Origin of the sequence: Nitrosomonas communis, from assembly GCF_900114745.1 — a bacterium.
In the GTDB taxonomy this organism is placed as follows: Bacteria; Pseudomonadota; Gammaproteobacteria; order Burkholderiales; family Nitrosomonadaceae; genus Nitrosomonas; species Nitrosomonas communis_A.
On sequence record NZ_FOUB01000030.1, the window covers coordinates 1 to 43048 of the forward strand.

Consider the following 43048-nt stretch of genomic DNA (forward strand, 5'->3'; position numbering starts at 1 on the left):
GAACAGATAACGAAGAAGGGGGTTCAGGCTGTGATACCGAGAAAGCGCAACTCGTTGAAGGGTAATGCAGATATGGATTGGGGTTTATATCAATATCGGCATTGGGTGGAGAATGCTTTTGCCAGGCTAAAACAGTATCGGGCAATAGCAACGCGATACGACAAACTGAAGCGAAATTACGAGAGTATGGTAGCCATAGCGTGTGGAACTCTGTAGCTATCTATGTGAAATGTCAACAGACCCTAGGCTTGCCAAGTTTAATTGGCGATTTATTTACCCAATCGGAACTTCAGATGGAGAATGTTTTTGCATCATTGTGGAATAAATGGCATATGGCCACTTTGCTGCACCGCGCCGGCTTGCGTAAGCGCTCGGGGGTGGCAGTTACACAGGTTGTTTATTTGCTGTTAATGTGGGTGGGGTTAAAAGTTGGTTTGATTGGCATGTTTTCGCGTAATCCATGCAAAATTTCACCGATGCAGAAAAGATGTTATGTATGATGATCTTAAGCGGGAGGATGTCAATTGACACGCCTACACTACAGATTGCACGACAAGTTGTGATGAAGCATAAGTTGATGGGCCATGAGATCAGAGCTTTTGTGCTGGATGATTCCATTAAAGCAAGACGCAGTAAAAAGATGCCTGGGATTTCCAGTCATTTTGATCATTTGACGGAGCGTGTTGTTAAGGGTCAACAGGTTTTGACGCTAGGGTACGCTACTGAGGAAGTATTTCTCCCGCTGGATAATGAGCTTTATATCAGCCATAAGAATGTTGCTGAGCTTAAGCAACCCTTTCGGAATGGCCGAAGCCATGTGGTCAAACGCTACCGGGATGCGGTATTGCTGAGCAAGCCGGAAATAGCCGCCAAGATGGTGAGGCGTGCTTTGGCTTCGGGGTTTAGTGCAGAGCATTTGTTGGCGGAGGCCTGGTTTGGCAATAAGACCACTTTACGATTAACACAGACAACCGATCTCACCGCTATTGTGCGCATGAATATCGCTATAGTTATTACCGTCATGGCGTACGATGCACCACTCTGGCAAATGCCAAGGAGAGCTGTACAGTCATCATGTTCGCAAGCAATGTCAAAGCATTCCAGGAGCACATTATCGCTACAAAATGCTGGATATTGAGCTTAATCTGGCCTCGTCGTCCTATGAAATGTCCCCAGTGGCTTCCTTATCGACTGCTCTTTGTAAAAGGAACAACAGGAGATCATGCAGCAACACCTGGTAAACATGATTGGGCATTGTTTATCACTACGGATACCCCAATGGAGGCAAGCCGCATGCTGGAAATCTATGCATTACGGTGAGGTATCGAGGTTTACTTCAAGGAACGCAAACGTCACCTTGGTCTGTTGAAGGAGCAAACCAGTAGCTCTGCAATTAGATCATCTTACCTTGCAGCAAGAAGCCTTGGATAGGAGGGCTCAGTGTAATTTTATTCGATTTTGAATCCCGAAACTTGAGTTAATAGTTGATGAACATCACTAAGGATGCGGTACATGGCTATAACAAAGGAGTCAGAGAAATATGCCATGCACCGCAAGGGAATAAAAAACATATACATAGCCGATGACGCAATAGCAGAACACCACAAGTATGTACTAAAATACCCGAGTAATAGGAGTATTAATTAGTACTCATTCTCACTAACAAAGTTCAAACAAATTCAAATATAAAATAACCTGGTGAGGTGTAAATAACTCACCAGGTTATCTAGGATTATGACAAGTATTAATAACAACATTAATTACATACTTTATCGGCCAGTATGGTAAAAGCTTTAGCATATTTTTGAAGCAATCTAAATTAAGCTTTACCCTGCTCAAGATAAAGCTGTTATCTACAGCTTTATTCACGGAAAATGTGGATAACGAGCAAACCTAGCAAAACCATAATTTTAAAATTATGGGTACCCACGCACAGCAATTCTTATTGCTCCCAGCCTGTTCTATGTTTCAATGGATCGCACATCATAGCGAGATAAGAATCACAAGAAGAACAAATTGCACAAAAAGAAATCGAAAAGTTTATAACACCAAAGCCAATATTACTAAACGATCAGAATTACTTTGAATAACTAGCAAAAACACTACGTGTAATCAATACCATCATATCGGATTAAGCGGATCAAGCGGATTAACTAGATTGTAGATTGTAGGATTAAAGCCTCATCCTTATATCAAACAAAGCAAACTATAAAAGCAAGCTATATCTGTTATAAACGTAGCGTTGAACACCTTGTTATTCCTGTATAAGTGTGCCATTTAGTTGTTAAACATGGATTGCTTGGAAAACTTTCTGCAACTGTTGCGACAACTTTATAAGGAGCTAATAATGAAAAAGTCACATCGCAATATCATAGTTAAGCTAAATCGTGATTACTCCATCGTCCTTAGCCAGTTCTGCAATGAGAAAAATTATTCTGGCTTACTATTTGTCAATATTGAATCTTACGATAATCTCTTATGCAAGAATACAAACTTTGTTATTGCTCCAATATTTAAGCAATTAAATTATCAAGATAAGATAATTGTTGCACCCTCTGTCATTGAAAATAACACGACTCTTACACTTGAATATGGCTCTCTTTTTGTGGTTCATCATATTCTGGAAAATCAATATGGTGAGATTGAGGGGCTTGAGCCAGGTTATTCAATTATTACGCTCAATTTCCTTTATCAACTCAATGAAGAAATTGTCGTCGGTAAGAAAGAGCCATTCTGGTTCGAATTGCCGCCCGCTAAAAACCTCCATTAGCCTTACCATATTCTTCTGAAATTTACATAATGAAATAAAAAGTTTCCGATAAAACTGAAACACAATACTAACCAAATTCTAACTAACAGGTTATCTCACAAGATACCCTGTGAAGAGCCGAGCCGATGTGAGCACCGGTACGAAAGGATGGGGGTTAGCAACAATTTGCCGGCGGAACAGATGGGGCGCATTAATCTTATCTTCCCGCCCTCTTCTATCACCAATCACCCTACCCCGTATATTTTTACATAACTTAGATACTTATTGAGTTCTAAATTTACTTCTGACGCACCATAAGCGTTACTTCTTTCCTTGAGCCATCCGGAAATTCTAAGAGCTGGCGCTATTACCTAATCAGATTGATTAAAATAAAACGAAGGCCGCGTCATCCTTTACCTTGATGAAAGCGGTTTTGCTCACGACATACCACGCACGCATGGCTATGTGCCTATGGGTGAGCGTTGCTATGGTATAAAAGATTGGCATGCAAGAGGCCGCACCCATGTGAACGGCGCCCTGATCGGAAAGACGCTCCTGACCGTAGGCCTATTCATAGCTCATATCACCGCCGATATTTTCTATGCATGGGTGACGCAGGACCTTTTGCCTAAACTTCTGCCCGCTTGCGTAATTGGCATGGACAACGCGACGTTTCATAAACGGCAGGATATCCAATCCGCCATTGCCAATGCCGTGCATACACTTGAATACTTACCGTCTTATTCCCAAGATTTTAATGACATTGAGCCAAAATGGGTCCAGGCCAAAGCCATCAGAAAAAGGGAAGGTTGTTCCATCGAGCAGCTCTTTACTGTTTATGAAATTTTAATCATTTTATATGGGATCAACTATAATACGGTAAGGAGAAGCCGATAAAATCAAACTTGATTTAGAAATGGAATAATTTTTACGCATTCATTGTGGAGTTCAAAAGGAAGAAACTATATGCATAGAACAATATCAAATCTTTCATGAACGAGTGTATAAATTGCAAAAAGATATCACGATATTGTTAAGTCTATTTACGCATTAATCAGCCACTCACAACCTAACGCTGCGACGCAAGTTAGTTTCCGTCCGTTGCTCACACAAAAAGGGATTACAACAATGAAAGTCCTTTTCATTCTGAATGAGCCACCGTATGGCTCCGACAAAACTTACAACGCACTTCGCCTCGCCATGGTGTTCCAGAAAGATCAGCCAGACACGGAAGTACGCCTCTTTCTTATGACAGATGCGGTCACGGCTGCTATCTCCGCACAAGCCACACCGCAGGGCTATTATAACGTAGAGCGTATGCTGAAGTCGGTTCTTGCCAAGGGAGGCCATGTCAAGCTTTGTAGCACGTGCTGCGAGGCGCGAGGCATCAAAGACGTCTCGCTCGTGGAAGGAGTTGAAGTTAGCACCATGAGTCAGTTGGGGCAGTGGACAATCGAGTCAGATAAGGTGCTGGTCTTCTAGCCATATTGTTTTAATAACGCGTCCCATTCGACGCCATCGCCCACTGTGCTCATTCGGCGCGGTTGCTCGCAAGCATTATCTCTGTTAAAAATGAATTTTGCGCTATCTCACTGTCTGTTTTGAGTCTAGGATGCTAGGGTCTGTTGACAATTTGAGATAACTATTTAATAAAAAGGAGCAAACTCGTAATATTCAGGTTCCTATACCACCAATAAAACGAGTTTGCGATGCCCCGATTGATGCTCAGTGATGAGTTCTGGTCGAAGCTGGAGAAGATTCTGCTTCAAGAAGCGATTGATAACAAGCACAATCTGCGCATGACGGTAGAAGGCATACTGTATCGAATGCGGGTTGGCTGTCCGTGGCGAGACCTGCCCAAGGCGTTCGGCTGCTGGAATTCCATCTATAAAAGATTCAATGCATGGTCATCCAGTAGTGTAGTAAGTGGATGAGGATTTTTAATGCGCTGACTATTGATCCGGACTGGGAGTGGGGGTTTATTGATGGCAGCTACGTTAAAGCGCAAAGCCAAGTGCGGGAGCGGTAGGTCAGGAAGACCAGGCCATCAGGAAAAGCCGTGCGGGTAACACTACGAAGATCCATTTAGCGGTTGATAGTTGTCGTTTGCCGGTTGAGTTTGATATTACTGGCGGAGAAGTGAATGATTGTTCTGCAGCACCCCAGCTGATTGCTAAGTTGCCTGACGTGGAAGTGATTGTGGCAGATAAGGGCTATGACAGTGAATATATACGGGAGCAGATAGTAAAGAAGGGTGCCAAGGCTGCGATCCCGAGAAAGCGCAATTCGTTGAAAGGTAATGCAGATATGGATTGGGGCTTGTATAGTTATCGGCATTTGGTGGAAAACACCTTTGCACGCCTCAAGCAGTATCGGGCAGTAGCTACGCGATATGACAAATTAAAAAGAAATTATGAAAGTATGGTCGCCATCGCGTGCGGATATCTGTGGCTACCTATGTGAAATGTCAACAGACCCTAGTAAGTTTATCCTCCAAGCTTTCGCTCAGGTTTGAGCCAGAGCGAGAAATTTTCCCGTATGTATCGGCAATTATTTTAAAAAGTTGTCAAAAAAGGCATTAATCATTGCATGGTGCGCTATACCCGGTACCGCCACAGTTTAGAGCTGTTCGGTCTTATCGCGATGTATAAACCGAGGTTGTCGGTAAATCTAATCGATTTATCATTGGCTTTTGTCTGGCGGATTTTTACGCCGATTAGTGGCATGGTAAAATTTGCGCTTGCGATACCCACTACAATACCCGCTTTTTTTCATTGATGGAGCGAAGATTTTATGGAAAATCGTTAATAATAAAAGGCAAAGAACTGCTTAAAACATAGGCTTAAGCTAAAACTGTGGATATGCAGAATACATCATTTATATTTAGAGTGTCTTTAAAAATTCAGAGTTCTAGACAAGACGAGGCGTGAACAAAAAATGTTGACGCAGCATATAACTGATATGTAAGGGAACATTTTTTTTGAACAACGAAGTATGGTGACGAAATGTGAATTTTTAGAGATGCCCTTTAGTATTATAATTCGCGTTTTTATGAATGATTAGAATCATGTCAGATTTTAAACAAGCCTTTATTGAATTTGCTATTGAACATAACGTGCTGCGCTTTGGAGAATTTAAAACCAAAGCAGGACGCTTGTCACCCTATTTTTTTAATGCAGGATTATTTAATGATGGCAATTCACTCCATAAACTCGGCCAATTTTACGCGAAAGCCATTTTAGCTGCCCAACTCCCGTTTGATATGTTGTTTGGCCCAGCATACAAAGGGATTCCGCTTGTCAGTGCGATTGCCATTGCGCTAGCTGAGATGGGTCATAATTATGCTTTCTGCTTTAATCGAAAAGAAATCAAAGATCATGGCGAAGGGGGTAATATTGTAGGAGCGATACTGTCAGGCCGTGTGCTAATTGTCGATGATGTCATTACTGCAGGCACATCAGTCCAGGAATCTGTCAATCTTATTCGTACTGCTTCAGCCACACCTTGTGGTGTCGTCGTTGCGCTTGATCGCATGGAGCGAGGGCGCCATGAGAAATCTGCTATCCAGGAAGTTGAACAGATGCACGGCATCCCAGTCATCAGCATCATCAATCTGGATAATATTATGGATTATTTAGTGGCCAAGAGCGATATGGCACCAGATTTATTAGCAATTAAGCGCTACCGCGCACAGTATGGTGTTGCTTGACTTATCCTTTCTTAGTCTAGCTAATCCATAAATAAAATAACCGAATGAAAGGATCACCTCTGATTCAACTATCACTGAATTCATTTATTATGCCAAATATATTGTTTTCATCTTTTCAAAAGATCCATTTTGAGCATACAAATTTGTTTTTCTAAAAAATATATGTTAATTTTGTTCTTAACATCGTTTCTTAGTATTCATTAACTATTGATAGGCGTCACTGGGTTGTATAATTTTATACAACTGATGTAATAGCAAACTAGGGTTCCGGCTTCTTTTTTAAGAAGTGTCTGGTCCGAGAGTTTCTGGCTTCGGTAATAACGAAGCTCCACGGAGGGATAAAAGCCCGGGAGATTACGTAATGTGTGGACACATTACGACTTTCGGTATTTGACCTGATGATTTAAAGGAGGCTTCGTTATGTACACATCAATCTTATATTCATTTCATTACTTTCTTTCCAGCGATAGCACTGGAAGAAATCTAACGCTCCCTACGGCCGATTCATTGATACAGGCCAACGTGAGTTATTGGAGTTGGTCAGGAAAAAATACACAATGCCTGACCGTTCATTTTTTTCCAGTTATTCCCATGTTTAAAACAGCCATAGCTCTCAGGCTAAGCTGTTTACCGATTTTCAGCTTCTCAGTTAATTGAGAGTTTTGACTCGGATTGAATCATTTCTCATTACTTCTATGAGGCATATCATGTCAACCGTTCGTAGTCACAAAAGCTTTTCATCTCAAATGAAATCACCTGAACCACAAATGCTTAATCGCAGCATGGGCATCTGGAATAGTTTTACGCTTGGCTTCGCTGTGGTTTCTCCTGTTGTTGGACTTTATGCCATAGTCGGTGTACAAACCAATGTTACTGGTGGAGGCTGGTTCACAGCACTCGTGATCTGTTTAATCATGCAGTTATTGGTTGCCACCGTCTATGCCGAACTCTCTTCCCAATTTCCGATTGCTGGTGGCGCTTACAAATGGGCACGGCAGCTCGGTGGAACTATTACAGGTCAGTACGCTGGTATCATTTATGTCAGCTCAACCATCGCCATGCTGACCACAACCGCCTATACAGGAGGAATCTGGCTCGCGATTTTATTTGATTCTCCAAGTGGAACTGGTCTTATGATGGTATTTTGGGGTATAGTTTTTCTGTTAATTTGCATGTTGCTCAATCTTGCTCATGTAAATGTGTTCAAGTCGATCATTGCACTGGGGGTATATGCCGAAATCATTGGATCGTTCGGTATTGCCCTGTTACTTTTCTTTTTTTTCCGAGAACACCCAGTTTCCGAATTATTCCAAAACCTGGGTGAAGGTACAGCACCTGACAAACTCTCAGCTTTTTTAGCTGCGCTCGCCATCGCCGGCTGGGCATTCATCGGATTTGATGCCTGCTCAACAACTTCAGAGGAAACGCATCAACCCAAGCGCATGGTACCCCGCGCGATTTTTTTCTCGTTATGCGCGGTAGGTACTGTTGTCGTTTTCAATTCTGCTGCTTTAACGTTATCGTTTGATCACGATACCCTGGCGAAAACCAGCGCGACATTTGATCCCATTACGCCGCTGATAACAACCCATATTGGAGATTGGTTTGAGAAACCTTTTTTGGCAATCGTCGTGATCGCTTTTCTCGCTTGCGGCGCGTCCGTCGTCAAGTACACCTCCCGCATCGTCTTCTCCATGGCGCGTGAAGGCAACCTGCCCGCATCACTCAGCCGTGTAACTGCTACCAAAGCACCGAGAAATGCAATTCTATGCACAATATTTTTGGCCAGCCTGGGGCTGCTGTTCGGACTCAACGATCAGGCTGTCGCGACCATCATCGCATTTGGTACAGGAGGTCTCTATGCCATGTTTTCCATGACAACAGGCGTCGGTTTATACACTCGGCTTACCGGCCGCTGGGATCCGGCGCTGGGTGAATTGAAATTAGGGGGATGGGGTCTGATCATCAATATCGCCGCCTTTCTCTGGTCATTATTCGAGTTAATTAACATTGCGTGGCCACGTACCTACTTGGCTTCACCCGATGCGCCTTGGTGGCAGCTCTGGGCAGTACCACTGGTTCTGGGAGGCATCATAAGCATGACAACCTTAACCATTCTGATAAGGAGAAACAAATGAATCACGATAACGTATTTCTGTGGGAAGAACGTATTCCGGGTGGATGTCACTGGTCAGGCGTTTTGCGTCGGGGGGTTACCCTGCGTTTAGCCGACGTCACCGGTAACGCCAATGGTGCGATTTTGTTTTTCAATCAAGAAGAAAAACTGGAGCGCTACAATATGGCCGATACTTTAAAGGCACAACATACCTTTCGTTTGACCAAGGGACACGCCTGTTTCTCCGACATGGGGCGGATATTCTGCTGCATTACAGCCGATACCGTGGGATGGCATGATACTGTATGTGGTTTGAGTGATAGCAAACTGATCCAACAAAAATATGGCATTGCCCGCTATCAAGAACATCGTAACCAAATGTATCGTAGCGGTATGGATGGCATGCTGATCGAGCTGGGTAAATGGGGATTGGGCATGCGTGACATCGTGGCCAACATAAATCTTTTCAGTAAAGTAACTGCCAACAACGTGGGCGAACTCACCTTCCATCGCAACCATAGTAAAGCGGGCGGTTATGTCGATCTGAGTTTTGAAATAGATACATTGGTGATCCTCTCTGCGGCTCCTCATCCGCTTGATACCAACACAACTTATCAACCCGGCGCTGTCCATCTGACAGCATTTACTACACCCATCACAATAGCTTCGGAATGCAAACAGATTGCCGAGAACCTGCGTGGATTACACAATACTCATAGGTTCTATCACCCTTGTGGAGGTGCGTTATGAATACGTCTCAATTGATCGAAAGTAAACTTAATCCTGATTCTGCCATCATTGATGAAATTTGTGCGGCAGGTGAACCTTGGGTCAAGATGGTTAAACGGGGGCAAATTTTCCGTATCGTTGACCTGGAAGGTAATCAGGCCGTCGATACGCTGTTTTTCAATGCAAACCATGCATTGGAACGCTATAGCATGACGGACACGATACGCGCTCAGAACAAGCTGTATCTGACCACTGGCAGTAAACTTTGCTCTAATTTTGGCAATATGATGCTTACGATCATTGCGGATACCTGTGGGCGACATGACACGCTGGGCGGTGCTTGTTCAGCAGAAAGCAACACAGTGCGTTACGCGCTAGAAAAATACCCTATGCATAGTTGCCGCGATAATTTCTTGCACGCACTCGCACATGAAACCGCTTGCGAACATCTTGGCATGAGTAAGCGGGATATTCCGAGCAATATTAATTTTTTTATGAATGTACCTGTCACAGAAGATGGTGGATTGGAGTTTGTGGACGGTATTTCTGCGCCCGGCAAATATGTCGAAATGCGTGCCGAAATGGATGTATTGGTATTGATCTCGAACTGTCCGCAACTAAATAACCCTTGCAACGCTTATAACCCAACACCGATCAGATTACTGGTTTGGGAGAGGCAAGCTAGTTAATGGTTGATCCATAAAGGATAAAGCTATGTTTAATAAAGTACTCATTGCTAATCGAGGCGCAATTGCTTGTCGTATTATCCGTACACTCCACCGGATGAAGGTAGCAAGCGTAGCCGTTTATACCGAAGCTGACGCCTTATCGCGGCATGTCATCGATGCGGATGAGGCCTACTGTATTGGTAGTGGCATCGCGGCTGAGAGCTATCTGCGTGCTGACAAAATCTTAGCAGTTGCTCAACAAACTGGCGCGCAAGCGATTCATCCAGGCTATGGCTTCCTTAGTGAGAAAGCTGATTTTGCCGAACAGTGTGCTGCGCATGGGATTTGTTTTATCGGCCCTACTCCGCAGCAAATGCGTGCCTTTGGCCTGAAACATACTGCCCGGGCCTTGGCATTGCAAAATCAAATTCCCCTTCTGCCTGGAACCGATCTGCTGGAAAGCCTCGAATCAGCCTGCCATCAGGCCAAGCATATTGGTTACCCCGTCATGCTGAAAAGTACTGCCGGCGGTGGCGGCATAGGCATGCGTCTCTGCTGGAATCAGGATGAACTGATCGACGCTTATGAATCTGTCAAAACACTTGCGCAAAATAATTTCAAGGATGCCGGATTGTTTCTGGAAAAATATGTCGACCAGGCTCGTCATATTGAAGTGCAAATTTTTGGTGACGGTAAGGGTCAAGTTGTGGCGTTGGGCGAGCGAGACTGCTCCATGCAACGGCGCAACCAGAAAGTCATCGAAGAAACACCGGCCCCCAATCTCCCTCCTCCCCTGAGTCAGGCGTTACTGGAAACGGCAGTACACCTAGGCAAAGCGGTTAATTATCAATCTGCCGGTACCGTCGAATATATTTTTGATGCTGTTAATAGCCAGTTTTATTTTCTTGAAATCAATACTCGTCTACAAGTCGAACATGGGGTAAGCGAGGAAGTGACCGGTATCGATCTGGTGGAATGGATGGTGCGCCAGGCAGCGGGCGATCTTCCTCCTCTTGCTTCTTTTACAGTCAAACCACAGGGTGCTTCTATCCAGGTACGCATTTATGCTGAAAATCCTGCAAAAGACTTCCAGCCTTCCAGCGGTACATTAACTACAGCAGAGTTTCCTACAGCCGCCCGTGTGGAAACCTGGATAGATCGGGGGATAGATATATCAGCATTTTATGATCCCATGCTGGCTAAAATCATCGTGCATGCACCTGACAGGGAAAAAGCCATTGCTCATCTCCTTACGGCGCTGGATCACACCGCATTGCATGGGATTGAAACCAATCTCGCCTATCTCAAGCAGATTCTGCAAAGCGCCGTATTTCGTAGTGGGCAACCGAGTACCCAGTTTCTTAATGGTTTCCATTATCAGGCACATAGTATTGATGTCCTGAACGCGGGTGTGCAAACCATGATACAGGATTATCCGGGGCGAATTGGTTACTGGAACGTGGGCGTTCCTCCTTCAGGGCCAATGGATAGCCTTGCCTTCCGCCTTGCCAACCGGCTAGTGAACAATAATGAAGATAAAGCTGGGCTGGAAATTACCCTGACGGGACCGACACTGCGTTTCAATTGCGATAGCATTATTGCCATCTGTGGCGCTCCTATCGATATATTGCTGGACGGTGAGCCCTTGCTCCAGTGGCAATCTCATCTCGTCAAAGCAGGTGCGCTATTACAATTTGGCAAAGTTAAACAAGCAGGCAGCCGAGTTTATCTGGCAGTGCAAGACGGCTTTCAGATACCTGATTACCTTGGCAGCAAAGCTACTTTCACACTCGGCCAGTTCGGTGGGCATGCAGGACGTGTACTACGTGCCGGGGATGTGTTGCATATTCACGCCGTGAATTCTTCTCAACCTTTCCTTCCGCAGTATGTGCCACAGGAATGGATTCCTCATTATACAAACCACTGGGAAATCGCGGTATTGTATGGTCCTCATGGAGCGCCTGATTTTTTTACCGAAGCAGACATCGAACATTTTTTTGCCGCTGAATGGAAAGTCCATCATAACTCCAGTCGTACCGGGGTGCGCCTCATAGGTCCTAAACCGCAATGGGCGCGCACTGATGGCGGCGAAGCTGGTTTGCATCCTTCCAATATTCATGATAATGCCTACGCGGTTGGCGCAGTTGATTTTACCGGAGATATGCCGATCATCCTTGGCCCTGATGGTCCCAGTCTGGGTGGCTTCGTTTGTCCGGTTACCATAGCTCATGCAGAGTTATGGAAAATTGGCCAGCTTAAACCAGGCGATAGTATCCATTTTCGCTCGATATCGATGGAAGATGCGCTTACGCTGGAACAACAACAGAACCTGTTTATTCAGCATCTTCATGCCGATGGAAACATCTCGATTTCTACTCAACGCTCGAAATTAGAAAGCCCCATTTTGCATCGCATTTGTGAGAGCAAAGAACAGGTGCAAGTAACTTATCGCCAGTCTGGTGACAAATACTTGTTAATCGAGTATGGTCCGTCTATGCTCGATCTTAATTTACGCTTTCGAGCCCATGCTTTGATGACCTGGCTACAGCAACGTATCGACAATAATGAGCTTGCCGGCATCCTGGATCTGACGCCCGGCATTCGCTCACTGCAAATCCATTTTAATGCACGACGATTAGCGCGCGATGCGCTAATGAATCTTCTGATTGCAGGTGAAAACGAGCTGCCCTCAATCGATGATATGGAAGTGCCGTCCCGTATCGTCTATCTGCCTTTATCTTGGGATGACGCCGCCACACGGCTGGCCATTGAAAAATACATGCAATCGGTTCGCAGCGATGCGCCGTGGTGCCCAAGTAATATCGAATTTATTCGCCGCATTAATGGCTTGGAAAGCATCGAAGAAGCTCAGCATATTGTATTTGCAGCGAGTTATTTGGTCATGGGGCTGGGAGATGTCTATTTGGGCGCACCGGTCGCGACCCCGCTCGATCCCCGTCACCGTCTTGTCACCACCAAATACAATCCGGCACGTACTTGGACACCTGAAAATGCTGTCGGGATTGGCGGTGCCTATTTATGCATTTATGGCATGGAAGGCCCGGGTGGCTACCAGTTTGTCGGCCGCACCGTACAAATGTGGAATCGCTATCGCCAAACCGAGGATTTCAAGGAGGGTCGCCCTTGGTTATTGCGTTTCTTTGATCAAATCCGTTTTTATCCCGTCAGCGAAAGTGAGCTCCTCAAACTGCGCAACGATTTCATTACCGGGCGTTTTAAACTACGCACGGAAGAAACGGTTCTGAATCTGAGGCAATACAACGCTTTTCTGCAACAACACGCTGCCAGTATCAATGCATTCAAAGCCAAACAGCAAACTGCGTTCGAAGCTGAACGCCGACGCTGGGAGGCTAATAACCTAGCTCAATATATCAGTGAAGATATGTTGGAAGAAGCGGATGCACAGAGCGAACTCGACTTACCGGCAGGTGCGCAAGCCGTCACTTCTCAAGTGACAGGCACAGTCTGGAAACTGCTGGTCAGTGAAGGAGAACACGTAGAAGTAGGAAAGCAGCTGATCATGATCGAATCCATGAAAATGGAATTCTCGGTAGATTCGCCTGTCACTGGCACTGTGCGGCAATTATTCTGCAAACAGGGGGGATATATGTCTGCTGGGCAAGTACTACTCATCATTCAGGAAGAAATGTGATGGTGGAAAGATTTCATCCCCTCAGTGATATTTCTTCCTTACTGCAACACTATGCAAGAGGTGAGTTATCTCCCACTCAACTGGTAGCGATGATCCATGCTGAAATTCAACATGATCCGGACCATATTTGGATTGCTACCCTTCCACTGCAGTCCTTGAAATATTATGCAAGCCAGGTAGAAGCAAAGGGAATGGCGGAGCTCCCGCTATATGGTATTCCCTTTGCCATCAAAGATAATATTGATCTCGCCGGTGTACCGACCACGGCTGCCTGCCCAGCTTTTGCCTACACACCCTCTCGCAGCGCAACTGTCGTGCGCAGATTAATGGATGCTGGTGCCATTCCTATTGGCAAAACCAATCTGGACCAGTTTGCCACTGGCCTGAATGGCACACGGTCTCCTTACGGTGCTTGCCGCAATGCATTTAACCGTGACTATATTTCCGGCGGTTCAAGCTCAGGCTCTGCGGTTGCTGTTGCCAAGGGACAGGTATGTTTCAGCCTTGGTACTGATACCGCAGGCTCAGGCAGGGTTCCTGCCGCTTTTAATAATTTGATTGGCTATAAGCCCACGAAAGGCTGGCTTTCAGCACATGGCCTGGTACCAGCCTGCCGCTCCCTCGACACCGTATCAATTTTTGCGTTGACTGCTGCTGATGCTGCGCGCATTCTGGAAGTTTCTGCGGGCTACGATGCTGAAGATATCTATTCCAGACAAAGAGAAGAATATAACTTTGACTTCGGCGCAATTTCCCATTTTCGCTTTGCTGTTCCGCGTAGGCAGCAATTGCAATTCTTCGGTAACCTTGAAAGTGAGCGATTATTCCACGAAGCGGTCGCCTCAATGCACGCGCTGGGTGGTGAAGCGATTGAAATCGATTTTGAACCTTTTCTCGAAGCTGCCCGCCTTCTCTATGAAGGCTCTTGGATAGCCGAGCGGTATAGCGCGATTCAGTCATTTTTTGAGTCACAAGGCGATCAAATCATTGCACCCATACGCGAAATTATCACAAGCGCGCAACAATACTCCGCCGCTGACGCCTTCAAGGGACACTATCAATTGCGTCGCATCAAACAGCAGGCGGATCAGATCTGGCAAGTGGTTGATTGTTTGCTTACCCCCACTGCCGGCACAATCTATTCCATTCGAGCGATGCAGCAGGACCCGATACGCCTCAATACCCATCTGGGCTACTACACCTATTTCATGAATCTGCTCGACTATGCGGCCGTCGCTACCCCTGCTGGCTTTCAGCATAATGGTCTTCCTTTTGGTGTTACGCTGGTTGCGCCTGCTCACCAGGATATACCCTTACTACGTCTTGCGCACCGTTTGCAAGAGTTCTACTCACTCCCTTTGGGAGCGACGGATATTGCGCTACCTAAAACTCGCTTCCCTACCATATTTCAGTCTAGTCAGGTACGTATCGCCGTTTGTGGCGCACATTTATCCGGTCTGCCGCTAAATGAACAATTGACTAGTCGCCAAGGTCGATTAATAACTAGCACCACTACTTCCTCAGACTATAGACTCTACGCATTACCAGGCAAACCACCTCAACGTCCTGGCTTAATTCGAGTAAATGATAATGAGCGAGGCTTCGCAATTGAAGTAGAAATTTGGGAATTGCCAGCACGCGAATTTGGCAGCTTTGTTGCTAATATTCCAGCACCGTTAGGTATCGGTACCATTACCTTGGTAAACGGTGAAACAGTGCAAGGTTTTATCTGTGAACATTATGCAACCAAAAAGGCAACCGATATCAGCCATTTTGGTGGATGGCGCAACTATCTTCAACAATTAACCCATCCATAAACTTACGCCTCTTGGCCCATCCGTTTTAATCGACTCGTTGATGAGGAAAAAAAAGCATATCAAAAGATTCATGGCTTTCAACTGCCCAACCCACTATACTCATTCATATCAAAATTATTATTAAGGTAAGGAAAAACTCATGATAGCCAGCATGACAGGTTATGCCGTTATGTCTAAGGAGATGGCACATGGCTCCTTAACGCTAGAACTACGCTCAGTTAATAATCGCTATCTCGATATTCAGTTCCGTTTGCCAGATGAATTTCGCTTGCTGGAACCTGCAATGCGTGAGCTCTTGAATACCCAGTTAAAGCGAGGAAAAATTGATTGCCGTTTAACCTTCATACCGTACGCTAAAGTAGATTTACCTCAACAGCTCAATGAGCAGTTATTAAATAAATTAATAGAGCTGAACAACACGGTTAAATCGGCTCTTTCGGATGCAAAAAGCCTGACTGTAGCAGACATTTTGAGTTGGCCCGACATATTGAAAAGCGATATGACATCTACTCCAGAACTGCATGAAGCTTGCATGGAATTACTTCAAGCGACTTTGAATGAGTTTATCGCTACGCGTGTTCGTGAAGGAGAAAAACTGAAGAATACATTGCTGGAGCGTTTGCGCCAATTACGCCAATTAACAACGGCGCTCTCACCGCGTATTCCAATATTGCTCGCAGCTTTTCAGGAAAAGTTAATAACACGTTTGCAAGAAGCAAAAATAGATGGTAACGATGATCGTCTTCGACAAGAGCTAATATTATTCGCAAGCAAGATTGATATAGACGAGGAATTATCACGATTACAAACTCATCTAGACGAGGTGGAACACACCCTATTAAAAGGAGGATGTGTTGGCAAACGGCTTGATTTCTTGATGCAAGAACTTAATCGAGAGGCTAATACTCTTGGGTCAAAGTCTGTAGACGTGGAAGTTTCAAAAATTTCTGTAGAGCTAAAAGTGTTGATTGAACAAATGCGTGAGCAAGTTCAGAACATTGAATGATATTTTACGCTGTATTAGCCGCTCCGCGGCTGCAAATGCTAACGCGCAGCATGCTTACGGCATTTCATTTTTTGCGAAATCATGTTCTGGTTGATCAACAAGCACGTCTTGATCAGCAGCTATTCTATCATTCTGTATGCATGTAGCAATGGGGCGAGGCTGATCTGTTTCAATATCTTCACTAGAAAAACAGCTCTAGATCCGTCACTGTCTCTTGCAAAACAAAACGCCAACTTAATAACCTAGTCTTGATTTTGATCAATTGGACAGTAGGCCCCTGTGCATTAGAACGCAGGAACCGATATTGTTGGATTCAATTACCGGATTTTCAGCCCGAATGAGTTTAGTTTGATAAGCACATTCAATTCCTTTTAGTAAGTATTGGATGTGCTTTTTCAATCTACGCTGTTAACAGAAATAAACGTTAAATTTTGGAAAAATTCAAGAAAGAATAAATATCCAATCAAAATATTGCCGGTTGGATATTTACTTTTGTATTGGTTTCCCATACTTGCGGTTAAATTTCTCAACTCTTCCGGCAGTATCCACAATCTTCTGTTTCCCAGTATAAAAAGGGTGACAAGCCGAACAAACCTCAATATGTAAAGGCTTATTTAAAGTAGAACATGTTTTAAAGACATTACCACAGCTGCATGTTACAGTTATTTCTTGATAATTTGGATGAATTTCTGCTCTCATATTCTTTCGTCCTTAATTTTCAGACCAAATCTCTGGATTATATATTAAAAAAACGGGGTATTATCCTTTATTAAAGGACTGGGTGCAACTTTGGAAGGCTTATGTCTTCTTCAATATCAATGCCATCGTAAAACAAATTTAAAAATTTGGTAGCAAAAAATAATTTATACACGCCGCATTGAATCAAAAAAATCAGCATTACCTTTTGTAGCTTTAATTTTGTCAAGTAAAAATGACATTGCGTCCATATCATCCATTGGGTAAAGTAATTTTCGCAATATCCATATTTTCTGTAAGATATCCTGCGGAAGCAATAACTCTTCTCGGCGAGTACCCGAACGGTTAACATTAATAGCTGGATAGATACGTTTCTCTGCCATACGCCGATCAAGATGAATTTCCATGTTGCCAGTACCTTTAAACTCTTCGTAAATGACATCATCCATGCGTGAGCCGGTATCTACGAGAGCAGTAGCAATAATGGTAAGAGAACCTCCTTCCTCTATATTCCGTGCAGCACCAAAGAAGCGTTTTGGACGCTGCAATGCATTGGCATCCACCCCCCCTGTTAATACTTTGCCGGAAGCAGGTGCAACCGTATTATAAGCGCGAGCTAAACGAGTGATAGAGTCAAGTAATATCACCACATCTTTTTTATGCTCCACAAGACGTTTAGCTTTCTCTATGACCATATCGGCGACCTGAACATGCCGCATGGCAGATTCATCAAAAGTAGATGAAATAACTTCACCTCTGACTGAGCGAATCATTTCTGTAACCTCTTCAGGCCGCTCATCAATTAATAATACCATTAAGATGACATCAGGATAATTAGCTGCTATTGAATGGGCAATATGCTGCAACATTACTGTTTTTCCCGACTTTGGACTCGCTACTAATAAACCCCGCTGTCCCTTCCCTATAGGAGCAATCAGATCAATGATCCGACCTGTAATGTTCTCCTCAGATTTGATATCACGTTCTAATACCAAACGTTCGGTGGGGAATAATGGTGTCAAATTTTCAAACAGAATTTTTCGTTTGGAGTTTTCTGGCGGCTCATTATTAACCTTGTCAACTTTGACTAATGCAAAATATCGCTCTCCATCTTTGGGGGGACGAATTTCCCCATCGACTGAATCACCAGTATGCAAATTAAAGCGTCTAATTTGACTAGGTGAGATATAAATATCATCGGGTCCTGCCAGATAAGAAGTGTCAGGTGAGCGTAGAAATCCAAAACCGTCCTGCAAAATTTCCAGGGTTCCTTCTCCAAAGATACTTTCATTTTTACGTGCCTGATTTTTTAGTAAAGCAAAAATCAGATCCTGTTTTCGCAAACGATTGGCTCCCTCAATTTCATTGGCAACAGCCATTTTTATCAATTCGGAAACATGTAGACTTTTAAGATCAGATAAACGCATGAAGAAACTCGTAAAAAATGATTGGGATAGAAAATGAAGCTAAAATAATCAGGAAGAGGAGTAACGCCAATAAGGAAAAGTCAAGTTTGGAGCAATAACTCTTTCAGCTAAAAGCTTATAGAGCGTTTTTATTAGGTAAGTCTAAGATTTTATAGATGGCTGTCAATGAATGCTGTCAATTGAGACTTTGAAAGAGCACCAACCTTGGTTGCTTCAATATTACCATTTTTGAATAACATAAGGGTGGGGATGCCACGAATTCCATATTTTGGAGGAGTCGCTTGATTTTCATCAATATTAAGTTTTGCGACTTTAAGTCGACCACTATACTCATTCGCAACTTCATCAAGAATTGGGGCAATCATTTTGCATGGTCCACACCATTCTGCCCAGTAATCAACTAACACTGGCGTGGTTGATTGTAGTACTTCTGCTTCAAAAGTGGCATCTGTAATATAATGAACATGTTGGCTCATGAAATCCTCATTCAAATTTTATTTTTCAAGTTAATATTGATCAATAGTGCAATACACTAATGAATAGATCTGTCATACAGGACAGCCAATCGAATCTAAGCTGAAATAGAAATGTGCAAGCTTGTGATTGTTATACTATAGAAAATTCCGGTAAATGGGAAGTGTTGTCATACATTACAATTAAACTTCTATAAACCCTACGTAAGACTAACAATACTTAAGAAGCTGACATTAAATCATAAACTGGCTTGTTAGCCCCAGTTTTATTACTGAAGTTTATTTTATATACAAAAATATGAAGCAGAATCTATATATATTTAACTATTCCACCAAGAGGCGAATAATCATGCATTTAATAAAGCGTAATTATACCCGTCAAATATTGACCATGCTTATTTGTTCGTTCTTGATTTGCTGGAGTATGGCGCTTATTGCATCTCCTGTACGCCAGGAAATAAGACAGTTTATTGATGAAATGGTTGCACAACATGGATTCAATCAATCCAAACTTGAAGATATATTTAATAGGGTGCAATTCCAGCCAACAATCATTGATTTGATTTCAGTGCCAGCTTCCTCCATACCTTGGAATAAATATCGCGCCCGTTTTATCAATTCCCAGCGCATAAAAAGTGGCGTCAATTTCTGGAATGAACATGCACAAAAACTGGAGCAAGCAAGTCAAGTATTTGGCGTCCCTGCAGAAATTATTGTTGCCATCATTGGCGTTGAAACTGCCTATGGTACAACGACAGGTAAACATCGCGTTATAGACGCATTGACTACTTTAGCATTTGATTTTCCAAGACGCGCTGATTTTTTTAAAAGTGAATTGGAGCAATACCTGTTACTTGCACAGGAGCAAAATTTCGATCTATTCAGTATCAGAGGTTCTTACGCAGGAGCCATTGGTTTTCCACAATTTATGCCGGGAAGTTATAGACGCTATGCCATAGATTTTGATGGTGATGGGAAAACTGACTTAACAAGCAATCCCACTGATGCAATTGGTAGTGTCGCTAACTATCTCAAGGAATATGGGTGGGAAGCAGGAGGACCAATCATAACACGCGCACACGTACCTATTGATAGTAATCATTATCAAGAAATTTTGCTTGCAGGCATTGAACCCATTCATCCAGTAAAAAAACTTCGTGCAGCAAATATTATCCCATTGCAGAAAACAGGGGATGAAAGACTAGCAGCACTTATTGAATTAAAAGATGAGGACACGCATCAATATTGGCTCGGTTTTAAGAATTTCTATGTCATTACACGATATAATCGCAGTACTTTTTACGCAATGTCAGTGCTGCAGCTTGCTGAGGCCATCCGTGCTGCACGAAATTCAAGTCTGCGATAAAATAGTTATTTAGCTATGAATAAGTTTAATTTCAAGATAACTTGTGCGCCGGACTAGTACATTCGGCTGCTGGGATGATTTTCAGAAGATAAGTTACTTCTCCGGATAATCAATGTATTTTATTGCCACCCGTAAGCTTTAATCTTAATCTATCTTAATTTACGGATAAAATGTTCTCTATTCTTGAGCATCTGTATAATTTTCTTTTTTAAATACTACAAGATGATCAGCTTCTAACCTGATACCGATTTTCTCATCAATCGCATGATTATGATGACTCGAAATGAGCGATAATAGAGTCCTTCCACTGGTTAATTTCAACGTATAAAGAATTTCAGCACCTCGAAATGCTTTATGTATGACCATGGCTTGTAAAGTACTTTGTTGATCGTATACAATATCGTCTGGTCGAATTAATACCTCTACTTCAGTTCCGGCAAGATAAATGGCATCATCTAATTCGTACTGATGATAAATATCTTCCGTTAAAATCCCTAGTTCTATTTCGATCTTCCCTGGGGAAAGCATTTTCCCAGGGAGAAAAATACCTTGCCCGATAAAATTGGCAACAAAGCGATTGGCAGGGCGATGATATAAATTATAGGCCGTATCCCATTGCATAATTTTCCCTTGATGCATGACGCCAATTACATCTGCCACAGAGAAAGCTTCGTCTTGATTATGCGTTACCAGGATAGCAGTAATATGCAGACTCTTTAGAATATCGCATATTTCTAAACTTAAACGCTCCCGTAAGCTGATATCCAGATTAGAAAAAGGTTCATCTAGTAGCAATAAATCAGGATGCGGCGCCAGCGCTCGGGCTAAGGCTACCCGTTGTTGCTGCCCGCCGGAAAGCTCATGAGGATACTTGTTAGCCTCTTCTGCAAGACCCACAATTTGTAGCATCTTGGCTACACGTTGCATACGCTCAGTCGGATGATTGCGGTGCAATCCAAACCCTACATTTGCTGCTACTGTCAGATGAGGAAACAAAGCATAATCCTGAAATACCATACCAACATGTCTTTGCTCGGGTGGAAGGCTAAAGTTAGCACGACTCACAACCATGCCGTTAAGTAATATTTCACCCTCCATTAATGGCTCAAAACCTGCAATACAGCGTAATACAGTAGTTTTCCCACAACCGCTGGGCCCTAACAAGCACCCGATCTCCCCTTTTCTTAAATCAAATGATAAATGGCTAATGGTTGTCTGCTTACCATAAGCATGTTGAATTTGATCTAATTTCAGTAAGGTATCCACAAGCTATTTATCTGTTTGTCGCATCAATAAAATAATAGGAACCAATCCAGCCAAAACTAACGTCACGGCAGGTAATGCAGCCTGCTGCCATTCACCCTCTGAAGTCAATGAAAAAATACGTACAGCCAATGTATCCCAACCAAAGGGACGAGTCATCAAAGTGATGGGCATTTCCTTCATGACATCTACGAAAACCAGCGCAGCAGCGGTAAATATTCCCGTTTTCAACATCGGTAAGTGAACACTTCGAAGCACAGCCCAACTGGTCAGACCAAAACCCATCGCTGCCTCATCTATACTGCGCGTAATGCGTTGCATAGCACTGTCTATGGGATAGTGACCAACAGCAAGAAAGCGTGTCATGTAAGCTATCAGCATTACACCGACTGTGCCTTGAATCAATAAACCAGCTTCAATTTGAAATAGGGTTAACAGCCATTCATTCAACTGATCATCTAACCAGGCAAGTGGAATAAAAATACCTACTGCTAATACTGCACCTGGCAGAGCATAACCTATCGTTGCAATACGGACTGCGATTCGTGTGAAAGTATTGGAATAAAGGCGAACTGCATAAACTAATAATATGGCAACAAAACAAGTAATCAGTGTGGCCATGACTGATAACAGAATTGAATGCAAGAGAAATTCCAGATAACGTTGATTAAAGCTCTGCATTAAAGAATGAGCAGCCCAGCCACCCAATTGCATGATGGGCAGCACAAATGCAAAAAATAAAACACTTGCAGCAAAGCAGGTCGCCACACTCGCTTTCCAACCTGAAAGTACGAGACGATCCGCGCGTGAACTTCTCTTTGTTTCAGCGAAGCGCATTCTCGCTCGAAATTGCTGCTCAATAATAATGAGTACGAAAACCAGGATGATCAGTAACGATGCAAGCTGAGAAGCTGCAGGTAAGGAAAACATCCCAAACCATGCTTTATAGATCGCCGTGGTAAATGTATCGTAATTAAACACAGAAACGGTCCCAAAATCTGCAAGAGTTTCCATGAGCGTCAGCATGATGCCGCCTGCAATCCATGGGCGGGCCATCGGTAACGCTACTTTGAAGAACCCTTGTTTACGGTTAAGGCCCAGTGATTGAGCCACTTCCAGCAAACGCTTTCCTTGCGTTAGAAATGCATTGCGTGCCATTAAATAAACATAGGGATAGAAAGCCAGAATCATAACAACTGTCACCCCCCCTCCTCCGTATAAATCAGGAAACCAGGGTAACTCTGATCCTAGCCAAGTGCGTAAAGCTGTCTGAATGGGACCGGTATAATCAAACAGACCGAGTACAATAAATGCAGTCACATAGGCTGGAATGGCTAATGGCAGTAATAAAGCCCAGGAAAAGAACCTGCTGCCCGGAAACTCATATATTGCGGTAAGCCACGCAAGGCTGATACCCAACAATGACGTCCCAACAACAACTCCCAATGAGAGCCAAAATGTGTTGATTAATAAGGTAGAAAGTGCAGTTTCAACAAGATGCTTCCAGACATCGTCCGCTGGCATTAGAAATGAAGAAAAAACAACAACGACGGGAATGAGTATCAGTGCTGCAACAAGAAACGGAATTAGCCGCCAAAAACTTGCTTTGCGGTTTAAGAAAAACAAGGGCCGGCTAATTTCTGTGTTTTTATTTTCTATTGCAGCATATTTTTCACTATTCACATGTACCTACTAGTTTATCGATAACCAGCACGATCCATTAACTTTATTGCTGCTGTTTGCAATTCCCCTGCTTTGACTAAGTTCATTGGATTTTGTTTAAACTCACCCCAAGCTGCAACCATTTTACTGGGCTTAATCTTAGGATTGACAGGGTATTCCATATTGACGTCAGCAAATAAATTTTGCGCTTTCTCTGAAGATAAAAATTCCAGTAATTTGACGGCTGCATGCTCATTCTTGCTGAATTGAGTAACGCCGGCTCCTGAAATATTGACGTGAACACCGCTATTTTTCTGATTGGGCCAGAAGATGGCTAAAGGTAAATCAGGATTGCTTTCCATCAATCTGCCATAATAATAAGTATTAACCAGAGCCACATCGCATCGTCCTGCTGCTACAAATTCCAGGGTTCTTGTATCATCAGACAAAGGCTCAGTTGCGAGATTATCGACCCAACCTTTCACAATTCTTTCAGTTTCAGCTTCCCCATGCTCGGCAATCATCATCGCAACAAGCGATTGATTATAAACTTTTTTCGAGGTGCGCAAGCATAATCTCCCCTTCCATTTCGGATCTGCCAGATCCTCATAGGTAAAAAGCTCTGACGGTTTTACTTTTTGCGTATTGTAGACGATAGTGCGAGCCCGAACTGAAAGACCAAACCACTGCCCTTGCGGATCTCGTAAATGAGCAGGAATATTTGCTTCCAGCATAGAAGAAGAAACAGATTTTAATAGTCCCGCCCGTGCTGCTTCCCATAAATTCCCCGCATCTGCAGTAATGAGAACATCGGCTGGAGTTTTTTTTCCTTCAGCTTTAAGTCTGGCCAATAAAGCGCCTTCCTTGTCTGTCGTAAATTTAACCTCAATACCTGTTTCTCTGGTAAAAGCATCGAACATCGGCTTGATAAGCTCTTCAATTCTTGCTGAATATACTACGACCTGCTCTGCCTGGGCTACATTGATTACCAGTAGGGAAACAAAACAGTATGCAATGACAAAAAAACGTTTAATAGAAAATAGTTTGCACATTTATTTAAATATGAAGCATGAGAATGTCAGAAAGTAAAATCATAGCTTACAAAATTTTGAACAATTATACTATGAATAAGAATTGTTATCAGTTGTGCCTTCTTCAAAAAGTAATGCTTATCCTAATCCAGAAGATGCAGTATTAATTGCCTGCAATGGCGGCGTATATTTCAATCCAAACGCCTCTGCTACAGCGGGATGCGTCAAGAAACCGCGATGTATATTGAGGCCATGCAGCAAAGTGCGATTATGACGTACAGCATCTAGACCTTCATTTGCGAGGTGCACTACATAAGCTGCCGTCTGATTATTCAGTGCAAAGGTACTCGTGCGAGGGACAGCTCCTGGCATGTTAGTAACGCAATAATGCAAGATCCCATCCAATTCATAAACCGGATCACTATGAGTAGTAGGGTGAGTGGTCTCAACGCATCCCCCCTGATCAACTGCCACATCAACGATAACCGACCCTCTGCGCATATGTGACAACATCTCTTTTGTTATCAGCCAAGGCGCTCGTCCCCCCGGAATAAGCACTGCACCAATAACAAGGTCGGCTTGATAAACGATTTCTTTAATATTGAATCTGTCACTCATACGCGTCAGTAATTGCCCACGAAAAATATCATCTAAGTATTTCAACCGCATATGATTCACGTCCAGTACAGTCACCTGAGCACCCATTCCAACCGCAACTCTGGCAGCATTGGCACCTACAATACCTGCTCCCAGAATGGCAACATTGGCTGGTGCTACTCCAGGAACTCCCCCCATCAGGATGCCACGGCCGCCTAATGTTTTAAGCAAGTACGTCGCGCCTATTTGTACTGCCATTCTTCCGGCTACTTCACTCATTGGCGCTAACAAAGGTAACTCACCTGATTCAATTTGCACAGTTTCATAGGCGATGCCAGTCGTTCCTGCAGTCATCATTGTATCAGTCAGCATTTTATTCGAAGCCAGATGCAGGTAAGTAAAAAGAATTAAATCTTGACGCAAATAGCGATATTCTTGCTCAATGGGTTCTTTTACCTTCACCACCATTTGAGCAGACCAAGCATCCTCGGCATGAGGAACAATATCAGCGCCAGCCGACTGGTAATCTCCATCAGTAAAAGAACTTCCGTCCCCTGCTCCGGCTTGTACCCGAACCTGATGCCCGTGTTCTATTAACGTGTGTACGGTACCGGGCGACATCCCGACTCGATATTCATTATCTTTAATTTCCTTGGGTAATCCAATGATCATCAATTGATTCCTAGTTTTTGTTAGTCAGAATGGCTCTTTTACTCTTTTTATGTCCCCATTCATAGCGTCATCTATTTGCTAGACTACTGTGACATTTTAAAAATTCTGATTTGTCAGGAGTTTTGAACAAATCTAATTCAAAATAATCTATGTGTAATAGCTTATTACTTTTTCCGCTGAAATAAATATAACCCAAAAGTTTTTATTCAAAGACTAATTTCACTTTTTTTACTTAACTCAGATTTTCCATTAGCAACAATTAAGGGGTGAATATTGCGCTGAATTTAACGGGAACATCAAATATTTTGGACTTATCCCAAAGACTATTGATCCATTCACGCTGTTGCATAGCAACTGCCAGGCTGATAATCTTTTTTTGTCCTCCGTGGGTTAACCGTGGGTTAATATAGCCAGCTTTGGCAAAGAGTACATAGCGCAGCGTTTTGAGGATATGCTAGACATCAGATTTGCCTCACACCCTATTACTTCGTAATACTGCCTGATGAGACGAACTCATCAAATTACAGGCTGGCATGACTGTCAGCAAAGCAGATTGAGTAACCTAGAAATTCCTGGGGTTAAAACTTTCATCGCCAAAATCATATTTTATTCCTTGATATGGTTTTTCTAGTCAGCACGGCCAATGATACAAACGCCAAAGCTTGGCTTTAGGTAAATTCATATTAGTAACCAGTGCATTGTAATGATATTGAGCAAAAACCGGATCATCGGCAAATAAAGACAATGCTTTGCCCCTGGCATTAGACTGCTCATCAATTTTCTGCCGAATCCCTACCACCTGGTGCGGTTTTTTTTTCCAACTGGGCGCCTGATAGTCAAAAGCAATCAGCTCTATGCCATCGTTCAGTGCCCACCAGCTTATTTCTTCTACCAGTGTGCTCCTGGTAATGGCTAATGGAGGGGCAAGGCAACCAAATAATGCATGCTACGCCGGTCTAAGTCATCCAGAAACGCACTATCACTCAAATCACTATCCGCCCGAAGCAACGAGACCTGTTTATCAACCGGCTTATATAAACTGTCCTCCAAAAAGGCCAATGCATTATTAGCTCCATGGCTGTTGCCCGGCCTTGGCCATGAATTGGCTACTATACGAATATCTGCGACAAAAGCCATCAAGAGGTGATGAGAATAACGCCTGTGCTTGCGCGGATTGTAACCTCGCGCCCGCCTTCTTGTTACCGATAGCGTACCATTACCGTTGAAGCCGGAGCTAGTGTTAATCCGTCAACGTGAAGATTACCAGAAAACCAGTGGTGTAAATTTCCAAATACCCGCATATTCATGCCTCCATCTAACTTCCTGAATACCCGCATGATTCTGTGAAATCAGGCGAAAATCTTCTAAGAGTAAAAACTGGAAGCTGTTGAGTCAGCATTATTCGAATATATTTCGCGACAGTTTCTCGCCAACCAAACTTGAAAAGGTTGACTAGGGCAAATTTTTGAAAAGCGCAGGATCAAGCAGGAGAGTTTCGACATCATAACTATAATCTTCCATGCTATCACTTACTTGGCTGACTGGTCGCAGGGGTAAGGAAATAATTAAATACATACATTTCATAGGGTTTTTCATCTGGTTTCTTTGAAACGTGAATACGTTTTACATTAAGAATTAATATTTTCATACTTTCTCCTGATAATTAATATCCTTGTTTGACTTATGGGGATATGAAAAGTATGATTAATTAACAATTGAACGTATCAATTTTGATACATAAAGGAGGAAAATATGATAGAACTAAAAGATTACATTGAAATTGGCGTAGAAAAAGCAGGGACTCAAATAGAATTGGCTAAAAGAATAGGTATTTTGGATGTAAATTTGAGAATGGCTAAAGCTGGAAAAAGAGGTCTTCCAGTAGATGCTTGTATATTGCTTGCAGATTACGTAAAAGTAGATAGGTTAGAAGTAATCGCGGCAAGTAATCTGGTTACTGAAAAAGATGAAAGAAGAAGGAGAATCTTTGAAAGCTGTTTTAAGAAATCAAACAGCGCGGCGGCAAGTATAACAATGGCTCTACTTATCACAATGACTTTGACATTGGCACCAACTAAGCCCGCCGATGCTGGATGTCTAATACCCATAAGTAACACTGTACATATTATGCAAAAGATCATAGTAAACGGGTTAGAAGGAAAGCGAATTATCTGACCTATTTTTGAGGTAGGCTGTTTAGGCCTTTATCTGCGAAACGGTTTCACGGGCTAACCAAATGACGACACAGCAAGCACAGTTCTTCACAATCAACGCCTGATTCATCCAGGCGTTTTTTAATACATCTCTGCAAATTACACACTCCTACGTCAAGGCAAAATCAAAAAAGCTTCATAAATTAATTGACTTTTTGCTTCTGGCTAATATCATGAATAAATCCTGCACTATTCCATACAATTTCACCCTGTGTGGAATTGATACCGTATTCTTTTAATAATTGTTTAAACAAGGAATATTGGAAAGGATCAGCAAAAGCTGGAACTAAAAAAGGTTGACCATCAAGTTCATAAACAATCAAAGCCAGTTCTGACCCATCGGATAAAGGAATAACAATTGCTTCCTTGAATTTATGCGGCCCCATAGATTAATATTCACCCATAGAATATCGCTTCCCTTATGGCCTTTTAAGATTCTTCAATCTCAACTTGAAATTTTCAAGAGCCATCAATCGCATCAATAATAAAATCATAGAACTTCCAATAACTTTGAAGGTATTCAATAAAAATACCATTAATATTCTCCCAAATAGTAATAAAACCATACGACTAAATAAGAAGAGAAATCATGACGGATAAACAAGTAACAATCAAGTAATTGTGGTTATTATTTTAGAATAAAAGCATGAAAGTTATGTAACCGAATTGAAGTTGAAAACAGGTGTGATACTAGAAATATAAATGGTATACATGGATGCCCTAAAGATAAGACTGCAACAAAAAACTCAGGCGGTTTCAAGTTGGAAGTGCAACTTTTATAAGATAACAAGAGGCAAGCTGAGATAGCATCCGAGCTTCTTGCGCGATCAAATAAAAGAAGCACAGTTGAAGCACTGTCAGCAGCTCACCCGAGAACAACACTATCAAATTTAGGGATTACGAAGAGCATGTTTAAGAAAGGAGAGATAGCGAATAAAGCTGGTGTGAACAAGTCTGTGATCTTGCGCAAACTCAGGCGCAATAGAGGACAACGCGGCTGGCATCTGCAGCAAGCGTAGGAGTTACGAGATAAACGCGTGAAGCAGAAAGCCAAGGCTAAGGTAATTTGGCCGGGAAGACCGGATTAATTCCATTTCTAAATCAAAACTGACTTTGTCGGCTTCATCTTGCTGTATTATTTTATGTTGTCTGCGGCCCGCCTTCGCATCATTTTTGATTTAGAAATGGAATAAGGTAAACGGGGTGATTAGGCAGGATATGCGTCCTGAACAGGCATCAGCCGACTTGAACTGGAAAGTGAATTCTCCATAAGCCATGAAACCATCGATCAGTGCCTCTTGTGCAGACAAACTGGCAGGAAGTGATTGGTGGCAACCTATGCGCTGTCAGAAACCGCGACGCAAGCACTATGCAAAGTAGAGCGCACGTATAGGTAATTGGGAAGGTAATAGCATAATCGACAAGCACAATCAGCGAGTGCGGATCACCCTGAGCCAGAGAAAATTTATTGCTTAAGAGATTTTATCTCTAAACATAAAATACGCTGCCCCTATCATGCAAAGACCAGCCCATAAATAATCCAGTTTTAATGGTTCTTTTAAATAAAAAACAGCGAAAGGTATAAAAATACTTAATGTGATGACTTCTTGAATGATCTTAAGTTGTCCAACGCTAAACACTGCATATCCGATTCTATTTGCAGGAACTTGAAACATATATTCGAGAGAAGCTACTAACCAGCTTATTATAGCTGCAACAAACCAAGGGGCAGAATTCAATTCCTTGAGATGTGCATACCAGGCAAAAGTCATAAAAACATTACTTATGACAAGTAAAGAGATACTAATCAGTATTGGGTTCATAGTACTAAGAATGCTATTTAATTTTTCCTACCATCTTTTCGGGGTTAACCCATGCATCAAATTCTTCTGCAGTAACATAACCTAATGAAAGTGCCGCCTCTTTTAACGAGATTTCTTCACGATATGCTTTTTTAGCAATTTCTGCAGCTTTGTCATAACCAATGTAAGGATTTAAGGCTGTCACGAGCATTAAAGAATGTCGCATCAACATATTAATACGTTCGATATTGGCTGTTATGCCTACTGCACAGTGGTCGTTAAAACTCATGATTCCATCTGCGAGCAAGCGCACACTTTGTAGGAAATTATGGATAATCAATGGCTTCATTACATTAAGCTCAAAATTACCCATTGCACCACCCATATTAATAGCGACGTCATTACCCATTATCTGGCAACATAGCATGGTCATGGCTTCTGATTGAGTAGGATTAACTTTGCCAGGCATGATTGAGCTGCCGGGCTCATTTTCCGGGATTTTGATTTCGCCAATTCCGCAGCGAGGACCAGAAGCCAGCCAACGAATATCATTGGCAATTTTTATTAAAGATGCGGCCAGTGTTTTTAATGCGCCATGAGCATGTACGAGCGCATCATTTGCAGCAAGTGCTTCAAATTTGTTCGGAGCAGTGACAAAAGGAAATTGAGTTAATTTGGCAATTTCAGTCGCTACACGCACAGCAAAATCAGGATGTGTATTCAATCCGGTTCCGACAGCTGTTCCACCCAAAGCCAGTTCATATAAATGAGATAACGATGCCTCAACGTGTTTGAGCCCATGATCTAATTGCGAAACATATGCAGAAAATTCCTGGCCTAGCGTTAAAGGGGTAGCATCTTGTAAATGAGTTCTGCCTATCTTGACAATAGGGTTGAATTCTTCAGATTTAGTAAATAAGGTTTGGCGTAATGACTGAATAGCCGGTATTAATTGATTATGAATTAGCTGAACTGCAGCCACATGCATTGCCGTTGGGAATACATCGTTGGATGATTGTGCTTTATTCACATCGTCATTGGGATGAACTTTCCGTTGACTACCACGCCCTCCGCCCAATAATTCAGAAGCACGATTTGCCAATACTTCATTCATATTCATATTAGTTTGTGTGCCAGAGCCCGTTTGCCAAACAGCGAGTGGAAATTCCGTTTCATGTTGCCCAGCCATCACTTCATCAGCAGCTCTAATAATAGCATTGGTAACAGTTTCATCAAGCAAACCCAGTTGACAATTAACGTAGGCTGCTGCGCGCTTTACCAATGCAAGCGCGTGGATTAGCGTGGCCGGCATTTTCTCATTGGAAATCTTGAAATTTTGTAAAGATCGTTGTGTCTGCGCACCCCATAACACATGGGCAGGAACTTGGATAGCGCCCATTGCATCATGTTCTACTCTGAAATCATCCATTACAGCTACCTATCCTATCAATTTAAGTAATATACTCGGCTGCTAACCCCGTGTATTTGATTGTTCCTCAAACGCTTCTAGGAAAACAGCAGGCTCCGGTTTCCAATCTTTCTTGCGGTGTTCTGCGATGACATTCGTAAAAATTCCACCTCGCACAAAAAATTTAGCTATGAGCCGCATATATCTTGGCCTTAGAGCAGCCACCAAGTCATCAAGAATTTGATTAGTTACTGCCTCATGGAATGCTCCCTCATCACGGTAAGACCAAATATAGAGCTTAAGACTTTTTAATTCGACACATTTTTTATCAGGAATATAATCCAAAATCAGTCTGGCAAAATCAGGTTGTCCTGTTTTAGGGCATAAACAGGTAAATTCTGGTATCTCCATATGAATCCGGTAATCCCTGGCAGTAAATGGATTATCGAACGTTTCTAGCTTTTTTGAGGGCTTACTTGCCATGCGACAGGTCTCTTCAATTCGGTTAGTTAAGGTGAAATCAGTTAAAATAGCTTTTGAAGTAATTCTTAAATCAAATTATACCAATTTTATTTGTTATTCAATTGCGTCTATCCCAAATCAAACTTGCTGGCTTTAAGTCTTTTGTAGAACCAACCACCATTCTTATTCCAGGTAATCTGGTTGGTATTGTTGGACCGAACGGATGTGGAAAATCAAATGTTATTGATGCGGTTCGTTGGGTATTAGGTGAATCCCGGGCGACGGCTTTGCGTGGAGAGTCAATACAAGATGTCATCTTCAGTGGATCAATTAGTCGAAAGCCTGTTGGGCGCGCGAGTGTAGAGCTAATTTTTGATAATAAACTTGGAAAAGTAGCCAGCCGATGGGCAGCTTACAGCGAGATATCTATCAAGCGTGTCATTCAACGAGATAGTGAATCGAATTATTACATCAATAATACCCATGTGCGTCGTCGAGATATTACCGATATTTTTCTCGGGACAGGGGTAAGTGGGCGCGGTTATGCCATCATTGAACAAGGGATGATTTCCCGGATTATCGATGCCAAACCTATGGAGTTACGCGTATTTCTTGAAGAAGCCGCCGGTATTTCCCGATATCGTGAGCGGCGGCACGAAACAGAACTGCGGTTGATTGATACACGCGGAAATCTCATGCGTGTAGAAGACATTCTTCAAGAACTGGGAAAGCAATTACAGCATTTAGAGAAACAGGCGGAGATCGCCCAGAAATTTGGTGCGTTGCAAAAACAATTAAACACTACTTGTCATATTTTATGGTTATTTCAAAAACAAGAAGCGATTGCAAAACGCATTCATGCTGAGAAGCAAATTCAACAACTTGAGCTTGAGCTGGCAAATGAAGTAACCAGTTTGCACGAACTAGACAAGGAACTCGAAAAGGCGCGTGCACAGCAACACGCTGTAAGTGAGCAACAGCATCAGATGCAAGGAGAATTATATGCAATCAATGCTGAGATTGCGCGCATTGAGCAAAAACTGCAGCACACACGGGAAAATAGAGAATATTTCGCCAAACAAATCTCTACAGTCGAAATACAGCTAGAAAACAATCAGCATCAAAAGCAAGAGGCATTTGATCATCTTAATCACTGGTGTAGTGAAATTGAGCAAGCAAGATTGCTTTGTGTAACTAGCAGCCAAAATTACCACTCAGAGAATGAGAAATTGCCGGAACTAGAATTAGTTTTTCGCACGAGCCAAGATCAATTATTTACTGTGCAGAAAAATTTGTTACTTGCCCAGCAAACAGAAAAACTGCATCAAAGCCACCTTATTCATGCCGATAAAGTCATCCAACAATTAAGCTCACGCCATGAGCGCTTGATCCAGGAAAAGAATTCTCAACCGCAAATCGATAAAACAGAACTTACTAACTTAACAGAAGAAAAAAATCAGATCATAGCTAATTTGAAAGAGCAACAAGATGTTTTAACTGAAGCAGAAAGTCAGCTAAAAACGAGTGAGTATACTCGAAAAGAAGCTTTGCAGAATGTTCAATCTGTTCAACAGAAACTTACTCAAATTCAAGCCCACCATGCCGCTTTACAGCAAATTCAACGTCGACTCGAAAATAATAAAGCATTAGATAAATGGATATCTCAGCTTCAATTAGATTTATTACCGCGCTTATGGCAATACATACAAATAGAAAAAGGTTGGGAAAATGCGCTAGAAGCTGTTTTGCGTGAGCGGATCAATGCTACAGGTGTTGAGCGTCTCGAAATTGCTTTAAATTGGAAGAATAACCCGCCTCCTGGGAAATGGTCCATCTTTGAAGTCACTCCCATCAAAGATTGCTCTACAAGCGATCATCTACGGCATGAAAAAAATCAATGGAAACCTCTTAGCACCTATCTAAATTATGCGCAGGCTACTATTCAACCCATTGTGGAATCATGGCTAAGCGGCATATTTACCATTAGCGATATTGAAACAGGTCTCATCCAGCAAAAACAGCTTCTTCCAAGCGAAATGTTAGTGACTCCTGAAGGTCATGTGTTTACTTGCGGGAGCTTAAGCTATTACGCGGCCGATTCGCAATTACATGGGGTACTAGCACGGCAACGTGAAATAGCCCAGATTGAAATTGATATTGATACACTTGAGAAAGAGCTAACGTATGCTCACTCAACATTGGCTGAAGTAGAAGGAAGGTGTGACGAACTTAAAGTAACAATATCGGAGCTAGGTAGCGAGGTAACGCAACTAAAGCAGCAAGAGCACGCGTTGCAGCTTCAAATCGTACAGCTTTCGCAGCTTATAGAACGTGTTTCCCAGCGGCACCATCAAATTGAAGATGAGTTAATCGAAATTTCACATCAGATATCAATTGAATACACGCAAAAGCAAGAAGCAGAAATAAAACTGGTTGAAGGTAAAGCGCAAATAACTAATCTGGAAGAGCAGCTACAGCAAATCAAGTTAACTGGTGAAATTGCCGAGCAGACTCTAAATGAACATCGATCACTAGTACAAAATTTGGCAGAGAAAATGCGTGAAACTATTTTTCATGAAAAGAATTGTCAGCATAAAATTGAGCAATTAGAAAACGATGTTCAAGCAATCAGCAAAAACATCGCTAATTTAACAGAAAACCTGGATAAATTGCATCATGCACAAGCAGATTTGGATGACCGGCCTCTTCAAGCTCAGCTTAACGAATGGTTGGCAAAGAAGATGCATCATGAACAGATGCTAACCTCAGTTCGTCATGATCTAGAAAATACAACCGAGACGCTACGTGAAACAGAGCAAGCACGGCTTAAATCGGAGCAAAAATCATATCAACTCCGAGAATCTATCAATCCAATACGATTCAAGGAGCAGGAAGCGCATTTAACAGAAAATCAATTTAACGAGAAACTTGTGGAGGCTGGTGCTAAAGAAGATGAATTGCTGCCTTTATTGAACAATGTGCAGCCTTCCAGATTAAAAGCAGAAATTAATCGAATTAATACTGAAATTACAGCACTTGGCGCTGTTAATCTTGCTGCATTGGAGGAACTAGAAGCATCACAAGCGCGTAAAATATATCTTGATGAACAAGCTACTGATTTGAAAGAAGCAGTCACTACTTTAGAAAATGCCATTCGGCAAATTGACCGCGAAACACGTGAACGCCTAATGCAAACCTTTGATAAAGTGAATACACATTTAGGCGAATTATTCACAGCCATATTTGGTGGAGGTCAAGCAAGACTCGTTTTAAGCGGTGAAGAAATCCTTGATGCAGGTATGCAGCTCACTGCACAGCCTCCCGGTAAAAAAAATAACTCTATTCATTTACTCTCGGGTGGGGAAAAGGCACTTACCGCTTTAGCTCTCGTATTTTCATTATTCCAACTTAATCCTGCGCCCTTTTGTTTACTTGATGAAGTGGATGCGCCTTTAGATGACAATAATTCAATACGTTTTTGTGATCTTGTAAAACGAATGTCGAGAGAAACTCAATTCTTGTTCATCAGTCACAGCAAAACTACTATACAAATGGCAGAGCAACTAATTGGGGTTACCATGCAAGAACAAGGTGTTTCACGTATAGTTACAGTAGATCTCGATAAAGCCATAAACTCAAACAAAGAAATAGGTATAGTCTAAAACTTATTTAAAGACGGCAAGAGGTTATAATTATAATGATTGAAATTAAAATATTGGCTTATTAAACATGAATGAGCGACTTTGAGTATGAGTGACTTACAAATCATCCTAATTATTATCGGTGTTATTATTATTGGTGGTGTAGTTCTATTTAACTGGCTACAGCAGATGCGTTATCGGCGTAACGTCAAACGGTCATTTGAGCATGAGCATGAAGATGCATTATTGAAAATGGGTAAAACTGTTTGGGAGAATGAACGTATCGAACCTAAATTCAGTACTGACCCCATCCAAGAATTGCAAACTGAATCTAATTCGACAAAAGAAAAAGCACGTTTAGAACCTGAAGAACTGTCTATTGATGAGCCACTAGAAGAGCATAAATCTATTAATTTTGACAGCACCATTAACTATATCACGAGTATTCGGGCTAACAAGCTGATCTCTAACGATAAACTAACTGAGATATTGCAGCAGAAATTTGACTTTGGAAAACCTGTCCATTGGTATGGACTGAGTCAAGATGGTCAAACCTGGGAAGAAATTTCTATTGAATCACTTCATACGAAAGGTGGCTATATATATTTAAATGGCTGTTTGCAGCTGGTTGATCGAGCTGGTCCAGTAAGTGAAGTTAATTTATCTCGATTCCGTGATATGGTCGAAGATTTTGCCTTACAAGTAAGCGCAGTCGCTGATTGCCCTGATATTTCGAATGCCTATATAAGAGCAGTATCACTCGACAAATTTTGTGCAGAAGTAGATATAGTGATGGGTATTAATATTATCAGCAAAGATGGCGGTGCTTTCGTTGGAACGAAAATACGCGCCTTGGCTGAAGCAGCTGGCTTTCGGCTTGAATCTGAGGGTGCATTCAGATATCGCGATGAAAATAATACAGTATTGTTCTCTCTGGGTAACTATGAAGCAACGCCCTTCTTGCCTGCCAATATGCGTACGCTTACCACACATGGGATTACTTTTTTGTTTGATGTTCCAAGAGTAGCAAATGGCGAGAAAGTATTTGATCAAATGGCTCATCTTGCTAGACTTTTTTCTTCTACCCTAAATGGTATTATGGTAGATGATAATCGTGTACCACTAAGTGATAACGGTATCAGGAGGAGTAGAGAACAACTTATAAATATTCAAGCTACCATGGCAGCGCATCATATTCCTGCTGGTAGTGACACCGCATTAAAATTATTTATTTGACCACGACTACCAAAACTCATCAATTCGTTACGCGAAAGCGCGGATTATTTCCGCAGATGAAGGATACGAGAGAAAAGATAATAAATGGTATTTAATTTATATAAATAATTTTCTTCAAGTGAGATACCATATTGAGCAAGATGATTAGCTTGCTCAAGCATGTGTAAGAAAACCAGAAATAAATTTCTAATTGAAAGCTAACTCTCATCTCGAGAGATTTTTTGAATTAAAATCTTCTAAGCTTAACCCATTAATATTTTGCAACGATATTGTTTATTTCTAAAGAAACATACAACTAATGAATTGGTCTGAACTATATTGGCATCGAATTACACCTCTTCATATAATTCTTTGGCCATTTAGTTTAATTTTTAGACTGTTATTAGTATTTAAGCGATTATTATATCGGCTTGGTATATTGCATTCGGTTAAGACACCTGCGCCCATAATTATTGTTGACAGTATTACTGTTAATGATGCTGGTAAGACATCTCTCATCATTTGGTTAATTCATCTTTTAAAAGCTTTCGGATTAAACCCTGGTATCATTAGTCGCGGCTATTCTGAAAATTATGGATCGCCCCTTGCCGTTACGCTCTCGAGTAAACCTGGTATTGTAGGAAATAAATCCTTACTGATGGCTTATCTAAGTAGAAATATTTGCCCAATATGGATTGGTCATGATCGCGTAAAGGTTGCGCAGGCCCTACTTACAGCTCATCCTGAATGTAATGTACTCATTTGTGATGATGGTTTACAGGATCTCCGATTGCAGCGAGATTTGGAGATTATTGTACTTGATCAGAGTAAACTGAGTTTCGGTAATGGCTTAATTTTACCGGCCGGGCCTTTACGTGATAGTTTATCGTATCTAAACAAAGTAGATGCAGTAGTGATGAATGAAAAAAGCAGTAGGCTATCCATAAATAATGTCGGAAATGAGATTAAAACATTTCATATGAGGCCAGGAAATGAATATTTCATTAATTTGCTTGACTCGAATGTTCATTCCGAAATTTCTACATTTAAGGGTAAATCTATTCATGTTATTACGGATATCAATCATTCTCATGATTTTTTAGAGCAACTAAGATATCTGAAATTAAATGTAAAGTCTCATTCAATTATCAATATTGACCCATTTATTGAAAAAAATTTACAGCTTCCTGATGCTGAAATTATTCTTTTGAGAGAAGAGGATGCTGTAAAATGTTTGGATCAAGCCAATGAAAAATTTTGGGTACTGCATGAAGAAATAGCAATAGACATTGGATTACGAGAAATTATTTTAAAAAAATTAAGAGAAAAATTTATGGACGCAAAACTTTTAGATATCCTAGTATGTCCATTGTGTAAAGGCCCTTTAATTTATAAGAAAAATGAAAGAGAATTAATTTGTAAACCTGATCGCTTAGCTTTTCCAATCAGAGACGGTATCCCAGTCATGCTAGAAGAAGAAGCTCGAAGACTCCCTGCAGAAGAAGAAATTTAACTTTCTTAATTCTGAAAATCAAAAATAATTTTTTTCTGCTTTTAATTAAAGCGATCAATTTATTTCCTTCTCCATTTCCATCTTAACCATATTCGTAATTGTCGAAATTTATCAACATTGATACTGTCTGGAAAAATGACGATATTACGAGAAAAAACCGAATATGGAGATTTCATACACAATACAGTCAAATAGGGTGTGACGAAAGTATCGCTCTTAATAATAAATGTAATATGCTCATTAGATTGAGTTTGTGCTGTGCAAGTAAATCCATCTTCTGAAAAATGTAAAGATACAATTGATTGAGATGAAAGAAGTAACGCATGATAGCGCAAGTATAAGCATAAGCTTATAGCGAGTAAAATAGCCCCTATTAATTTAATGAATATCGACCAATCCATCTTCCATAAAATACAAGCAACTGCAAAATGTGCAATGCATAACAAGAAGGTATATTGTCTTGATGATTTAAGATGAATGGTTAATTCTGGCATAAATAAAAATCATTAATCGTTTTCTCTGATCAGATAAATCCTTATGAATCCTGTTTGGCAGACTTTTTTACAAGAACACCATGCTACTATTGAAAAAGGGCAAGTTATACATTTCAGAGAAGATAATGCTATAGAGATCAAAAATGCTCAAACTGATACCATTCTGGTTGATCTCTCTCATTTTGGTCTAATTCATTTCTCAGGAGAAGAAGTATTAACTTTCTTACAAGGACAGCTAACCTGTGATTTGAGAAAAGTCAATCATCAGATTGCCCAATATGGTAGCTATTGCACCCCTAAAGGTCGAATACTAGCAAATTTTATAATTTGGTCACAAGCAGACCACAATGGATATTTCATGCAATTACCTTCCACTCTGCTTGAAGCTGTTTCTAAACGCCTGTTAATGTACATACTGCGCGCCAAGGTGCGATTAAACGACAGCAGCGATTCTATGATACGTATTGGTATCGCAGGAAATAAAGCGAAATCGTTAATTGAAGAAGTATTCCACAACACAGCCCTCCCTATCTCACCGCTTGGAATAGTCCATTCTGCGCAAGGAAGTATTTTATGCCGAGATACCAATCGCTATGAAATTATCACAACGCTAGATCATGCGGTCATGATATGGCCACATTTAGCTTTACAGGCATTACCAGTTGGCACTATCTGCTGGGATTGGTTGGAAATTAGAGCTGGCATTCCAGTTATTTTACCCATAACCCAAGAGCAATTTATTCCTCAAATGGTGAATCTGGATATTACGGGAGGGGTTGGTTTCCAGAAAGGATGCTATCCAGGACAGGAAATTATTGCAAGAACACAATATCTTGGCAAATTAAAGCGTCGCATGTATTTGGTCAACATTGCTTCATCCCAACCAGTCATGGCTGGTGATCAGTTATTTAGCGCTGAATTGCCAGAACAGTCATGCGGTATGATAGTTAATGCCGCACCCTCCCCTGAAGGTGGTTTTGATGCACTCGCTGTCATTCAAACCAATAGTGTTGCATCAGGTAAAATATTTTGGAAGCGTCTGGAAGGTCCTGTATTACAGATTTTTTCTCTGCCTTATCTTTTACCTCAATAAAGGGCACCTCTAAAAATTCAGAGTTTTAAACAAGACAAGGCGAGAACAAAAAATGTTGACGCAGCATATGATAGATATGTAATTCCATTTCTAAATCAAAAGATAATTATTAATTATGTCAAGTAATTGAAATTACATCGATAAAAATTCAATAAATACACTTTAGATTTAAAAATGGAATAAGGAAACATTTTTTGTCAACAACGACGTATTGTGACGAAATATGGATTTTTAGAGGTGCCCTAAAGTTAAATGCCAGTAATTGCATTGATAGTCAGGAATATTTTTATCAAAATAAAGAATACAGTAACTGGTTGATATTTATTCAGAAAGCATCCTATCTTAAGCTATCTTAAATAAACTAAAGAAATTATTAGTGGTGATTGCCGCGATTTCCGTCAGACTCACCTCCCGCAACTTAGCAATCTCCTCAGCAATATAGCGTACGAAAGCAGGTTGATTAGTCTTTCCACGATAGGGAACTGGAGCAAGATAAGGAGAATCTGTTTCAATCAGAATGCGATCAAGAGGAATTTTTCGAGCGACATCTTTAACAAGCGTAGCATTTTTAAAAGTAATAATGCCAGAAAACGAAATATAAAAATTCATTTCAATTGCCTGTTGGGCAACTTCCCAGCTTTCGGTAAAACAATGCATCACCCCCCCTATACTATCTGCCCCTTCTTCAGCCATGATACGTAGCGTATCAGCCGCTGCCGCTCGGGTATGAATGATAAGAGGTTTACTGCATTGCTTGGCAGCTTGAATATGCTGACGGAAGCGTTCTCTTTGCCATTCCAGATCTCCTTTAAGGCGAAAATAATCCAGTCCCGTTTCTCCAATCGCAACAACTTTAGGATGATTAGCAAGGTTCGCTAATTGAGGAGCATCTGGTTCGATTAAGTTTTCATAATCAGGGTGTACACCCACAGAGGCAAAAAGATTGTCATGTGATTCCGCCAAAGCTCGCACACGAGGGAAATTTTCCAAATTAACACTAACACATAATGCGTGGGTAACATTATTTTGTTGCATATTGCCAAGAATCTCATCAAGATTATTGGCAAGATCAGGGAAATCCAAGTGGCAGTGGGAATCAACAAACATGATAATAAATTATTCGGTTCAAATTATTATGGATTATTGGTATTATTAACAGTTTCTCTTCTGGCATCCGCCCAGCAGTTAGGGGTTTCATACAATCGAACCTGTTCCAATGCGAGCCGATTTCCATAAGTATCTTGAAATGCAACATCTAATATATGAAAGGCTTTAATTGCTAAGTTTTCTGCCGTCGGTTGCGTATCTAAAATAACTGTTTTATGATCTTTCAGTGATTGCAAAAACTCAACTACAAGAGTATCGCCGGCATATGCGAGAAAAGCATGATCCCATTTATCGACCAGGACATCTTTCGCTATTCGTTTAATTTCAGAGAAATCCATAACCATGCCTTGTTCTGCCACGCCCTCGTCAGAAATAATATTGCCTGATAAAGTAATTTCTATCACATAACGGTGGCCGTGCAAATGGCGGCACTGACTGTTATGAGTGGAAATACGATGGCCAGCATCAAATTCTAATCTTCGCGTAATCAACATTTGATGGATTATACCATTGCAGCCTATTCCTAAACTATTAAGCGTTTCAGATCATAGCCGAGATAGCATTAGCATGACCTATGTTTATCCTGTTATCTCACGTCGAGCTTCTGGCGTATCAATAGGAATCAATCTGAATCCTAATAATGCCTGTAATTGGCGATGTATTTATTGCCAAGTACCCAATCTCAAACGTGGTTCTGCACCAATAATTGATTTAGTCAAGCTGGAACAAGAATTACGCACTTTTCTTCATGAATTGTTTTATGGACGCTTTATGCTGGATAAGGTGCCACAACTAGCCAGGCGTATCAATGATATCGCCTTGTCAGGGAATGGAGAACCCACGAGCGCAAAAGAGTTCGAGCAAGTCATCAGTTTGATTGAGCTGGTTAAACATGATTTTCCCTTACCAGAAGAACTCAAATTAGTTCTGATTACCAATGGCAGTTTGGTTGATCGAGCTCATGTCCAGCGAGGGCTTAGCCATATGGCGAAGCTAAATGGTGAGATATGGTTCAAGTTAGATAGCGTGACGCAAGAAGGCAGAATGCGTATCAATAATACCCGCATGAGCCTAAAGAAAATGCATGCCAACTTAAAAATAGCAGCATCATTATGCCCTACCTGGGTGCAAACGTGTGTGCTTGAAATAGATGGAAAGCCTCCTGCTGAGAGAGAAATCAACGCTTATCTTGAATTTCTCTATAAGGTAAAACAAGAAGGGATATCATTACAGGGAATATTGCTTTATGGATTAGCGCGTCCCTCTCTGCAACCTGAGGCACCTCGACTCTCAAAAGTTTCGGTGGCATGGATAGAATCATTTGCCGCAAGAATTAAAACGCTTGGGCTTGCGGTAAAGGTTCATGCATAGTCATAATCCATAAATCAGTCAATACCACACAAATTGACTGATTTATTAAAAGGGAATTTCTGGAATTATTTCAACTTTGCTGATTTTTTCAAGCTTTTATACAGATCAGGGTACTGTGCTTTTAGCATTGCAGCCACAATCAGATCGTCTCGTTTGATTTTGGTCAAATCAATCCGATCAATATGAACTAACCGTACCAATTCCCTGACAGCTTTTGGTATTTCTCGTCCACTCTCGTAACGTGAACCGCCACTTTGGGTTACACCTACCTTATTCCAGAATTCTTGTTGATTAAGACCAAGCTTCTGCCGAATTTCCCTTGGGTTAGGTATTTTTTTAAATAGTTTCATTCTTTTTTTTCGAATGTCATAAAGTTTACAAAAAAATAGACTAAAAGATCTATTTTTCGTTCCCATATCATTTAAAAAATCCTCCTAATGAAAGAATGCAATAATTCCCCCCAGTCTAAATATATATATGTCGAGCAATCTCTGCATTACTAATGCCTTAAGAACAAGAGGCAAGAATGCAATTGATTCGCATATTTAGAGCTAACTAAAAATATATGAAATTACTTTTTAAAAACATTGTGTGCATCAATGCTTAAGTGGAATTTTTTGAATAAATTATGCAGAAGTCCTTGCATTTGATTTGAACTCAAACTTACCTAAGTTCGATCAATTTTGATTAAATCGCATGTTATTAATAATATTTATTATAATACAATATATTATGAAGTATGAATTTTAAACGATTATGAGAAATACTTTTTGAGTAGACTCTAGGGTCTGTTGACGTTTTAAGATAAGTATTTCATAGATAGAAACAAACTCGTAATATTGGGGTTCCTACACCACCAACAAAACGAGTTTGCGATGCCCCGAATAATGCTCAATGATGAGTACTGGTCGAAGCTGGAGAAAATTCTGCTTCAAGAAGCGATTTATAACAAGCGCAATCTGCGCATGACGGTAGAAGGCATACTGTATCGAATGCGGGTTGGCTGTCCGTGGCGCGACCTGCCCAAGGTGTTCGGCTGCTGGAATTCCATCTATAAAAGATTCAATGCCTGGTC

At 41.5% G+C, this 43048-nt stretch carries 38 protein-coding genes, 2 pseudogenes and 1 riboswitch; of the genes and pseudogenes, 24 read left to right on the forward strand and 16 right to left on the reverse strand.

The genetic code is table 11. The annotated features are described in order from the left end of the window. The 15 genes and pseudogenes from BM122_RS11755 to BM122_RS11825 all read left to right on the forward strand — a co-directional run. Positions 1-216, forward strand: a 216-nt coding sequence (locus BM122_RS11755; protein WP_143083418.1) for a transposase, incomplete at its 5' end; no start/stop codon positions are given. Between the two features lie 8 nt (positions 217-224). Beyond that, the gene (locus BM122_RS11760; RefSeq protein ID WP_177198115.1) at positions 225-500 is read left to right on the forward strand and encodes a hypothetical protein; all 276 of its coding nucleotides are present in this window, start codon (positions 225-227) and stop codon (positions 498-500) included. Between the two features lie 17 nt (positions 501-517). Continuing rightward, positions 518-1138, forward strand: a complete 621-nt coding sequence (locus BM122_RS11765; RefSeq protein WP_074905736.1) for a transposase — start codon at positions 518-520, stop codon at positions 1136-1138. Positions 1139-1161: 23 nt separating this feature from the next. After that, entirely contained in the window at positions 1162-1320 is a 159-nt protein-coding gene (locus tag BM122_RS23320) for a hypothetical protein (protein WP_177198116.1), read from the forward strand. A 1027-nt stretch (positions 1321-2347) separates the two neighbouring features. Further along, positions 2348-2770 carry a hypothetical protein gene (locus tag BM122_RS11775; protein WP_074905738.1) on the forward strand — a complete coding sequence of 141 codons (423 nt, stop codon included), beginning with the start codon at positions 2348-2350 and terminating at the stop codon, positions 2768-2770. A gap of 387 nt (positions 2771-3157) precedes the next feature. After that, entirely contained in the window at positions 3158-3646 is a 489-nt protein-coding gene (locus BM122_RS11780; RefSeq protein ID WP_074905739.1) for a transposase, read from the forward strand. Between the two features lie 231 nt (positions 3647-3877). Beyond that, a complete protein-coding gene (locus tag BM122_RS11785) occupies positions 3878-4231 on the forward strand; it encodes a DsrE/DsrF/TusD sulfur relay family protein (RefSeq protein WP_074905740.1) in 354 nt (117 codons plus the stop codon). 227 nt (positions 4232-4458) lie between these two features. Then, a pseudogene (locus BM122_RS11790) lies at positions 4459-5212 on the forward strand (IS5 family transposase). Between the two features lie 604 nt (positions 5213-5816). Further along, the gene (gene pyrE, locus BM122_RS11795) at positions 5817-6458 is read left to right on the forward strand and encodes an orotate phosphoribosyltransferase (RefSeq protein ID WP_074905741.1); all 642 of its coding nucleotides are present in this window, start codon (positions 5817-5819) and stop codon (positions 6456-6458) included. Positions 6459-6706: 248 nt separating this feature from the next. Continuing rightward, positions 6707-6813: riboswitch (guanidine-I (ykkC/yxkD leader) on the forward strand. Positions 6814-7165: 352 nt separating this feature from the next. Continuing rightward, positions 7166-8596: an APC family permease gene (locus BM122_RS11800; protein ID WP_083398469.1), complete on the forward strand. Its 1431-nt coding sequence runs from the start codon at positions 7166-7168 to the stop codon at positions 8594-8596. Beyond that, positions 8593-9324 carry an urea amidolyase associated protein UAAP1 gene (locus BM122_RS11805; RefSeq protein ID WP_074905742.1) on the forward strand — a complete coding sequence of 244 codons (732 nt, stop codon included), beginning with the start codon at positions 8593-8595 and terminating at the stop codon, positions 9322-9324. Before BM122_RS11800 ends, BM122_RS11805 begins: the two co-directional genes overlap by 4 nt. Further along, positions 9321-9992, forward strand: coding sequence for an urea amidolyase associated protein UAAP2 (locus BM122_RS11810; RefSeq protein WP_074905743.1), 672 nt, complete (start codon positions 9321-9323; stop codon positions 9990-9992). The genes BM122_RS11805 and BM122_RS11810 overlap by 4 nt, the downstream gene beginning before the upstream one ends. Positions 9993-10017: 25 nt before the next feature. Continuing rightward, a complete protein-coding gene (gene uca / locus BM122_RS11815; RefSeq protein ID WP_074905744.1) occupies positions 10018-13644 on the forward strand; it encodes an urea carboxylase in 3627 nt (1208 codons plus the stop codon). Further along, entirely contained in the window at positions 13644-15461 is a 1818-nt protein-coding gene (gene atzF, locus BM122_RS11820) for an allophanate hydrolase (protein WP_074905745.1), read from the forward strand. Before uca ends, atzF begins: the two co-directional genes overlap by 1 nt. A 139-nt stretch (positions 15462-15600) precedes the next feature. Beyond that, on the forward strand, positions 15601-16467 hold the full coding sequence (locus tag BM122_RS11825; protein ID WP_074905746.1) for a YicC/YloC family endoribonuclease: 867 nt from the start codon (positions 15601-15603) through the stop codon (positions 16465-16467). A gap of 486 nt (positions 16468-16953) precedes the next feature. Here the strand turns inward: BM122_RS11825 and rpmE are convergent, their stop codons facing one another. The 3 genes from rpmE to trxA all read right to left on the reverse strand — a co-directional run bounded on the left by rpmE (position 16954) and on the right by trxA (position 19066). Beyond that, a complete protein-coding gene (rpmE, locus tag BM122_RS11830; protein WP_074905747.1) occupies positions 16954-17166 on the reverse strand; it encodes a 50S ribosomal protein L31 in 213 nt (70 codons plus the stop codon). 164 nt (positions 17167-17330) lie between these two features. Continuing rightward, positions 17331-18590, reverse strand: coding sequence for a transcription termination factor Rho (rho, locus tag BM122_RS11835; RefSeq protein ID WP_074905748.1), 1260 nt, complete (start codon positions 18588-18590; stop codon positions 17331-17333). Between the two features lie 149 nt (positions 18591-18739). After that, a complete protein-coding gene (gene trxA / locus BM122_RS11840) occupies positions 18740-19066 on the reverse strand; it encodes a thioredoxin TrxA (protein ID WP_046850251.1) in 327 nt (108 codons plus the stop codon). Between the two features lie 346 nt (positions 19067-19412). Here trxA and mltB point away from each other — a divergent pair, with 346 nt between their 5' ends. Next, the gene (gene mltB, locus BM122_RS11845) at positions 19413-20429 is read left to right on the forward strand and encodes a lytic murein transglycosylase B (protein WP_074905749.1); all 1017 of its coding nucleotides are present in this window, start codon (positions 19413-19415) and stop codon (positions 20427-20429) included. A gap of 177 nt (positions 20430-20606) precedes the next feature. On the opposite strand, the gene BM122_RS11850 is transcribed toward mltB, so the two are convergent. The 5 genes from BM122_RS11850 to BM122_RS25165 all read right to left on the reverse strand — a co-directional run bounded on the left by BM122_RS11850 (position 20607) and on the right by BM122_RS25165 (position 27302). Beyond that, the gene (locus tag BM122_RS11850; protein ID WP_074905750.1) at positions 20607-21695 is read right to left on the reverse strand and encodes an ABC transporter ATP-binding protein; all 1089 of its coding nucleotides are present in this window, start codon (positions 21693-21695) and stop codon (positions 20607-20609) included. A gap of 3 nt (positions 21696-21698) precedes the next feature. Next, on the reverse strand, positions 21699-23216 hold the full coding sequence (locus BM122_RS11855) for an ABC transporter permease (RefSeq protein WP_083398472.1): 1518 nt from the start codon (positions 23214-23216) through the stop codon (positions 21699-21701). A gap of 173 nt (positions 23217-23389) precedes the next feature. Continuing rightward, positions 23390-24406, reverse strand: coding sequence for a Fe(3+) ABC transporter substrate-binding protein (locus tag BM122_RS11860; protein WP_083398471.1), 1017 nt, complete (start codon positions 24404-24406; stop codon positions 23390-23392). A 117-nt stretch (positions 24407-24523) separates the two neighbouring features. Then, a complete protein-coding gene (gene ald, locus BM122_RS11865; RefSeq protein ID WP_074905751.1) occupies positions 24524-25654 on the reverse strand; it encodes an alanine dehydrogenase in 1131 nt (376 codons plus the stop codon). Positions 25655-27179: 1525 nt separating this feature from the next. Further along, positions 27180-27302 carry a hypothetical protein gene (locus tag BM122_RS25165; RefSeq protein ID WP_256212026.1) on the reverse strand — a complete coding sequence of 41 codons (123 nt, stop codon included), beginning with the start codon at positions 27300-27302 and terminating at the stop codon, positions 27180-27182. 104 nt (positions 27303-27406) lie between these two features. Between BM122_RS25165 and BM122_RS11875 the strand changes: the two genes are divergently transcribed. Next, complete coding sequence (locus tag BM122_RS11875; RefSeq protein WP_143083419.1) at positions 27407-27829, forward strand: hypothetical protein; 423 nt, start codon at positions 27407-27409, stop codon at positions 27827-27829. A 181-nt stretch (positions 27830-28010) separates the two neighbouring features. Here BM122_RS11875 and BM122_RS11880 read toward each other — a convergent pair whose 3' ends face one another. From BM122_RS11880 to queF, 4 genes are all read right to left on the reverse strand, one after another. Beyond that, a complete protein-coding gene (locus BM122_RS11880; protein WP_074905753.1) occupies positions 28011-28253 on the reverse strand; it encodes a hypothetical protein in 243 nt (80 codons plus the stop codon). A gap of 1086 nt (positions 28254-29339) precedes the next feature. Then, a complete protein-coding gene (locus BM122_RS11885; protein WP_074905754.1) occupies positions 29340-29690 on the reverse strand; it encodes a DMT family protein in 351 nt (116 codons plus the stop codon). Positions 29691-29703: 13 nt separating this feature from the next. Then, the gene (gene fumC, locus BM122_RS11890) at positions 29704-31098 is read right to left on the reverse strand and encodes a class II fumarate hydratase (RefSeq protein ID WP_074905755.1); all 1395 of its coding nucleotides are present in this window, start codon (positions 31096-31098) and stop codon (positions 29704-29706) included. 42 nt (positions 31099-31140) lie between these two features. Continuing rightward, a complete protein-coding gene (queF, locus tag BM122_RS11895) occupies positions 31141-31560 on the reverse strand; it encodes a preQ(1) synthase (protein ID WP_074905756.1) in 420 nt (139 codons plus the stop codon). Positions 31561-31661: 101 nt separating this feature from the next. Here queF and smc point away from each other — a divergent pair, with 101 nt between their 5' ends. The 4 genes and pseudogenes from smc (at position 31662) to BM122_RS25170 (ending at position 37908) form a co-directional block, all read left to right on the forward strand. Further along, on the forward strand, positions 31662-35201 hold the full coding sequence (gene smc, locus BM122_RS11900) for a chromosome segregation protein SMC (protein ID WP_074905757.1): 3540 nt from the start codon (positions 31662-31664) through the stop codon (positions 35199-35201). A gap of 87 nt (positions 35202-35288) precedes the next feature. Further along, on the forward strand, positions 35289-36416 hold the full coding sequence (locus BM122_RS11905; RefSeq protein WP_074905758.1) for a cell division protein ZipA C-terminal FtsZ-binding domain-containing protein: 1128 nt from the start codon (positions 35289-35291) through the stop codon (positions 36414-36416). A 298-nt stretch (positions 36417-36714) separates the two neighbouring features. Then, positions 36715-37704 (forward strand): annotated as a pseudogene (lpxK, locus tag BM122_RS11910) (tetraacyldisaccharide 4'-kinase); the annotation flags it as partial. A gap of 24 nt (positions 37705-37728) precedes the next feature. After that, entirely contained in the window at positions 37729-37908 is a 180-nt protein-coding gene (locus tag BM122_RS25170) for a Trm112 family protein (RefSeq protein ID WP_256212028.1), read from the forward strand. A gap of 59 nt (positions 37909-37967) precedes the next feature. On the opposite strand, the gene BM122_RS26075 is transcribed toward BM122_RS25170, so the two are convergent. Beyond that, positions 37968-38402: a protein YgfX gene (locus BM122_RS26075; RefSeq protein WP_074905760.1), complete on the reverse strand. Its 435-nt coding sequence runs from the start codon at positions 38400-38402 to the stop codon at positions 37968-37970. A 43-nt stretch (positions 38403-38445) separates the two neighbouring features. On the opposite strand from BM122_RS26075, the gene ygfZ reads away from it, so the two are divergent. Next, entirely contained in the window at positions 38446-39495 is a 1050-nt protein-coding gene (gene ygfZ / locus BM122_RS11920; protein ID WP_074905761.1) for a CAF17-like 4Fe-4S cluster assembly/insertion protein YgfZ, read from the forward strand. A gap of 342 nt (positions 39496-39837) precedes the next feature. Here the strand turns inward: ygfZ and BM122_RS11925 are convergent, their stop codons facing one another. Both BM122_RS11925 and queD read right to left on the reverse strand, forming a co-directional pair. After that, complete coding sequence (locus tag BM122_RS11925; RefSeq protein ID WP_074905762.1) at positions 39838-40602, reverse strand: TatD family hydrolase; 765 nt, start codon at positions 40600-40602, stop codon at positions 39838-39840. A 26-nt stretch (positions 40603-40628) separates the two neighbouring features. Beyond that, positions 40629-41096 (reverse strand): 6-carboxytetrahydropterin synthase QueD, encoded by a 468-nt coding sequence (gene queD, locus BM122_RS11930; RefSeq protein ID WP_074905763.1) that lies wholly within the window; start codon positions 41094-41096, stop codon positions 40629-40631. Positions 41097-41169: 73 nt separating this feature from the next. Between queD and BM122_RS11935 the strand changes: the two genes are divergently transcribed. Further along, positions 41170-41973, forward strand: a complete 804-nt coding sequence (locus tag BM122_RS11935; protein WP_074905764.1) for a radical SAM protein — start codon at positions 41170-41172, stop codon at positions 41971-41973. 65 nt (positions 41974-42038) lie between these two features. Here the strand turns inward: BM122_RS11935 and BM122_RS11940 are convergent, their stop codons facing one another. Then, the gene (locus tag BM122_RS11940; protein WP_046851711.1) at positions 42039-42323 is read right to left on the reverse strand and encodes a helix-turn-helix domain-containing protein; all 285 of its coding nucleotides are present in this window, start codon (positions 42321-42323) and stop codon (positions 42039-42041) included. Between the two features lie 525 nt (positions 42324-42848). Between BM122_RS11940 and BM122_RS11945 the strand changes: the two genes are divergently transcribed. Continuing rightward, positions 42849-43048: transposase (locus BM122_RS11945; RefSeq protein ID WP_143083420.1), on the forward strand; the 200-nt coding region annotated here is incomplete at its 3' end.

Coding starts and splice junctions, on each gene's coding strand:
- BM122_RS11765 (WP_074905736.1), top strand. CDS start 518: ATGTCAATTGACACGCCTACACTACAGATTGCACGACAAGTTGTGATG.
- BM122_RS23320 (WP_177198116.1), top strand. CDS start 1,162: ATGAAATGTCCCCAGTGGCTTCCTTATCGACTGCTCTTTGTAAAAGGA.
- BM122_RS11775 (WP_074905738.1), top strand. CDS start 2,348: ATGAAAAAGTCACATCGCAATATCATAGTTAAGCTAAATCGTGATTAC.
- BM122_RS11785 (WP_074905740.1), top strand. CDS start 3,878: ATGAAAGTCCTTTTCATTCTGAATGAGCCACCGTATGGCTCCGACAAA.
- pyrE (WP_074905741.1), top strand. CDS start 5,817: ATGTCAGATTTTAAACAAGCCTTTATTGAATTTGCTATTGAACATAAC.
- BM122_RS11800 (WP_083398469.1), top strand. CDS start 7,166: ATGTCAACCGTTCGTAGTCACAAAAGCTTTTCATCTCAAATGAAATCA.
- BM122_RS11805 (WP_074905742.1), top strand. CDS start 8,593: ATGAATCACGATAACGTATTTCTGTGGGAAGAACGTATTCCGGGTGGA.
- BM122_RS11810 (WP_074905743.1), top strand. CDS start 9,321: ATGAATACGTCTCAATTGATCGAAAGTAAACTTAATCCTGATTCTGCC.
- uca (WP_074905744.1), top strand. CDS start 10,018: ATGTTTAATAAAGTACTCATTGCTAATCGAGGCGCAATTGCTTGTCGT.
- atzF (WP_074905745.1), top strand. CDS start 13,644: ATGGTGGAAAGATTTCATCCCCTCAGTGATATTTCTTCCTTACTGCAA.
- BM122_RS11825 (WP_074905746.1), top strand. CDS start 15,601: ATGATAGCCAGCATGACAGGTTATGCCGTTATGTCTAAGGAGATGGCA.
- rpmE (WP_074905747.1), bottom strand. CDS start 17,166: ATGAGAGCAGAAATTCATCCAAATTATCAAGAAATAACTGTAACATGC.
- rho (WP_074905748.1), bottom strand. CDS start 18,590: ATGCGTTTATCTGATCTTAAAAGTCTACATGTTTCCGAATTGATAAAA.
- trxA (WP_046850251.1), bottom strand. CDS start 19,066: ATGAGCCAACATGTTCATTATATTACAGATGCCACTTTTGAAGCAGAA.
- mltB (WP_074905749.1), top strand. CDS start 19,413: ATGCATTTAATAAAGCGTAATTATACCCGTCAAATATTGACCATGCTT.
- BM122_RS11855 (WP_083398472.1), bottom strand. CDS start 23,216: ATGCCAGCGGACGATGTCTGGAAGCATCTTGTTGAAACTGCACTTTCT.
- BM122_RS11860 (WP_083398471.1), bottom strand. CDS start 24,406: ATGTGCAAACTATTTTCTATTAAACGTTTTTTTGTCATTGCATACTGT.
- ald (WP_074905751.1), bottom strand. CDS start 25,654: ATGATCATTGGATTACCCAAGGAAATTAAAGATAATGAATATCGAGTC.
- BM122_RS25165 (WP_256212026.1), bottom strand. CDS start 27,302: ATGAAAATATTAATTCTTAATGTAAAACGTATTCACGTTTCAAAGAAA.
- BM122_RS11875 (WP_143083419.1), top strand. CDS start 27,407: ATGATAGAACTAAAAGATTACATTGAAATTGGCGTAGAAAAAGCAGGG.
- BM122_RS11880 (WP_074905753.1), bottom strand. CDS start 28,253: ATGGGGCCGCATAAATTCAAGGAAGCAATTGTTATTCCTTTATCCGAT.
- BM122_RS11885 (WP_074905754.1), bottom strand. CDS start 29,690: ATGAACCCAATACTGATTAGTATCTCTTTACTTGTCATAAGTAATGTT.
- fumC (WP_074905755.1), bottom strand. CDS start 31,098: ATGGATGATTTCAGAGTAGAACATGATGCAATGGGCGCTATCCAAGTT.
- queF (WP_074905756.1), bottom strand. CDS start 31,560: ATGGCAAGTAAGCCCTCAAAAAAGCTAGAAACGTTCGATAATCCATTT.
- BM122_RS11905 (WP_074905758.1), top strand. CDS start 35,289: ATGAGTGACTTACAAATCATCCTAATTATTATCGGTGTTATTATTATT.
- BM122_RS25170 (WP_256212028.1), top strand. CDS start 37,729: ATGGACGCAAAACTTTTAGATATCCTAGTATGTCCATTGTGTAAAGGC.
- BM122_RS26075 (WP_074905760.1), bottom strand. CDS start 38,402: ATGCCAGAATTAACCATTCATCTTAAATCATCAAGACAATATACCTTC.
- ygfZ (WP_074905761.1), top strand. CDS start 38,446: ATGAATCCTGTTTGGCAGACTTTTTTACAAGAACACCATGCTACTATT.
- BM122_RS11925 (WP_074905762.1), bottom strand. CDS start 40,602: ATGTTTGTTGATTCCCACTGCCACTTGGATTTCCCTGATCTTGCCAAT.
- queD (WP_074905763.1), bottom strand. CDS start 41,096: ATGTTGATTACGCGAAGATTAGAATTTGATGCTGGCCATCGTATTTCC.
- BM122_RS11935 (WP_074905764.1), top strand. CDS start 41,170: ATGACCTATGTTTATCCTGTTATCTCACGTCGAGCTTCTGGCGTATCA.
- BM122_RS11940 (WP_046851711.1), bottom strand. CDS start 42,323: ATGAAACTATTTAAAAAAATACCTAACCCAAGGGAAATTCGGCAGAAG.